The sequence below is a fragment of the Bacillus sp. SIMBA_154 genome, from assembly GCF_046536015.1.
In the GTDB taxonomy this organism is placed as follows: Bacteria; Bacillota; Bacilli; order Bacillales; family Bacillaceae; genus Bacillus; species Bacillus pumilus_P.
The window spans coordinates 173,015-225,346 of sequence record NZ_JAWJBV010000004.1; the positions used below are offsets into that span (position 1 = coordinate 173,015).

The 52,332-nt window shown below is 42.5% G+C and carries 53 protein-coding genes and 1 riboswitch (1 of these 54 running past the window's edge); of the genes, 37 read left to right on the forward strand and 16 right to left on the reverse strand.

Annotated features, from left to right (window positions below):
* Positions 1–1,220 carry the 3' portion of an NAD-dependent succinate-semialdehyde dehydrogenase gene (locus tag R0K30_RS09190; protein WP_367308325.1) on the forward strand. Its footprint begins 178 nt before the window's first position, so only the last 1,220 of its 1,398 coding nucleotides appear in the window; the start codon falls outside the window, past its left edge; its stop codon occupies positions 1,218–1,220.
* 41 nt (positions 1,221–1,261) lie between these two features.
* Here the strand turns inward: R0K30_RS09190 and R0K30_RS09195 are convergent, their stop codons facing one another.
* From R0K30_RS09195 to R0K30_RS09205, 3 genes are all read right to left on the reverse strand, one after another.
* On the reverse strand, positions 1,262–1,858 hold the full coding sequence (locus tag R0K30_RS09195; protein ID WP_099726045.1) for an NAD(P)H-dependent oxidoreductase: 597 nt from the start codon (positions 1,856–1,858) through the stop codon (positions 1,262–1,264).
* A gap of 131 nt (positions 1,859–1,989) precedes the next feature.
* A complete protein-coding gene (locus tag R0K30_RS09200; RefSeq protein ID WP_099726044.1) occupies positions 1,990–2,604 on the reverse strand; it encodes a YcnI family copper-binding membrane protein in 615 nt (204 codons plus the stop codon).
* Positions 2,605–2,620: 16 nt separating this feature from the next.
* Positions 2,621–4,255 carry a copper resistance CopC/CopD family protein gene (locus tag R0K30_RS09205; protein ID WP_410610256.1) on the reverse strand — a complete coding sequence of 545 codons (1,635 nt, stop codon included), beginning with the start codon at positions 4,253–4,255 and terminating at the stop codon, positions 2,621–2,623.
* Between the two features lie 506 nt (positions 4,256–4,761).
* Here R0K30_RS09205 and R0K30_RS09210 point away from each other — a divergent pair.
* The 5 genes from R0K30_RS09210 (at position 4,762) to R0K30_RS09230 (ending at position 10,323) form a co-directional block, all read left to right on the forward strand.
* Positions 4,762–6,204 carry a PTS mannitol transporter subunit IIBC gene (locus R0K30_RS09210; RefSeq protein WP_410610258.1) on the forward strand — a complete coding sequence of 481 codons (1,443 nt, stop codon included), beginning with the start codon at positions 4,762–4,764 and terminating at the stop codon, positions 6,202–6,204.
* A gap of 95 nt (positions 6,205–6,299) precedes the next feature.
* On the forward strand, positions 6,300–6,734 hold the full coding sequence (locus tag R0K30_RS09215; protein WP_099726041.1) for a PTS mannitol transporter subunit IIA: 435 nt from the start codon (positions 6,300–6,302) through the stop codon (positions 6,732–6,734).
* 1 nt (position 6,735) lies between these two features.
* On the forward strand, positions 6,736–7,857 hold the full coding sequence (locus R0K30_RS09220) for a mannitol-1-phosphate 5-dehydrogenase (protein WP_410610261.1): 1,122 nt from the start codon (positions 6,736–6,738) through the stop codon (positions 7,855–7,857).
* Positions 7,858–7,955: 98 nt separating this feature from the next.
* On the forward strand, positions 7,956–9,704 hold the full coding sequence (locus R0K30_RS09225) for a methyl-accepting chemotaxis protein (RefSeq protein ID WP_410610263.1): 1,749 nt from the start codon (positions 7,956–7,958) through the stop codon (positions 9,702–9,704).
* 226 nt (positions 9,705–9,930) lie between these two features.
* The gene (locus R0K30_RS09230) at positions 9,931–10,323 is read left to right on the forward strand and encodes a RidA family protein (RefSeq protein WP_410610265.1); all 393 of its coding nucleotides are present in this window, start codon (positions 9,931–9,933) and stop codon (positions 10,321–10,323) included.
* 43 nt (positions 10,324–10,366) lie between these two features.
* On the opposite strand, the gene R0K30_RS09235 is transcribed toward R0K30_RS09230, so the two are convergent.
* From R0K30_RS09235 to R0K30_RS09245, 3 genes are read right to left on the reverse strand one after another with little or no spacing between them, the layout of a single operon-like run.
* Positions 10,367–10,609 carry a DUF2651 family protein gene (locus R0K30_RS09235; protein ID WP_099726037.1) on the reverse strand — a complete coding sequence of 81 codons (243 nt, stop codon included), beginning with the start codon at positions 10,607–10,609 and terminating at the stop codon, positions 10,367–10,369.
* Positions 10,610–10,635: 26 nt separating this feature from the next.
* Complete coding sequence (locus R0K30_RS09240) at positions 10,636–10,929, reverse strand: DUF5316 family protein (RefSeq protein ID WP_099726036.1); 294 nt, start codon at positions 10,927–10,929, stop codon at positions 10,636–10,638.
* 27 nt (positions 10,930–10,956) lie between these two features.
* Positions 10,957–11,334 (reverse strand): VOC family protein, encoded by a 378-nt coding sequence (locus tag R0K30_RS09245; protein ID WP_099726035.1) that lies wholly within the window; start codon positions 11,332–11,334, stop codon positions 10,957–10,959.
* 184 nt (positions 11,335–11,518) lie between these two features.
* Here R0K30_RS09245 and R0K30_RS09250 point away from each other — a divergent pair, with 184 nt between their 5' ends.
* The 8 genes from R0K30_RS09250 to R0K30_RS09285 all read left to right on the forward strand — a co-directional run bounded on the left by R0K30_RS09250 (position 11,519) and on the right by R0K30_RS09285 (position 18,198).
* Entirely contained in the window at positions 11,519–11,785 is a 267-nt protein-coding gene (locus R0K30_RS09250) for an excalibur calcium-binding domain-containing protein (protein ID WP_410610268.1), read from the forward strand.
* A 104-nt stretch (positions 11,786–11,889) separates the two neighbouring features.
* Positions 11,890–12,669, forward strand: coding sequence for a Cof-type HAD-IIB family hydrolase (locus R0K30_RS09255; RefSeq protein WP_370461130.1), 780 nt, complete (start codon positions 11,890–11,892; stop codon positions 12,667–12,669).
* Between the two features lie 163 nt (positions 12,670–12,832).
* Complete coding sequence (locus R0K30_RS09260; RefSeq protein WP_099726032.1) at positions 12,833–13,591, forward strand: LamB/YcsF family protein; 759 nt, start codon at positions 12,833–12,835, stop codon at positions 13,589–13,591.
* A 26-nt stretch (positions 13,592–13,617) separates the two neighbouring features.
* The gene (locus tag R0K30_RS09265) at positions 13,618–14,835 is read left to right on the forward strand and encodes an NRAMP family divalent metal transporter (protein WP_230031296.1); all 1,218 of its coding nucleotides are present in this window, start codon (positions 13,618–13,620) and stop codon (positions 14,833–14,835) included.
* A gap of 5 nt (positions 14,836–14,840) precedes the next feature.
* Entirely contained in the window at positions 14,841–15,632 is a 792-nt protein-coding gene (locus R0K30_RS09270) for a putative hydro-lyase (RefSeq protein WP_099726030.1), read from the forward strand.
* Between the two features lie 18 nt (positions 15,633–15,650).
* Entirely contained in the window at positions 15,651–16,397 is a 747-nt protein-coding gene (gene pxpB, locus R0K30_RS09275; protein WP_230031297.1) for a 5-oxoprolinase subunit PxpB, read from the forward strand.
* Positions 16,394–17,410, forward strand: a complete 1,017-nt coding sequence (locus R0K30_RS09280) for a 5-oxoprolinase subunit C family protein (RefSeq protein ID WP_410610273.1) — start codon at positions 16,394–16,396, stop codon at positions 17,408–17,410. The genes pxpB and R0K30_RS09280 overlap by 4 nt, the downstream gene beginning before the upstream one ends.
* A gap of 14 nt (positions 17,411–17,424) precedes the next feature.
* Positions 17,425–18,198, forward strand: a complete 774-nt coding sequence (locus R0K30_RS09285) for an IclR family transcriptional regulator (RefSeq protein WP_410610275.1) — start codon at positions 17,425–17,427, stop codon at positions 18,196–18,198.
* Between the two features lie 33 nt (positions 18,199–18,231).
* Here the strand turns inward: R0K30_RS09285 and R0K30_RS09290 are convergent, their stop codons facing one another.
* The gene (locus R0K30_RS09290) at positions 18,232–18,867 is read right to left on the reverse strand and encodes an FMN-dependent NADH-azoreductase (protein ID WP_099726026.1); all 636 of its coding nucleotides are present in this window, start codon (positions 18,865–18,867) and stop codon (positions 18,232–18,234) included.
* A gap of 416 nt (positions 18,868–19,283) precedes the next feature.
* On the opposite strand from R0K30_RS09290, the gene R0K30_RS09295 reads away from it, so the two are divergent.
* From R0K30_RS09295 to R0K30_RS09305, 3 genes are all read left to right on the forward strand, one after another.
* Positions 19,284–19,916, forward strand: coding sequence for a GDSL-type esterase/lipase family protein (locus R0K30_RS09295; RefSeq protein ID WP_410610278.1), 633 nt, complete (start codon positions 19,284–19,286; stop codon positions 19,914–19,916).
* An 87-nt stretch (positions 19,917–20,003) separates the two neighbouring features.
* Complete coding sequence (locus R0K30_RS09300) at positions 20,004–21,086, forward strand: C45 family autoproteolytic acyltransferase/hydrolase (protein ID WP_410610280.1); 1,083 nt, start codon at positions 20,004–20,006, stop codon at positions 21,084–21,086.
* A gap of 132 nt (positions 21,087–21,218) precedes the next feature.
* Complete coding sequence (locus R0K30_RS09305) at positions 21,219–23,306, forward strand: BglG family transcription antiterminator (protein ID WP_410610282.1); 2,088 nt, start codon at positions 21,219–21,221, stop codon at positions 23,304–23,306.
* 218 nt (positions 23,307–23,524) lie between these two features.
* Here the strand turns inward: R0K30_RS09305 and R0K30_RS09310 are convergent, their stop codons facing one another.
* On the reverse strand, positions 23,525–24,142 hold the full coding sequence (locus tag R0K30_RS09310) for a class I SAM-dependent methyltransferase (RefSeq protein WP_230031302.1): 618 nt from the start codon (positions 24,140–24,142) through the stop codon (positions 23,525–23,527).
* A gap of 160 nt (positions 24,143–24,302) precedes the next feature.
* Here R0K30_RS09310 and R0K30_RS09315 point away from each other — a divergent pair, with 160 nt between their 5' ends.
* The gene (locus R0K30_RS09315) at positions 24,303–25,172 is read left to right on the forward strand and encodes an SDR family oxidoreductase (RefSeq protein ID WP_249704756.1); all 870 of its coding nucleotides are present in this window, start codon (positions 24,303–24,305) and stop codon (positions 25,170–25,172) included.
* Between the two features lie 294 nt (positions 25,173–25,466).
* Positions 25,467–25,889, forward strand: coding sequence for a pyridoxamine 5'-phosphate oxidase family protein (locus R0K30_RS09320; protein WP_099726021.1), 423 nt, complete (start codon positions 25,467–25,469; stop codon positions 25,887–25,889).
* Positions 25,890–26,509: 620 nt separating this feature from the next.
* Here R0K30_RS09320 and R0K30_RS09325 read toward each other — a convergent pair.
* Together R0K30_RS09325 and R0K30_RS09330 are read right to left on the reverse strand one after the other, a co-directional pair.
* Complete coding sequence (locus R0K30_RS09325) at positions 26,510–26,692, reverse strand: FeoB-associated Cys-rich membrane protein (protein WP_099726019.1); 183 nt, start codon at positions 26,690–26,692, stop codon at positions 26,510–26,512.
* A 46-nt stretch (positions 26,693–26,738) separates the two neighbouring features.
* Positions 26,739–26,924: a hypothetical protein gene (locus R0K30_RS09330; RefSeq protein ID WP_410610285.1), complete on the reverse strand. Its 186-nt coding sequence runs from the start codon at positions 26,922–26,924 to the stop codon at positions 26,739–26,741.
* 161 nt (positions 26,925–27,085) lie between these two features.
* On the opposite strand from R0K30_RS09330, the gene R0K30_RS09335 reads away from it, so the two are divergent.
* Entirely contained in the window at positions 27,086–27,502 is a 417-nt protein-coding gene (locus R0K30_RS09335; protein ID WP_410610287.1) for a hypothetical protein, read from the forward strand.
* Positions 27,503–27,534: 32 nt separating this feature from the next.
* Here the strand turns inward: R0K30_RS09335 and R0K30_RS09340 are convergent, their stop codons facing one another.
* Together R0K30_RS09340 and R0K30_RS09345 are read right to left on the reverse strand one after the other, a co-directional pair.
* Complete coding sequence (locus tag R0K30_RS09340) at positions 27,535–27,831, reverse strand: DUF3817 domain-containing protein (RefSeq protein WP_099726017.1); 297 nt, start codon at positions 27,829–27,831, stop codon at positions 27,535–27,537.
* A 135-nt stretch (positions 27,832–27,966) separates the two neighbouring features.
* Entirely contained in the window at positions 27,967–28,641 is a 675-nt protein-coding gene (locus tag R0K30_RS09345; RefSeq protein WP_099726016.1) for a GntR family transcriptional regulator, read from the reverse strand.
* A gap of 153 nt (positions 28,642–28,794) precedes the next feature.
* Here R0K30_RS09345 and R0K30_RS09350 point away from each other — a divergent pair, with 153 nt between their 5' ends.
* From R0K30_RS09350 to R0K30_RS09420, 16 genes are all read left to right on the forward strand, one after another.
* Complete coding sequence (locus R0K30_RS09350; protein WP_410610290.1) at positions 28,795–29,622, forward strand: helix-turn-helix domain-containing protein; 828 nt, start codon at positions 28,795–28,797, stop codon at positions 29,620–29,622.
* Positions 29,612–30,544: a DMT family transporter gene (locus tag R0K30_RS09355; protein WP_099726014.1), complete on the forward strand. Its 933-nt coding sequence runs from the start codon at positions 29,612–29,614 to the stop codon at positions 30,542–30,544. Before R0K30_RS09350 ends, R0K30_RS09355 begins: the two co-directional genes overlap by 11 nt.
* A 97-nt stretch (positions 30,545–30,641) precedes the next feature.
* A complete protein-coding gene (locus R0K30_RS09360; protein WP_099726013.1) occupies positions 30,642–31,697 on the forward strand; it encodes a tartrate dehydrogenase in 1,056 nt (351 codons plus the stop codon).
* Positions 31,698–31,769: 72 nt separating this feature from the next.
* Positions 31,770–33,956, forward strand: a complete 2,187-nt coding sequence (locus tag R0K30_RS09365) for a DNA topoisomerase III (protein ID WP_249704752.1) — start codon at positions 31,770–31,772, stop codon at positions 33,954–33,956.
* Between the two features lie 198 nt (positions 33,957–34,154).
* On the forward strand, positions 34,155–35,237 hold the full coding sequence (locus tag R0K30_RS09370) for a glycosyl hydrolase family 8 (protein ID WP_099726011.1): 1,083 nt from the start codon (positions 34,155–34,157) through the stop codon (positions 35,235–35,237).
* Complete coding sequence (locus R0K30_RS09375) at positions 35,218–36,069, forward strand: diguanylate cyclase domain-containing protein (RefSeq protein WP_410610294.1); 852 nt, start codon at positions 35,218–35,220, stop codon at positions 36,067–36,069. Before R0K30_RS09370 ends, R0K30_RS09375 begins: the two co-directional genes overlap by 20 nt.
* Complete coding sequence (locus R0K30_RS09380; RefSeq protein WP_410610296.1) at positions 36,059–37,774, forward strand: DUF2334 domain-containing protein; 1,716 nt, start codon at positions 36,059–36,061, stop codon at positions 37,772–37,774. Before R0K30_RS09375 ends, R0K30_RS09380 begins: the two co-directional genes overlap by 11 nt.
* A gap of 37 nt (positions 37,775–37,811) precedes the next feature.
* Entirely contained in the window at positions 37,812–39,035 is a 1,224-nt protein-coding gene (locus R0K30_RS09385; protein WP_371930234.1) for a glycosyltransferase family 2 protein, read from the forward strand.
* A 4-nt stretch (positions 39,036–39,039) separates the two neighbouring features.
* Positions 39,040–41,130 (forward strand): cellulose biosynthesis cyclic di-GMP-binding regulatory protein BcsB, encoded by a 2,091-nt coding sequence (locus tag R0K30_RS09390; protein WP_410610298.1) that lies wholly within the window; start codon positions 39,040–39,042, stop codon positions 41,128–41,130.
* Positions 41,131–41,196: 66 nt separating this feature from the next.
* A riboswitch (cyclic di-AMP (ydaO/yuaA leader) is annotated at positions 41,197–41,340 on the forward strand.
* A gap of 112 nt (positions 41,341–41,452) precedes the next feature.
* Positions 41,453–43,279 carry an APC family permease gene (locus R0K30_RS09395; RefSeq protein WP_410610300.1) on the forward strand — a complete coding sequence of 609 codons (1,827 nt, stop codon included), beginning with the start codon at positions 41,453–41,455 and terminating at the stop codon, positions 43,277–43,279.
* 70 nt (positions 43,280–43,349) lie between these two features.
* The gene (locus R0K30_RS09400; RefSeq protein ID WP_410610302.1) at positions 43,350–45,071 is read left to right on the forward strand and encodes a pyruvate oxidase; all 1,722 of its coding nucleotides are present in this window, start codon (positions 43,350–43,352) and stop codon (positions 45,069–45,071) included.
* A 234-nt stretch (positions 45,072–45,305) separates the two neighbouring features.
* Positions 45,306–47,027, forward strand: a complete 1,722-nt coding sequence (locus tag R0K30_RS09405; protein ID WP_410610304.1) for a T7SS effector LXG polymorphic toxin — start codon at positions 45,306–45,308, stop codon at positions 47,025–47,027.
* A 16-nt stretch (positions 47,028–47,043) separates the two neighbouring features.
* The gene (locus tag R0K30_RS09410) at positions 47,044–47,397 is read left to right on the forward strand and encodes a hypothetical protein (RefSeq protein WP_099728444.1); all 354 of its coding nucleotides are present in this window, start codon (positions 47,044–47,046) and stop codon (positions 47,395–47,397) included.
* A gap of 92 nt (positions 47,398–47,489) precedes the next feature.
* Entirely contained in the window at positions 47,490–47,597 is a 108-nt protein-coding gene (locus R0K30_RS24035) for a YxiF family protein (protein WP_419180196.1), read from the forward strand.
* A 69-nt stretch (positions 47,598–47,666) separates the two neighbouring features.
* Positions 47,667–47,957: a toxin-antitoxin system YwqK family antitoxin gene (locus R0K30_RS09415; RefSeq protein ID WP_257213891.1), complete on the forward strand. Its 291-nt coding sequence runs from the start codon at positions 47,667–47,669 to the stop codon at positions 47,955–47,957.
* A gap of 38 nt (positions 47,958–47,995) precedes the next feature.
* The gene (locus R0K30_RS09420; RefSeq protein WP_410610307.1) at positions 47,996–48,283 is read left to right on the forward strand and encodes a hypothetical protein; all 288 of its coding nucleotides are present in this window, start codon (positions 47,996–47,998) and stop codon (positions 48,281–48,283) included.
* 40 nt (positions 48,284–48,323) lie between these two features.
* On the opposite strand, the gene R0K30_RS09425 is transcribed toward R0K30_RS09420, so the two are convergent.
* From R0K30_RS09425 to R0K30_RS09440, 4 genes are all read right to left on the reverse strand, one after another.
* Complete coding sequence (locus tag R0K30_RS09425; protein ID WP_099728441.1) at positions 48,324–48,587, reverse strand: response regulator; 264 nt, start codon at positions 48,585–48,587, stop codon at positions 48,324–48,326.
* Positions 48,588–48,685: 98 nt separating this feature from the next.
* The gene (locus R0K30_RS09430; protein WP_099728440.1) at positions 48,686–49,255 is read right to left on the reverse strand and encodes a GNAT family N-acetyltransferase; all 570 of its coding nucleotides are present in this window, start codon (positions 49,253–49,255) and stop codon (positions 48,686–48,688) included.
* A gap of 72 nt (positions 49,256–49,327) precedes the next feature.
* Positions 49,328–50,605 (reverse strand): Nramp family divalent metal transporter, encoded by a 1,278-nt coding sequence (locus R0K30_RS09435; protein ID WP_099728439.1) that lies wholly within the window; start codon positions 50,603–50,605, stop codon positions 49,328–49,330.
* Between the two features lie 378 nt (positions 50,606–50,983).
* Positions 50,984–51,244 (reverse strand): GlsB/YeaQ/YmgE family stress response membrane protein, encoded by a 261-nt coding sequence (locus R0K30_RS09440; RefSeq protein WP_099728438.1) that lies wholly within the window; start codon positions 51,242–51,244, stop codon positions 50,984–50,986.
* A gap of 155 nt (positions 51,245–51,399) precedes the next feature.
* Here R0K30_RS09440 and R0K30_RS09445 point away from each other — a divergent pair, with 155 nt between their 5' ends.
* Positions 51,400–52,230: an EcsC family protein gene (locus R0K30_RS09445; RefSeq protein WP_410610311.1), complete on the forward strand. Its 831-nt coding sequence runs from the start codon at positions 51,400–51,402 to the stop codon at positions 52,228–52,230.
* The last annotated feature ends 102 nt before the right edge of the window (positions 52,231–52,332 follow it).

The window sequence follows — 52,332 nt, forward strand, 5'->3', positions numbered from 1 at the left end:
TGATCGAACATAAAGAAAGGCTTGCAAAAATCATCACGGAAGAAAACGGGAAGCCTTATCAAGAAGCATTAGGGGAAATCGTCTATGCAGCTGGATATATTGAATGGTATGCAGAGGAAGCAAAGCGAATCTACGGCAGAACCATCCCGTCTCATACGACAAATAAGCGTCTTTTCGTCACAAAGCAGGCAGTCGGTCCTGTCGCTGCGATTACACCGTGGAATTTCCCTGCGGCGATGATTACGAGAAAGGCAGCACCAGCACTGGCGGCGGGCTGTACGTTTATTGTGAAACCTGCTGAAGACACGCCGCTCACGGCCATTGAACTTGTGAAATTAGGACATGAAGCCGGGATTCCAGAGGATGCTCTGCAATGGGTTGTTGGAGATGGAAAAGAAGTTGGTGAAATCTTCACAGATAGTCCATTGATTCGCAAGATCACGTTTACAGGCTCAACGCCAGTCGGAAAACATCTGATCAAAAACAGTGCAAGCACAGTGAAACACGTATCGATGGAACTTGGCGGTCATGCGCCGCTGATCGTAGACAAGGATGCAAATCTTGAACTGGCTGTGAAACAAGCAGTAGCATCTAAGTTCCGCAATGCAGGACAAACCTGTGTCTGTGCCAACCGCTTAATTGTACATGAGGAGATTCATGAAGCGTTTGCTCAAGCGTTCAGCAAAGAAGTGAAAAAGCTGAAAGTGGGAAATGGGTTTGAAGAAGGCACATCAATCGGTCCAATTATCAATAAGCGCGGCTTTGATAAAATTGTCGGCCAAATTCAAGATGCAGTGGATAAAGGGGCGAAAGTGCTTGTCGGCGGCGATACGGATTTTGACGATGAGAAGTCATATTATTTTGTTCAGCCAACGGTGCTCACACATGTCGATCCTTCTATGAACATCATGCATGAAGAGACCTTTGGTCCTGTGGCACCGATTACGACGTTCCAAACTTTAGATGAGGCGATTGAATTAGCCAACGATACACCTTTTGGACTTGCGGCATATTTCTTTACAGAGAATTACCGGAACGGACTCTACATCTCAGAGAATCTTGATTACGGTATTATTGGCTGGAATGATGGCGGCCCATCGGCTGTTCAGGCACCTTTCGGCGGTATGAAAGAGAGTGGAATTGGTCGTGAAGGCGGTATTGAAGGCATCGAGCCATATTTAGAAACAAAATATGTATCCATTGGTTTAGATGGAGAATGAACGATTGAGACTGACCGAGAAACCTCGGCAGTCCTTTTTTATTAAACAGCTGGCGGGAAGAGTTGATCCACTGTTTCTTTCGTTTCCTGGAGGATTTCGTGGATATAATCAGCAGATGCTTGATCCATGCTGCTAAATAAAAGCCGTTCGACAGGCTCAACACCGATAAAACTGAAGACTTCTGTATCAGTTGTCATGTGATGGGAAGGGGGAACGATCATATTGGAATCAAGAAAGGTCCTTGGGGCATCGTGTGTGTTGATAATAACACCTTTTTTGTCCCGAAGCAGATTTTCAATAGCCCCGTGCTCATTTACCTGATAAGCAAATCCCTCCGAAAAGACGCGCTCCACATAGCCCTTTAGCATAGCCGGCAAGCCTGTCCACCATATCGGAAAAATAAACGTCAGGACATCCGCTTGTTGAATAAGCATCTGCTCTGTTTGAATGGCGATCGGCACATCACCGCGTTTGATCGCAGCCTTTTCGGCTATGGTGAGCTCTGGCTGAAAGCCGAGGGCATAGACATCACGAACAGTCACATCATGACCATTGTTCAAAAGAGTGCTCACAACAAGATCTAATAGCGTTTGATTTAAGCTTTGCTGGGGATGAGCAAATATAATTAGATGGTTCATCTCATAGCCTCCTAGGTGGTCATCTGTCTCATTATGGCATGCGCCTGCATCCTATTCAATCCTATATTGGAAATGATAGGTTGGGAAAATAAAAAGCGATCGCTTCCGAAAAACGATCGCTCATGTATGATTTATTTCTTTCTAAAAGCAAGACCAAGAGCAATAAGTGCTACGACTAGAGCGGCAATGGACAGGCCAAGGACAAGTGGTGAGGAAGAAGTGGACGCTGTTTCAGACGCCTTTTCTTCTTTTGGTTTTTCTTGACCATGTGAATCCGTTACGGTATTAGATGCAACAATGTTTGTAATGGAATGAGGTTTATCAGCGTCTTGATCGCCAGTCCATTCAACGACCGTTCCATCTTTATAATATTGATACGCATCCCATGCAGCTTCACCTGCTTTTTCAGGATTTTTTGCCACAAAAACGAATTGTTGGAACTGTCCAGCAAGTACACCATCACCCGTTGCTTCCCAAGTGACTCTTGTCACCTTGCCATCTTTCTCTTCAGTTGTTGTTTTCCAGCCAGGTACTGGCTCGTATTGTTGGAACTCTACGCCTTTAGGCATTGTGATGACAACCTTTGTTGTCGGGCTGTCACTTTCAGAAGGTACTTTTAACGTATAAGTTTCCCAAGCGTTTGTCGTAGACGTATCAGGTTTGACTGTCACGTGCGCACTCACAGGAATCGCCAGTAAAAATGAAGCGAGAAGCATTGGTAATAAAGCTTTAACGTATTTTTTCATGTGATCTAAACTCCTTTTAGTTTCTTCTAATAAATGTGGTATCGATCTTTTCAAAAGAACCAGTCAACGCATGGATGTCAATTTTCCAAGTGCCTTTTTCATTTAATAAGAGATTTTCAGCAGAGAAATGTCCATTTTTTAATCGTTTCAGCTGAAATTCACTCTGGGACTCATCGCCGAACAAGGCAACTTTATGGATATTGGCTGTCACAGATTGAATGTCAGTGATCGTTTGCCCATCCTTCTTTGTAAATGCCACCTCAAATGTATTTTTCCCAGGGGCATTCGGGGTAATGCTCAAGGACACAATGTCACGATGCTCGACCTGATTTGCTCCAAAGAATGGCTCAGGTGCAGGCGGCGGAGGGCTTGGAATATTGGTGAACACAGCCGTTAATAACAAAATAGCAACTCCGATGATCCACTCCGCTCGTAAGGAAATGCTTCGTTTTTGTTTCTTTTCCCACCTCAGCATCAAGTAATGGACAAGTCCAAGAAGTCCCATCAAGATAAATAAACCAAGCTTGATTAAAAACGTTCGTCCGTAAGCTGATTGGAAAAGAGCATCAAACGATTGCAAAATAAAGATGGCATTCACAAATCCTGAAAACACAATGAGTCCAACAGAGAGAAGTGCCCAAGGGTGAAATGCAGTTAATGTACTTCGGATGAGCGGCTGATCCTCATTTGGCAGCTTCTTCAACAATAACAGTACAATGGCAGTTAAACCACCGACCCAGATCGATGCAGAAACGAGGTGAATGAAATCAAGAGACGTTGTCAGTATTTTATTATCTGTTGCTGCTGGATGTCCGATTTGTGCTTTCAGCCAGAGAAGCACTGCGAATAGGAGCAGTGGAAACAACCATACCCGAATAGAAGTAAAATCCCCTTTTTTCATCGCAACTATGCTCCAAATGGTCAGAAGAACAAATGCAGCCATTAGCATTATCCACAAACTACCGCCAGAAGTCGATGCAATGGTTTCTTGTAAAAGCGATGGTTGAAATGCCCCCAGAAAGGACACGTCTGCCGCTGATTTTGTTTGAATCGGCAGCTGGAACACGAGTGCTCCGCCCATCATGATCAGTGACAAAGTCAAAAGCCGTTTCATTCGTTTCGCTAATACAGGTGAAATGGCTGCCCTAAACCAAATCAGTCCAAACAAAATTGTCCCGAGAAATAAACTAAACGACGTATAAAGAAAGGCTTTGTCAATGGTCGAGGCTACATCGATGGATTCATTCGATTGACCTTGATCTAATTGGTCAAATCCTCCATCCGCTTTTCCAATACTAAACGGGATCATGCCAGAGACAGAGTGTCCATCCGCAGATACCGCATTCCACTGAATGGTGTAAATCCCTTTTGGTAAATCCTTTTTTAATGCAGCTTCCATGATCTTTTGATCTTGAATGACCGTATCTCCCTTATCCACACGATCACCCTTTGCATTGAACACCTTAATGGCATGAAATCCGCTTTCGATTCCTTCACTAAATGTGATCGAGACTGAAGGAGGCTGCTGATCCAGCTCTTCATTTGCCGCTGGGTTCGAGCTCACGACGTATGCGTGAGCAAATGCTTCCTTTGGAATGAAAAAAGCGAACATGACCATAAGAAGCAGAAGCCACTTACTATTTTTAAACAAGGTGAATAACCGCCTTTCTACCTATGAAAATGTCTCATGTATCAGAAAGAAAGCGGCAGTAAACTGTGAGTCACAGAAAAAACCGCTCCTCCTATTGTACCGCCCTCTCTAAAAGGTAAACGAAACAAACAGCAAGATGGTTCACTTTTTCTGTGTCGTGTCTGCGCAGACGTTTCTTGAATGAATAGGTTTGATCAATATAAGCCTATTCGATTTAAGAAGAGGAAACAAGAAGTGACCATTTGAAAGTTGTGAAATTCCAATGAATTTTGCGCCAAAACAACGGCATATCAACCTTTTCACCTGTTATAACCTGTGATCTGACAGAGAATTCACATCATTTTTCAATTTTGTCACACACTAAGTGACAAAGTGACGTTTAGTTTCAATTGAAGGGAAAGTGAAAGCGTTTTACGATAGGGATAAGGGCTTCACTGACACTTGTTCTTATATCTTTTGACCTATAAAGCCCTGAATAAAGGGAGAGAAGAAAGGAGTTTTCACAGATGCAGGAAAAAAGCGGATTCCGCGTAAAAGTACAGCGCTTTGGAAGCTATTTAAGCGGTATGATTATGCCGAATATTGGAGCGTTTATCGCTTGGGGACTTATTACAGCTTTGTTCATTCCGAGCGGTTATTTTCCAAATGAACAATTAAATACACTCGTTGGACCAATGATCAACTACTTACTGCCGCTATTAATCGGTTACACAGGCGGTAAGCTCGTATATGACCACCGAGGCGGGGTACTCGGTGCAACCGCTACGATTGGGGTCATTGTCGGTTCGGACATCCCAATGTTTTTAGGTGCCATGATTATGGGACCACTTGGTGGTTATCTGATTAAGAAAATTGATCAGCTGTTCAAAGATCGTATCAGATCAGGCTTTGAAATGCTTGTGAATAACTTCACGGCAGGTATTCTAGGTGCCATTCTTGTCGCAATTGCTTTCTACGCAATCGGCCCAGTGGTACTAGGCCTTAATAAAGCTCTTGCGGCAGGTGTAGACGTCATTGTCAATGCACACTTGCTTCCGCTGGCGAGTATTTTCATTGAACCGGCTAAAGTATTGTTCTTAAACAATGCGATTAACCAAGGAATTTTAGGTCCTTTAGGAGTCGAGCAAGCGGCGAAGACGGGTCAGTCCGTTCTGTTCTTACTTGAAACAAACCCAGGACCAGGTTTAGGTGTTCTACTTGCATACATGTTCTTCGGAAGAGGGAATGCAAAGCAGTCTGCACCTGGTGCGATTATTATTCAATTTTTAGGAGGAATCCATGAAATTTACTTCCCGTACATCTTAATGAAGCCAAAGCTCATTTTGGCTGTCATTGCAGGGGGAGCAAGCGGCGTTCTGACCTTTACACTTTTAAATGCAGGATTAAAGGCTGTGCCATCACCAGGAAGTATTATCGCGCTCATGCTGATGTCTCCAAAAGGCGGCCACCTTGCCGTTCTAGCAGGTGTTGTGGTGGCAGCGATCGTATCCTTCCTTGTTGCTTCTGTGATTTTAAAAGCGTCCAAGGCAGCAGATGAGGATCTAACAGCAGCAACAGAAAAGATGCAAGATATGAAAGGGAAGAAAAGTGCAGCAGCGGCTGCTCTAACTGCACAAAAGGAAGAAGCTCAAGGAAGCGAGCAATCAGCATCTCCGAGTGATGTCAATCCAGATGACGTGAACAAAATTATCTTTGCCTGCGATGCAGGAATGGGCTCAAGTGCGATGGGCGCATCCATCTTAAAGAACAAAGTCAAAAAGGCAGAGCTTGATATTGACGTGACAAACACATCTATCAGCAACATTCCAAATGATGCCGATGTGGTCTTTACTCATAAAGATTTAACAGACAGAGCCAAGGCAATGCTGCCAGGAGCTGTGCATATCTCAGTTGATAATTTCTTAAACAGCCCGAAATACGATGAGCTGATTGAGAAATTGAAAAAATAACATGACGAAACGGGTTGAGTTCAATTTTTCCTTATTGAACTCCCCGTTTTGGTTGTTTTCCTGTTTTCCATTCTAAAAAAGGTGTGTGATCATTTATGAAACAAGTACTTTCAAAAGACAATATTTTTCTAAACGAACAAGCAGGCTCTAAAGAAGAAGCCATTAAAAAAGCAGGCGAAGTCCTAGTGGCTAACGGCTATGTCACAAGCGATTATGTCGACAAAATGTTTGAAAGAGAAAAGATCTCTTCTACATTTATGGGGAACGGGATTGCGATTCCTCATGGAACAGAGGATGCCAAAGCCGCTGTCCTTCATTCAGGGATTTCAATCATCCAAATTCCAGATGGCGTTGAATATGGAGAAGGAAATATCGCCAAAGTCGTATTTGGCATCGCTGGTAAAAACAACGAGCATCTCGATATTCTTTCTCAAATTGCGATTGTTTGTTCAGAAGAAGAAAATGTAGAACGCATCATCCATGCAAAGGATCAGGATGAACTGATCGCCATCTTTAACGAGGTGAACTAACATGAAGGCCCTTCATTTTGGAGCAGGAAATATTGGCAGAGGGTTTATTGGATCTTTGTTAAAAACATCAGGCTTTGAGCTTGTGTTTACCGATGTAAATGAAGCGGTGATCCACGAGCTGAATGAAAGAGGAGAATACACAGTCGAGCTTGCAGCACCAGGTCAGAAGCAAGAAGTAGTAGGTCCTGTTTCAGCGATCAATTCCGTGCAAAATCCAGCGGCATTAACAGAGGCCGTTGCAACAGCCGATTTGATTACAACAGCTGTTGGACCAGCCGTATTGAAAATCATTGCTTCATCTATTGCTGATGGATTAAAACAAAAAAAGCCTGACCATATCGTCAACATTGTTGCGTGTGAAAATATGATTGGGGGCAGCTCTTATTTAAAAGAAGCCGTCTTCTCTCATTTAACAGCAGATGAACAAGAAGCGCTGTCACGTACAGTTGGTTTTCCAAACGCAGCCGTTGACCGCATTGTTCCTATTCAGCACCATGAGGACATTTTGAAAGTATCAGTCGAACCATTTTTCGAGTGGGTCATTGATGAGACGGGCTTTATTGGAGGTGTTCCTCAGATTGACGGAGCGACCTTTGTACAAGATTTGACGCCGTATATTGAGCGCAAACTCTTTACTGTCAACACAGGGCATGCACTAGCTGCTTATGTCGGGTATCAGCAAGGCGTTCAAACGATTAAAGAAGCCGTCGATACACCAGAGATTCGCCAAGTGGTTGAAGGTGCACTTCACGAAACGGGCAGCTATTTAATTGACACATATGGCTTTCAAAAAGAAGAACATGATGCGTATATACAAAAAATCATCAAACGATTTGAAAATGCCTTTATTTCCGACGAAGTGACTCGTGTCGCACGTTCCCCGCTTAGAAAGCTGGGGGCAGATGACCGCTTAATTGGTCCAGCGAAGAAGATCAAACAGCCAGTTTATTTAATCAAAGGCATTGCCGCAGCTTTGGCTTACGACTTTGCCGCAGACGAAGAAGCGGTTCGTTTGCAGGCATTAAGAAAAGAAAAAGGCATTGAAGGTGTGCTAGAAGAAGTATGTGGCCTCACGCCAACAGACGATCTCTATCAAGCCATTCTTAAAGAAATAGCTCGATAACCAGAAAATCCCTTTCCGACGAGTGAAAGGGATTTTTTGATGACTTTTTTAATACTTTACCCCGCTTGACGATATATGAAGTAAGGGGGAATTTGTATATGAAAAGAAAAATGTTTTCGTCAAGAAGTGTCTTTTTTCAATTAATGTCTGCCATTATCGTGATCACGATCTTAACCGGCGGACTTGTTGGAACAACGGGATATTTGTTAGCGAAAAATGTCTTAATTGATGCGGGGAAAGCAGATTTAAAGCACATCGTCAGCGGAGCGATGGCCACACTTGAACAGTTGAATGACCGTGTGGAGAAAAAAGAACTGACGCTTGAACAGGCGCAGGAACAAGCCCGCATTTACTTAAGCGGGCCTAAAAACGACAACGGGAAAGGATACCAATTTCAAAAATCGGATTTTATCTATAAAAATAAAGGCTATCTCGTCGCATATGGAGCGGATTATTCATCACAAGTCCATCCTGTCAACGACATTGGCGTCATCCCGGATAATACGACCAATCGTCAAAAAATGGTCGCTGGAGCCACAGCAAAAGGCGAGTATGCACACTATGTGACCTATCTAGATAAGGACGATGCAACTGGGGAAGAAAAGCAAAAGCTTGCTTATATGAGCCAGTTCACGCCGTGGAATTGGAGTGTAGGCATCGCCGTCTTCCAGGACGAATTTTATAAAGAATTAGAGCAGATGAAGCTCTATATGATTCTCATTACAGCGGGTGTTGCTCTCCTGAGTCTTGGGGTCTTTTATTTGGCTGCGCGAGGAAAAGTCAGACTGCTTAAGCAAGTCACCGCAGCTTCAAAAGAAATTGCGGCGGGAAATATTGAACGCACGAACTTAAAGGAAACAACGGATGAAATCGGACAGCTGGCAAAAGGCTTTAACCATATGTCAGGAGAGCTTAGAACACTTGTGAGCGGTTTACAGGAAACGAGCAGCCAGCTTGTTGAATCAGCGACAGATTTATCGGCGATATCTGAAGAAACCTCAGCCAGCAGTGAAGAGATTGGTCGAGCCATTGGCGACATATCGACCGGAACGCTTCATCAGGCATCTGACCTTGATGCAGCCAATCAACAAATGACCCAGTTCAATCAATCCATCGAAAACGTCAAAGAACAAAGCGATCAAATTAAACGAATTTCTGACCAATCGAATCAATCATCACAGCAGGGCCAGCAAATTGTTCAGCAATTAAAACAATCAAATGAACAATCCATACAGGCATCTCAAGGCATTAGAGCAGGCATCGAGCAGTTAAGTACAAAAGTACAGGATATCTCTCAAATCACAGATACGATTGAAAGCATTTCAAATGAAACCAACTTACTTGCACTGAATGCGAGCATTGAGGCAGCCCGCGCAGGAGAGCATGGCAAAGGCTTCTCGGTTGTGGCGAGCGAAGTACGGAATTTAGCTGAGCAGACAAAACAATCAGCGGTTCAAATTCAGCAAATGATTCAAGGCATTAAAGAAGAAACGACTGCAACAGCCGGCATGATGTCCAACACAATGGATCGTTTTGCAGAGTTAGATGAGGCGGTACACGCAACAGAACATGAATTCAATGCCATCTCTACGTCGATTTCACAAACCATTGTCGAAACAAAAGCGATGACAAAAGAGCTGAACGCACTGCTGGAGCAAAACGATCTCATCACAAAAGCGATGCATGGAGCGGCACATATTTCTCAAGAAAATGCTGCTGCTATTGAAGAAATCACAGCATCTACAGACGAACAAGTGACAGCCATCTCCAATGTGGCCAAGGCAGCAGAAAGACTCAATGAGCTGAGTATGCGATTGAATCAGGATATTGCACGTTATCGTCTATAAATCATTTTGACTGCGTGTCTCGCGTAAGGTAGTATGAAGTTATTGAAACCCTGCTCACAGGATAAAAAAAGGAGTGTTCCGGTCATGAAAAAGAAAATATTGATGTTCTTATCTTGTGGCTATGGATACTCCACTGCTGTTTTCTTTTAGGATAGACAGAAATTGGTGAAGTCTGTCTACATGATGAAGAATCTAGCAGAAAAATCATAGTGAGTGAGGGATCTACATGGAAAAAATCACGAGGAAAAACCCAGAATGTATGCCGAAACCAGTGGGCAATTATAGTCATATCACAAGAGTGCCAAAGGGTGCGAGGTTATTTGTTACATCGGGTCAAGTAGGAACAGATATGGATGGGCAGATACCATCAAGCTTAAACGACCAAGTAACAAATACATTTGAAAATATTAAAAAAGTCCTTGAATCAGAAGGACTGAATGAAGAGCATGTGATTAAGGTCAATATATGGGCAACAGAAGAAATCGACTGGGATCATCTATATCCTCAGTGGGATACGATCTTTAAAACAGCTTACCCATCAATGACGGTTGCTTATGTATCAGCTTTAGGATGGCCTGAGCTGAAAATTGAAATTGAACTATGGTGCGCCGATATTTGATCAAAAAAAGAACAGTGCAAGCTGTTCTTTTTTTCATGAGTATTTATGAAACAGCTTTGATTCGCTTTGTGATCAATCCAGCGAGAAACGTAAAGACTGTGTAGATCATGACCCAAATGAGAAAGGATTCATCCCCGCCAATATAGGTGAACATCAGGATGACACTTGCTAACAACACAATCAAAGTTGGCATCCAAACCTTCTTCAAAAGCAGCGTGCCGAGAATACCAATCAGCACGGAGATGATGGGAAAGCCAAATACAATCAATAACACAAAGACAGCCATATCGCGAACTCCTTTTTATCAAGTGTTTACATCAAAACATATAAGACTGCCGCAGCCATATGTGGAAGTGCAAAGATCATAAAAAGAAAAGCCGTATCAAGACGCCACATGCGGAGCTCTTTTGTTTCAGAGTGATAGGCTGCTCGTGTTTCTTCCCCGTTTGTCCATGCACCCATTAAAAATCCAGACACAACGATCCCAATAATAGCGATCCCACCACTGACAAACCCAATCCACTCATAGTGCTGTAGAATGATAGCGGCACTGCAAATCACAATCATTGAGCAAACACCGGCGAAAAAAGCATGTTTTTTTCTCATTCCGGTTCACTCCCTTCAACAATGACATTAAGAGATGGCATCACATATTTCAATGTAATGACCATCAGGATCAGACACATAAGCGACGGTTTGACCCCATGGTTTTTTTGCGGGTTCTTTGACGATAGGTACCCCTTTTTCTTTCATTGACGCAATCGCTTGATCCACATCGTCGACGACAAAGCCAATCTCAAAGGTTTGAGACGAGCTATTCGCCTCTGGGACAGGTAATCCAAGTGCATCTTTTACATCTTGGCGCGAATTAATGGATAAGGTCACTTCTCCAGTATCAAACTCAACATAGGATTCAACTCTCAATTTAATAGGGAAACCAAGTACATGCTGATAGAAATGAATGCTCGCCTCAACATCGTTTACATATAGAATGGTATATTTCATTTTCATGTGAAAAACTCCTCTCTTCATATACGTGTCAAAACCGGAAAGGTTTCCCACCTATTTTATCATATAGTAAATAAGGCGCATCCAATTCCAAAAAAAACAATATTTTTAGCTAAATAGACTTGAAAATCAAAAAATGGTGAATTATGATAAAAATGTAAAATGAGAAAAAATAGGGGGATTACACATGTTGAAAAAAATCATGGTGGCTGTCTTGTCTTTAGGTCTTTTACTAAGCTTTACACAAGTTGACACTCACACAGCGGATGCAAAGACAGTCAAGTACAAAAACTGCAAAGCACTCAACAAGGTTTATAAAGGCGGAGTGGCGATCAGCAAAAATACGAAAAACAAAGGCGGCAAAACAAAGTACAAGCCTTATTTATCAAAAGCGCTTTACTTAAAAAATAAACACCTTGACCGCGATAAAGACGGCATTGCTTGTGAACGCTAAACACATGTGAAAAGACCTGTAACAAGGTCTTTTTTTCTGTGGGATCATTCTCGTCCCTTTGTGCCATCATCGTCTTTATATTAAAATAAAGATAGTTTCAAAAAATGATACAAAGTGGGGTACTCAATTTGTCAACACAAGCTGATAAGAAAGACATCCGATTGATTGCCATTGATATGGATGGCACACTATTAAATAGTGAGCACGTCATTCCTGAGGAAAATAAACAAGCCATTAAAGAAGCAGAAGCGAAAGGGGTCCATGTCGTCATTAGCACAGGGCGTACGCTGATAACTTGCCGAGAGCTTGTGGAGCCGCTCAAACTCTCCTCCTATCTTGTGACAGCAAACGGAAGTGAGATTTGGGATTCAAATTTTCAGCTGATCGAACGAGATCTGCTCCATCCTGATCACGTCCAAATGATGTGGGATCTAAAAAACAGGTACGAAACCGATTACTGGGCTTCCACTGTGGATAAAGTGTGGAGAGGTGAATTCCCGGATCGAATACATGACCATGAATGGCTAAAATTTGGCTTTGATATTCATGATGATGACGTTCGTGAGGAAGTGCTCAATACATTGAAAACAAATGAGCATCTAGAGATCACAAATTCAAGTCCAACCAATATCGAAGTCAATGCGGCAGGCATTAACAAAGCTGCGGCACTTGCAAAGATAGCAGAACGTATTGGCTGTACAATGGACAACGTCATGTCACTTGGCGACAGCCTAAATGATATGGCCATGATTCAAGAAGCCGGATTAGGAATTGCGATGGGAAATGCGCAAGAAGTGGTGAAAGAAGCCGCTGATTGGATTACGGCTCCTAATACAGAACACGGTGTAGCAAAAGCTATCCAACATTGGGTGCTATCTAAATAAAAAAGCGAGAGGACATCCCCTCTCGCTTTTTTGCTTTCTCCTAGTTCTATTGTTATGTTTTCTGACAATTTCATGTGCAGTCTCTCCAAAGTTGGTATAATCAATATAAATTCGAATATTCGGACTTGTGATTCCGTATTTCGGAACATTAAGGAGGGGTCCTATGTATCAAGTGGATATCAACTGTGATTTGGGAGAAAGCTTTGGTCAATACACAATCGGTGCAGACGAACAAATTCTTGAATATGTCACCTCAGCCAATATTGCTTGCGGTTTTCATGCAGGAGATCCAACGGTGATGAGAAAGACGGTCAGAATGGCGCTAGATAAAGGGGTTCAAATCGGTGCGCATCCAGGTTTGCAAGATTTAGTCGGCTTTGGCAGACGTCCAATGGCCATCTCGGCAGAGGAAGCCTATGATCTCGTCATTTATCAAATTGGGGCTCTATCAGCCTTTCTCAAAGCAGAAGGCGGCAAGATGCAGCATGTCAAACCACACGGTGCTCTCTACAACATGGCGGCTAAAAATACTGAATTATCTGAATCAATTGCGAAGGCTGTATATGATGTTGATCCGAACCTTGTGTTATTTGGTCTGTCTGGCAGTGAACTCGCGTTAGCAGGTGAAAAAATAGGTCTTCAAGTGGCACATGAAGTCTTTTCTGATCGGACGTATCAAATTGATGGGACACTAACGTCCCGCCGCGAACCACATGCACTCATTGAAAAGGATGAGCTGGCGGTCGAGCAGGTCGTTCGTATGGTGCGAGAAGGAAAGGTTCGGACAGTTCAAGGGGAAGATATTCAGCTCAAAGCAGATACGGTTTGCATTCACGGAGACGGCAGCCATGCGCTTCAATTTGCAAAAACCATTACAGCGAAGCTAAAAGAAGCCAATATTCACATCGGGGCCTTTCAATAAAAAACGACATCAAAGGGGGGAACAGCATGAAAACAGAGAAAATCAAAAACATGAAGGCGCCAAAGGGAAACCGGTCTATGCTGATGGGCGCAGCCTTCTTAATGGCTACGTCCGCCGTCGGACCGGGATTTTTAACACAAACAACCGTGTTTACACAGCAGCTTGCAGCTAGCTTTGGATTTGTCATTTTGATCTCCATTCTGTTAGATATTTTTGCACAAACAAATGTATGGCGCATCATTGCCGTCTCAGAAAAACGAGGGCAGGATATAGCAAATATGGTTCTGCCGGGTCTCGGTTATGTGCTAGCTTTTTTGATTGTCATTGGTGGTCTCGCCTTTAACATCGGAAATATCGCCGGTGCTGGTCTCGGTTTTCAGGTCATTTTCGGTGTCGATCCGCGAATCGGAGCAGGAGTCAGTGCTGTCATTGCTATTCTGATTTTCGTGATCAAAGAGGCTGGAAAAGCGATGGATCGTTTCACACAGATAGCCGGCTTTGTCATGATTGCTCTTATGCTGTATGTGGCCATTTCAACCGCTCCACCAGTTGGAGAAGCAGCTGTGAGAACATTTGTCCCAGAGAAAATTGATATTTTGTCGATTGTGACACTTGTGGGCGGAACAGTAGGCGGCTATATCGTCTTTGCTGGTGGTCACCGCCTGCTGGATGCTGGTATTAAGGGGAGGGATGCACTGCCGCAAGTGACGAAAAGCTCCATTTTCGGTATCTTGATTACATCTGTGATGCGTGTTGCTTTATTTTTAGCGGTTCTGGGAGTTGTCTCAAAAGGCTTACAGATTGATCCATCGAACCCGCCTGCTTCAGTTTTTCAACTAGCATCTGGACATATCGGGTATAAAATGTTCGGGATTATAATGTGGGCTGCGGCGATTACTTCGGTCATTGGAGCGGCATACACATCTGTCTCCTTTTTTAAAACCTTCTCGCCAAAAATTGAGCAAAATCAACGCGGCATTATCATCGGATTTATTGCCCTCTCGACCATATGTTTTATTACGATCGGAAGACCTGTGAACATATTGATTTTGGTTGGGGCGATTAATGCAATGATTTTGCCGCTGGCACTTGGAACATTGCTTATTGCGGCTTATAAAAAAGAGATTGTTGGTGATTATCGTCATCCATTCTTTTTGACAGTGTCAGGTGCGTTTGTTGTCGTCATCATGGCTATTATGAGCGGGTATACAATCATGAATGAAATCCCGAAATTATGGAGCTGATTCGGATGAATGCATATCAAACTTGTGAGCCTTCACAGCTTAGGGAGTTGATTCGCAAAAAGGAGATCACAGGACCAACAGCAGGCTTTGCAGAGGGGTTTGCTCAAGCCAATTTAATGATTGTCAAAAAAGAACTTGCCTTTGATTTTCTTTTATTTTGTCAGCGGAATCCGGCTGCATGCCCCTTGCTTGATGTGCTGGAGCCAGGTGATCCAGTGCCAAGGCGGTCAGCGCCTCAAGCGGATATTCGAACGGATTTTCCAAAGTACCGTATTTACCGAAAAGGGATTCTTCAGCAAGAGGTGACAGATATCTCCTCTTATTGGGAGGATGATATGGTTGCCTTTCTCATCGGATGCAGTTTTACGTTTGAGCACGCGCTCATGCTGAATGATATCCCTGTACGTCATATTGAAGACGGTCATAACGTGCCGATGTATGAAACGAATCTTTCCTGTGAACAGGCAGGAGTGTTCCATGGCCCGATGGTTGTCAGTATGAGACCTATTCCGGCGCATCAAGTCACAAGAAGTGTTCAAGTGACGTCTAGATTTCCTTCAGTACATGGTGGTCCCATCCATATAGGTGACCCTGCTGTGATTGGAATCGCAGATGTGGATAAACCAGACTTTGGAGAACCGTCTGTTATGAAAGAAGGAGAAGTCCCGGTGTTTTGGGCATGCGGTGTGACGCCGCAAGCCATTGTCATGCACACAAAACCAGACATTGCGATCACTCATGCACCCGGTCATATGTTCATCACAGACCGAAGAGATCAACAGCTCGGAGTGCTGTAGAAAGAGAGGTGTCCTCAAGTGGCGTTTTCAACGATAAAAGATTCTATCACCTTCCACCCGCTAGGAGATGCAGCGATCGTCATTCAAGCTGGCGCCGACATACGTGAAGAGATTCATGAGCGTGTTGAGCAGCTGTTTGCATGTATTGAACAGCATCCATTTGACGGATATGTTGAAGCCGTTCAGGCCTTTACAAACGTGACGGTTTTTTACGAGCCGTATACCGTTCATCAATCTGCTCATCTTGATCCACATGGCAAGTCTCCATATGAATGGGTCAAAGCCTATATCCAAAAACTTCTTGAAGACAAATGGCAGGAGGGGGTTCACGCAAAGAGCCGCATCGTCGATATTCCTGTTTGTTACGGAGGAGCGCTTGGTCCTGATTTAGAAGAAGTCGCCCGCATCAATGGGTTGACGCCTGAAGAAGTCGTGCGTATTCACACAGCAGGGACGTATCTTGTCTATATGGTTGGATTTGCCCCGGGGTTTCCGTTTTTAGGCGGGCTTTCTGAAAAGATCGCAGCTCCGCGCAGGGAAACACCGAGAATGTCTATTCCGAAAGGGTCTGTGGGCATTGCGGGGAAGCAGACAGGCGTTTATCCGATTTCCACCCCAGGAGGCTGGCAGCTTATTGGACAGACCCCGCTGTCATTGTTTCGGCCGGATGATGAGATACCAAGTCTACTGAAGGCAGGGGATGAGGTCAGATTTGTCCAAATGTCTGAAAAGGAATTTTTCAGCATGAAGGAGGCAGAACGTTGAGTATTCATGTCATCAAGCCGGGGATGTTCACAACCATTCAGGATAAGGGGCGCAAAGGCTATCAGAAGTATGGCGTCTTAACGAGCGGCGGCATGGATCCGCTCTCACTCAGAATCGCCAACATCCTCACCGGAAACCAAGAAAATGAAGCCGTGCTGGAAATGACTTTGATGGGGCCAGGTCCTGTGTTGACGTGTCAGAAGGATCAGCTGATTGCAGTCACTGGCGCTGATGTGGAGATCGATATTGATGGAGAGCCAGCACCTTTATGGAAGCCGCTTTTTATTCGAGCAGGAAGCACCATCATCTTTGGGCCTTGTAAGAGAGGCTGCCGTTCCTATCTTGCTGTGGCAGGTGGATTCGACGTCGAGCCAGTCATGCAGAGCAAAAGTACCTATGTGAGAGCGGGGATAGGCGGACTGAAAGGGCGTACGCTAGAAAAAGGAGACGTCCTGACCATTGGAGAGCCCTCATCAGTAGCAGCTAGCCTGTTTCACATGCTAAAAAGCAAAGAGAAACAAGCGAGATATAGCGCCCCTGATTGGACAGTCAGCCATGCTCATTTCTTGCCGCTGCGGAAATCACCAGTGATTCGGGTGTTGGCAGGCCGACATCTCTCTTATTTTCAGGAAGAATCTCAAACAGCCTTTTTTGAACAGCCCTACCAGGTCACGCCTCAATCAGATCGCATGGGATGCAGATTGAAAGGGAAACCCATTCACTTAAAGCAAAAGCTTGAATTGATTTCAGAAGCTGTTGCCTTTGGCTCTGTTCAAATCCCTCCTGACGGCCAGCCAATTATACTGCTGGCAGATCGCCAAACAACAGGCGGATACCCAAGAATTGGAGAAGTGGCAACAGTAGATCTACCGCTCATTGCGCAGGCGATGCCTGGTGCGAACCTGTATTTTGAGCAAATCGACCATCATGAAGCAGAACAAGCACTATTCAAGCAAGAAGCGGAAATAAGGGAACTGACCGCAAGAGTAAAGCTGGAAGCATTTTCGTTTTAGAAAAGGTGAGGAACATGCAAAACACAAATAAAACCGTTGTGAAATCAATGGAAATTTTGCGGCTTTTTATCACACACGAACAATTAACGTTAAATGAGATGATTGAGCTAGCCCAAATGCCAAAAACATCTGTACACCGAATGGCGAGCTCATTAGCGGATATGGGGTTATTAGAAAAGCATGATTCAGGTGTTTACCGGTTAGGATTGATGTTCCTTGAATATGGTCAGCTTGTAGCCGACCGCCTTGATATTCGGAGGATTGCGAAGCCCTTTATGGAAAGCTTGCGAGATGAAGTGGGAGAAGCCGTACAGCTCATTATTCGTGAAGGAGACGAAGCCATTTACGTAGAAAAAATCGAAGGTACGCAGCCTGTACGGCTCTACACCGCCGTCGGCAGGCGATCTCCACTATATGCTGGAGCCTGTGCGAGAAGTATTCTGTCCTTTTTGGCAGAGAAAGAGAGACTGGCCTATATTGACTCGGTCGAGCTAGGGAAAATTGGAATTGGAACCATTATAGATAAAGAAGTCCTGCGGAACATACTCGAAGAATCAAATAAACGGGGCTATACGTTAAGCTATTCAGAGCTTGAAAACTATACAGCTGCTATTGGAGCGCCTATTTTCAATCATCTCGGAGAAGTGGCCGCAGGCATTAGCATTGCAGGGTTTGAAGCAGGATATCAAAAGGAACGCCTGCCTTACTTAATTGAGCAGGTCAAAAAAGCCGCCAGCGGTATTTCGAGAGAACTAGGTTTTTCATCTAAACAAATAAAAAGCCAATGACCGTCAAGATCATTGGCTTTTCTGTATGATTGATTAGAAAGTTTTTCCTAAAGCTTTTGCACGTTCAATGGCATCTGCTTTAATTTGTTCTGCTTTCGCAGGCTCAGCATTGTGACCTTCAACAATAAGACCTTCGAAAGAAGGAATTCCGAAGAAGCTTGCAATTGTTCCAAGGTAACGATGGCCTGCTTCAAGCTCAGCAGCAGGACCTTCAGAGTAGTATCCGCCACGTGCTTGGATGTGTAGCGCTTTTTTGTCTGTTAATAAACCAACAGGACCTTGCTCTGTATATTTAAATGTTTTACCAGCTACAGCAACAGAGTCGATGTATGCTTTAAGAACTGGTGGGAATGAGAAGTTCCAAAGTGGTGAAACAAATACATATTTGTCAGCAGAAACGAATTGATCGCTTAATTCGTTTAGGCGAGCAACTTTTGCTTGCTCTTCAGCTGAAAGTGTATCGAAGCCAGCACCAGATTGTAGCTTGCCCCAGCCAGCGAATACATCTGCGTCAATGTGAGGAATGTTTTCTTTGTACAAATCAATATGTACAATCTCGTCACTTGGGTTTGCTTCCTTATAAGATTCGATAAATGCTTTAGCAGTAGCCATACTGTAAGAAACTGTTTCATCATGTGGATGTGCAGTGATGTATAAAACTTTTGCCATAATTCATTCAATCCTTTCTGTTTCAGTGATTTTTTTAGCGTATCCCAAAGATACACTGAATATGTGGCATCTTTAATCATATTGGAATGCTATGAAAAAGATGTAACAAGCACAGTTACATGAAAACTGATATTTTCATTGTAATCACAATGTAGTTTGAAGTCAAGGTATAAAGTCTCGAAATCAAGATAAAAAGTTTGTAAATTTTTCTGGAACACGTTGAAACAAGGATTTAAGCATAAAAAGCCTACTCCTATTGAACAAAAAATTGATCGAGATCGCAAGTAAAGAGTTTGTAAATGCGTCTCATCCTGTGGATTTGAAAAAAAGATGAATGCCCCTAAGCCATCTGCTACAAGCATCTATTCTCATTTGTCGTATATATAAGAGAAGGCAGGAGAGAGTGAGGGATAAGAGTGGGACGATCCTATGTTGCGATTGGAGATTCCTTAACGGTTGGGGTGGGGGCACGTTTATTTGGCGGAGGCTTTGCCGAGCGGTTTAGGGCGATGCTTGAAAAAAAGCTGCATACGCCGGTCGAGCTGTCCGTTTTTGCGAAATCAGGGTTAACGACGGAGGAAATCTTACAGCTCTTCAAGCGGTCTGATGTGAGACGTGCTATTGCAAAAGCGGACATCATCACCATTACAGGCTGCGGGAATGATCTTGTTCAAGCTGTTCAGCAGTATGAAGAAGGTGGAGATGAAAAGAAACTGCTGCAAGCGTCCATGCATTGTCAGGCGAATTTTAGCAAGATGATTCAAGAAATCGCTCAGATCAAAAAAGGGCAGCATCAGCCATACTGCGTGTATTTATTGAATTTATATAATCCCTTTCCACAAATACCGATAGCCGAGCGATGGCTGCAGCAATACAACCATCATCTTCGATTGCTGGCAGCTAGTCCGCATGTAGAAGTTGTGGATGTTTACCACGCATTTGAAGGACATGAAAGAGCTTACTTATCGATTGATCAATTCCATCCGAACCATAAAGGATATGAAGCAATGGCAGAAGCATTGTTTCAACAATCCTCTAAACAGCTGTAATCCGGTGGGATTGCAGTTTTTTTCATTCTTTTAAATGAAGGGCTGTTTCGATATGATAAAAGAAACGAAGACAAAAGAGGTGTATACATGAAGGAGATCAACGCGTATTTTCATGAAATGAAAGGAACAGCTTATGAGGTGGGAAAGCAGCAGGCTGTCTGGCTTAAAGAGAATCCTTTGCTAAAGACACAATATATTCGATCAGAACCGGTGGCAAAAGAGGCTGTGAAGGAAACAAAGCAGCTGCTTCGTCCCTATCTTCCTCAGTTAGATGAAGAGATCGCGGGGTTTTGTGATGAACTGAAATTGGATGAAACTTATTTGACCTTTTACTATTCATCGCATCTTCAGCCAGGCTGCTCCCATTGCGTGATGCAGGGAAAAAAGACGACAGATCAACAAACGGTGTTGCTGCGTAACTATGACTTTTCCCCGATATTTGATGATATGCGCCTTGTGTCTACACATGTAGAAGGCTTGGCCGTTCATACAGGCTCGTCACTGCTGTTGTTTGGCAGGTCTGACGGGATGAATGAGCATGGGCTTTCTGTGACATTCTCTGCATGCGGGCCGCCAATTGGCAATGAACCCGGCTTAAAGCCTCCAGCCGTTGCTGGTTTGCAAGTATATCATGTGATTCGATCTGTTTTGGAATACTGTGAAACAGTTGAGGAAGCCATTCGTTCTATACAGGAAATGCCTGTTGCCTCAAATGTGCACCTCATGCTTGCCGATCGAAAAGGAGAGGCGGCTGCAATTGAAATGATGGACGGACAAAAAGCTGTTAGAAGACCGGAGCGTGGTTATATTGCAGCAACGAATCATCCGCTTGCTGATCAAACGGTAAAAGGGATGACCAAACACCATTCTGTCGTCAGGTACGAAATGTTAATGGAGGCTTTAGAAGAACAACGATCAAGCGATTCTCTCGTCAAGCTATTTCAGACAGAATATCCAGATGGTCTGACTGTGCACAATTATGAGGAGCTGTTTGGGACAATGCGAACTGTCATGTTCCGGCCGGAGGAAGGGACGATGGATTATTGCTTTGGCTCTCCAGTATACAACCGAACTTATTCATTAAGAGCTGGGGGCACACTGCCCTTCCGTGAACAAAAGGTTCAATTTCATCAAAAGGAGTATGGACCATCATTTTGGAAAAACGTATGACCGGGACATGGTCTTTCATTTTTGTCACAGTCAATGTGCCAAAGTCAGATGAACTAAAGATTGCATCGCTTGTTGAAAGCGTTTTATATTAAAGTGTGACAATAGACCTATGTAAGCAGAAGGAGGCATTTCATGTACATAACGGCACGAGAACAGAAAGTGATCAAATATATGATTCAGCAAAATCGTTATGTCACCATTCGTGAGATAGCCGATTCTGTCCAGGTGAGTACAAGAACCATCCATAGAGAAATCAAATCTATTAAACCTATTTTAAAGAATTACCACCTTTCGCTAGACAAACAGCCGGGGAAAGGCTTGAAGGCGGTTGGCGAACAGGAGGATAAACAGCGGCTTCTTGCTCATATTTCAAATGAGGATCAAATCGAATATAGTTCTGATGAACGGAAGCTCTTAATTCTGTGTGCGCTGCTTGAAGCGAAGGAACCGGTTAAATTATATACACTCGCAGCCGACCTGCAGGTAACAAATGCGACCATCAGCTACGATTTAGATGAGCTGACGGACTGGATCGCTCCTTACGGCTTGCAGCTTATTCGAAAGCGCGGGTACGGCATTGAATTAAAAGGGCCTGAGGAAGCAAAACGAAAAATTGTTGGCAATCTCATTGTTGATCGACTCGACATTCAATTATTTTTGGAAACGATTGAAATGAATATCAAACATCGAACGAAGGCGACGGAAAAGGTGTTTGGCGTTGTCAGCAGAGGACAGCTGCTCAAGGTAGAAAGACTGCTCTTTCATTTGAAAAATCGACTGTCGCTCTCATTGTCTGATAGTGCATATATTGCACTTGTCGTTCACTTAACGTATGCCATCGAACGCATTCAGATTGGCGAAACCATTCGCATGGAAGAAGAAGAGCTGCTTGAACTAAAGCGGACGAAAGAGTTTCAATCATCACAGCGAATCGCAAGAGCACTTGAACGAATGTTTAATGTCGAGATCCCTGAAGCAGAAGTTGGATATATGACCATCCATCTGCGCAGTGCAAATCGTAGCTTTCAGACAGAATACCGTATTGATGAAATCGAGCTGGATATCGCGATTAGAACGAAGAAGCTCATTGATTTTATTTCAAATAAAACGGGCTATCATTTAAATGAAAATGATTCATTGTACGAGGGACTCGTGTCTCATCTCGAACCTGCGATGAACCGTTTAAAGGAAAAGATGAGAATTTATAACCCGCTCACACAGCAAATTAAAAAAGACTACTTTTTGCTTTTCATGGCGATTGAAGAAGGAGTCGAGCGTTTCTTTCCGGAGATTGAATTTCCAGAGGATGAAATTGCCTTTATTGTGCTGCACTTTGGCTCAGTGCTTGAAATCAAAAAAGAAGAAACAAAGATTCATGCATTGGTCGTTTGCTCAAGCGGAATCGGTTCCTCTAAAATGCTCGCATCACGGTTGAAAAAAGAGCTGCCAGAGATCGCTAAATTCGATTTATCTTCCTTGATGGAGCTAAAGGAAATTGATGCCGCGAGCTATGACATGATTGTATCGACGGTTCCTATTCCCTATGATCATATCGATTACATCATGGTCAGTCCGCTTTTAAACGAGGATGACGCCTTGCGTGTGAAGGCTCATATTAAACGAAAGATTCCTTATATGATAGAGAAAAAAAGAACGAAAGAATCTGTAACAGAACCTGTGCAAGAAACCATTGATATGATGGCGGTTACAGAGCAGGTGACGAACTATATGTCTGTGATTCGCGGCATTTTGTCTCATTTTACAATCGAAAATAAGAAGACGCTGCCGCATCATGAGGCAACAATCAGACAGCTGCTTCGTCAGATTGAAAGAGAAGGATATGTAAAACATGCGGACAATGTCACAACTAGCTTACTTGAACGTGAACAGCAAGGCGGTTTAGGCATTCCAGGTACTACGTTTGCTCTTTTTCACTTAAAGCATGAATTCATCAAAGAGCCAATCTTTCATATCTATGATCTTGATGAGGCATACGAGGTCAAAAGCATGGATGGCGGTCAGCAGATGATGTCACGCATGCTTATGATGCTGGCGCCGCTAGAGCTTGGCAAGGAAGGCTCTGAAATGTTTAGTCTGATCAGTTCATCCATCATTGAAAGTGAAGAGAGCATGGCGCTGTATGGACATGGGTCAAAGGAAGAGATTGAACAAAAATTACATCAGCTTTTCTATCAATTTGTAAAAGAGGCAAAGTGGTAAGAAAAAGGCCGAGAGTTTATTCGCTTCTCGGCTCAGCGTGTAGACAAACCCTCGCATTCGTTGTCAGTCCTGCGTGCCGGTGCTCATGAATGTCACATTCACTCCGCTCCGGTACTCGTCCTTCCTAGACTGCAAAGGTTTTCTATCACGCTGAAAAGAAGACAAAGGGCTAAAATAAAGTTCATTTTAGCCCTTTGTCAACAATCTGGGCCGAGAGTTTATTCGCTTCTCGGCTTTTTTGCTGTGACACAGACAACGAGGGTTGGACGAATTTCCTCGTACTGAACAGAAAAATGGTCAAACCCCGCAAACTGTAAGTCATTCAGTATGTTTTCACCCATCTCTTTTGTTCGATTGGCGTCAGCCCCTTTTTCTCTTGGCTGCATCACAATGACGATTTTTCCGCCCGGCTTTAAGGTGTGATAAAGATTGAGTAAGCCGGTCTTTGGGTCATCCCAAATCGTGTAATTGTTAACAGAAAGCACTTTGTCATACTGCTCTCCCGGCAGACGTGTTTTCTCAATTTTCCCAACATACAGCCGGACCTGTTCGCCTTTTGAACGTTTGCTGACGCGGGACTGTGCTTGCTCCTGCATGGTCGAGGAAGCATCCAGCCCATCAATGTGAAGATGAAGATCTTCGTAATGCTTAAGCATATGTTTCATGCTATAGCCGGGGCCATAGCCTATCTCTAAAATATGTTCACCATCATCAAGCTCTAAATGGCGGATCGCCCACTGATTCAATGCTCTATTTTCATTTGCCATAATGAAGCCTGCGATCCTTCCAAGCCAGCCTTTTGGTCTGCTAAAGGTTTTCGAAAGGGTTGACAGCATATGAGAACGCTCCTTTTTGATGATCATGTAACCGATTTTTCCTATGTTGAAACATGACCACCTGTTTTTCAAAACGCATTCGTACAGCATAGGGATGTTTGAGTGGAAAAATGCAGTGGTAATGAAAGGATACATCAACAAATCAAGGAGGAGCTTACACATGGATTTACGTGAATACTTAACAAATGGCATTCCGCGTCAAACACAGGGTCAGCAGCCAGGCAGTGAAAGAGAAATGAATCCTGCGCCGATCTTTGAGGATGAATCGTATCAAGGGTCTGGCAAGCTAAAAGGGAAAGTTGCGCTGATTACAGGTGGCGATAGTGGAATTGGACGTGCCGTTTCTGTTGCATATGCCAAAGAAGGAGCACATGTCGCCATTGTGTACTTAAATGAACATGAGGATGCAGAGGATACGAAAAAGCGTGTAGAGCAGGAAGGCGTCAAATGCTTAACGATTGCAGGAGATGTCGGAGACGAAGCCTTTTGCGAGGAAGCGGTAGAAAAAACGGTTGAAGGTTTTGGTCAATTAGATATATTAGTGAATAATGCGGCTGAACAGCATCCGAAAGAACGTATTCAAGATATCTCTAGTCAACAGCTTCACCAAACCTTTAGAACCAACTTCTATTCCTATTTTTATTTTACGAAGAAGGCACTTGATTACTTAAAACCGGGAAGTTCAATTATTAATACAACATCCATTAATCCATATCGAGGTAACGCAGTGCTCATCGATTATACAGCGACGAAAGGGGCCATCAACGGCTTTACTCGTTCTATGGCACAGTCGCTTGTGAAAGATGGGATTCGGGTGAACGGTGTAGCGCCTGGTCCAATTTGGACGCCGCTCATTCCATCTACATTTGACGAAGACAGTGTGGAAAGCTTCGGGGCAGAAACCCCAATGGGAAGACCAGGACAGCCTGTTGAACATGTCGGCTGCTTCGTGCTGCTTGCCTCTGACGAATCGTCTTATATGACGGGCCAGACACTTCACGTCAATGGCGGTTCCTTTATGAATACATGATCAACAGCGCCACCGCCCAGCTTTGATTGGGCGGTGTGTTTAGTATTTCTTGCGATTTTTCTGCACAGATGTGACAGACCATACGATAATGCCCACAACAGCTGCTGCAATGACAAGTGAAACCAAATGAAACATCGTTTCATGATGCATGTTCAACTTCTCCCTTCATTGAACCTGTTTTCTATAGCATCAGCTAGAAGCTCTCTTTTTATGAAAAACACATTTCTTTGTTTAATGAATGGATTGTCGTGGAAACCTATGAGTACGGATGAAATTTTGAAGGAGTGAAGATATATGTCACAAGAAGAGTTAAAGCAAAAGGTTCTAAACCTATTAGATGAGCAAAAGGTCGGAACACTAGCGACTGTTGAACAGAATCAGCCGCATACCCGCTACATGACTTTTTTCCATGAAGGGCTGACGCTATATACACCAACGAGCAAAGAAACACATAAAGCAGACGAAATTGAAAAAAACCCGAATGTTCATATTCTCATTGGATATACAGGCGAAGGATTCGGTGATACCTATGTAGAAATTGCAGGCACCGCTACATTAACAGATGATCCAGAGCTGGTCGACCGCCTTTGGTCAAATGAGATGGAGAAATGGTTTAAAGGCAAAGGCGATCCAAACCTAGTGATTCTGAAGATTGAACCAACCTCCATCCGTTATATGAATGAAGGAAGCGGTACACCAGCAGAATTATCGCTGTAACACTTGCGTATTTTAGGGGAACGTGATATAGTTTTATATTAAGTGTTGAAATAAGCAAATAAATAAAGAAAGTAAACTTTCTTTTTTCTATGACATAATGAGAAGCAATAGAGCTTCTACTTGATAAGAACGAGACGCTGTCAAAGCGAACAAACTTATTCTTTTCCTTCTGCACCGCCCCCCTATAAAAAGCGGAAGAATGGAAAAAAGACGTTTTGATTTACAATTCACACTGGCGCGGCTTCGGAGCCGTAAGGACGAATGAGAGGTAGGGCTTTCGTTGTCTTGTTATCCAGAACTTCCATGGCGTTTACTTTCAAACGTAGGTTCACTCGGAACACATATGACACACTGATATGATCGAATCTTGATTCATAAACTCCGTGACGGAGAGCACAAATTGATTATTTATTTGCATGAAAAGAGTAAGAAGCAGGCTGCCATCTATTTGGTAGCCTTTTTAAGTGGGTCAAACAATAGGATCCCGAGACCGATGATCCCGAGGAAAGGAAAGATGAAGGTAGAAAAAATACGCATAGCGTCCCCACCAAAAGGATTCGCCATCAAAAATAGAACAGCCAACAAACAGGTGATAGCAGTCAATAAGACATGCTTCATCATCACTCACTTCTTCCTTTCTTCTGATTCCGCCAAATCCGCTCAATAAAAAAGAACATCACCGCAAACAAAATAGAAAAGATGAGCATGTCCAGTAGTGTCACGCCTTTATCTGGGTGCACAATACCAAACCAAATCAATTGTAGAACAAAAGAGACAGCAAAATAAAGAATGGGTTCTTTCATCATTTTCCTCTTTTCACTTATTTTTTTGACCTTTTAGCCACAGCATTCAAATGAAGAAGGAACCAATGGAACATGAGAGCAAGGTGACGGGCGGCAAGGTGTGCCAGCGAGTCAGCCCCTTTACAAAGCACATATAAAAAAAGAAATTGGAAATGGATACGAGCAGCCATTGCTTGAACCAACGGGGAACACGCAGCCATGCTACTAGAATGATAGATGATAGCTTATCCAATGGAATAACTCCTTTTTTGAATCTGATTGGATTTTATCGCAAAAAACCAAATCTGTAAAATATGGATTTTGTGGTAGCTGAATGGTATTCCTCTGGCGCTTGAAACATTCTCGCTGCACTCACGTATAAGGTAAAGGAACCTCATGAAAGGAAGCGATCAATTGAAAAGAATACCATTGATTCCAATTGCCATTCATGAACAAAAACCTGTACTGCTGGATGTGACTGTTTCAAACGGAGAGCAGTCCATCGCAAAAACGGTCAATCAATTCATCCGTGATCATATGCAGATCGCAGCAGGAACTCAAATCACGATTCAACCAAAGAAAGAAGATCTGGATAGAGAAATGTCCCTGTTACAAGAGAAACAAGGAAGTGCAAAAGTGACCAATGTTGCCTTTGCTGGGGTGATCGGCCATCTCCCGTTAGCGATTATTCAGGTGGAGAGAAATGGCATGCTGTATGAAGTGAAACAGCCAATCGATCCAATCACTAGCGTTTTGCCCGGTGATGAACTATGGGTGGCGTATCACGAAATGACGCGTCAAGCAACCATTGTGAAATATGCATCGATTTAAAAAAGCGTTCCTTTACAGGAGCGCTTTTTCGATTAAGACTTTGTATCAAATTGGCGAAGCACCTTATCATAGGCGAAGTTGCCAAAAGGGATGAATGCCGCAAAAAAACCGGCGATGGACCATTTTAAATGCCAGCGAACTTTAAATGTCACATATGCCAAAACGAGCATATAGATCACAAACAATCCGCCATGAAGAGAGCCCACAATGGTGACTGCCATCGGAATATCCGCAAAATATTTTAGAGGCATGGCAATTAAAAGAAGGGTTAAAAGAGACATACCCTCAATAAAACCCGCCTGTCTCAGACGGCTAATACTTGTATGCATATACAAATCCTCCTGTATAAAAGCTAGTTTCTCATCTTCTAATATAAACGAAAGATGTCTGAACATGCTAAAATCTACGAAAAATTCAAAATATGTTCAAGTAATGCTTAAAAAATGGGAAAAATGAAGAAGCGGTTAACCTTTGGTTGTTTCAGAGAGTACTTGCTTTAAGTGCGCCACATCATGTAATAAGTGGTCTGTCATCGTTTGAACGGCTTCCGTGGAACGGCGCTCTTTGATCTCATCGAAAATGGCTGCATGCTCCCTTTGAATTGTCTCAGCACGCGTCCCGCCGCTAAAATGGAAGATGCGGCAAAAATGAATGAGTGCATTCACGTGATTCAATTGTTTACATAAGCGGTCATTGTGACTGGATAGAATGATTTTTTGGTGAAAGGCTTCGTGTAACTGGACGATGTCTTTAGATGGCCGCTGCTGCTTTATCGCTTCGTCTGCCTGCGTGAGAACCTGCTCAATTCCATCAATCTCTTTTTGTGTGGCTTCCTTGCAAGCAAGCTGAACAGCAAGTGTTTCTAAGGCCATCCGAATTTGATAAAGTTCTTCAACATCTCTTTCCGTTAACGTATAGACGGAGTAGCCTGATTTATGATGAGCGATTAATAGCTCGTCCTTTTCTAAAAGCCTCATCGCCTCTCTGACCGGCGATCGGCTTACTCCAAATTGCTTGGCAAGCTGTGTTTCATTGATGCGCTCACCTGGCTGGAATTGCCCGTCAAATATCATTTGCTTCAGCTGTTCATAAAATTGCATGTGATACGGTGTTGATTTTTCAATCTCGAATGAATTCATCCCATCATTCCCTCTTTACTCATGATCTTTTGTCTCATGTTATCCAAGTTCCTGCCCCTAAGCAAGCCCGCATCAAAAAGTCAATATCGTACAATCGAAGAGAAAAACGGTGTGCTACACTAATGATCAGTTCAGTGAAAAGAGGGGAACGAAATGAAAACACAAGAAGAACGAACTGTGCACTTTGACCAAGACTTGCAAATAGAAGCGTATCGCTTTCATGGCATCATGCAAAAATTCCCAAATCATTTTCATACATACTATGTGATTGGATTTATTGAAAGCGGTCAAAGACGTTTAATCTGCCAAAATCAAGAATACATCATTGAAAAGGGAGATATTCTTCTTTTCAATCCATATGATAATCACGCATGTGAACAAATTGATCACAAGACGTTAGATTATCGCTGCTTAAATATTGAAGCAGACGTGATGGAGAAGATGTTTCAGCACAAGCCGCATTTTAAAGCCCCTGTGTTTTCACAAAGTGACCTGACAAAGCCGTTATATGAGCTTCATCAAATGATCACAGAAGAAGCTCCTGCTTTGAATAAACAGGAAACCTTCTATTTTTTCATGAAGCAGCTGATCGGAGCCTATGCTGATAAGCCAGAGAAAAAAGCGTCAGCATCGCATACTAATGAACAGAAAGTCCAAGACGTACAGGAATATATCGAGGCGCACCTCACGGAAAATATATCGTTAGACGAATTAGGTGAGCTTGTGTCAATGAACAAATACTCACTGCTTCGAGCTTTTACAAAGTTCAGAGGGACCACGCCTTATCGTTATTTACAGACAGTCAGAGTGAACTATGCGAAGGAACTTCTCGCCCAAGGATTGAAGCCTGTAGATGCGGCTGTCTCCGCTGGATTTTCTGACCAAAGTCATTTGAGTCATTTCTTTTCAGAATTTATTGGGCTCACGCCAGGACAATATCAGCAAATCTTTGCAAAGCAGGTAACAGCTGATGAAAAATAAACAGCTGCTTGGTCATCTAGCGGCCATGTTTACCATTTTTTTATGGGGATCTACCTTTATATCAACCAAAATATTATTAACGGCTTTTTCTCCGACAGAGATTTTATTTCTTCGTTTTTTCATTGGGTATCTTGCCCTTATGATTATCTATCCGGTGACCATGAAGGTACGCCATAAAAAGCATGAAGGGATGTTTGCGCTTGCAGGGCTGTGCGGGGTGGTCTTGTACTATTTTTTAGAAAATGTTGCACTTACTTATACGTTTGCTTCAAATGCGGGTGTCATCAGCTCGGTTGTGCCATTCTTCTCTTTTTTATTGGCTTATTTTTTGTTAAAAGATGAGCCGTTGCATATCCAATTTTTCATTGGCTTTTTCATCGCTATGATGGGGATTGTTCTGATTAGCTTTAACGGGATGACGACGTTCCAATTGAATCCACTCGGTGATGTTCTAGCATTAACTGCTACGATTGTCTGGGCCTTCTATTCTATTTTATCGAAGATGATCAACCAATATGGCTACCATATCATTCAGGTGACAAGGCGTGTCTTTTTTTACGGATTGCTATGGATGATCCCGCTGCTATGGCATTTTAAGATTCGTTTAGACTGGGAGCGATTGACGAATCCATCGCTTGCCTTTCACTTGCTATTTTTAGGTCTTTTCGCCTCCGCGGTTTGTTTCCTGACATGGAGCTTTTCGGTGAAAACGCTGGGTGTGGTGAAATCAAGTGTGTACATTTATGGGGTTCCCATTATCACGATGGTCATTTCAATGATCGTTCTAAAAGAGAGATTGACCCTCTTGTCAGTGCTTGGAACTGCACTGACGTTAGGAGGCTTGCTTCTTTCAGATAAAAAAGACAAAGGGAAAAAGAAACAGAAAGCCCCGATGCTTTTGCAGGATAAAAAGGCGCTTTAATCAAAAAAGCGCTTTTTGTCCATTGAAAGAACATGTACTCTCTAGTAAACTCAACTTAACTAGTCGACGGTCGACCAATCATAAGGGGGAAAAATCAATGAAGCATTTTTCAATTGCAGTGATACCAGGTGATGGGATCGGGAAAGAAGTAGTACCTGAAGCAGTACGAGTATTGAAAGCGATATCAGAAGTGCATGGCAGCCTGTCTTTTTCCTTTCAGGATTTTCCTTGGAGCTGTGAATATTATTTAGAGCATGGCGAAATGATGCCGAAGGATGGATTGGATCAACTGAAGGCCTTTGACAGCATTTTTTTAGGGGCTGTCGGAGATGCCAACTTAGTGCCTGATCATGTCTCACTTTGGGGATTGCTCATTAAAATTAGACGAGAATTTGAGCAGGTGATTAACGTCAGACCTGCAAAACAGCTGAGCGGCATTCGCTCACCACTTGCCCAGCCAAAGGATTTCGATCTTCTTGTTGTGAGAGAAAATGGTGAAGGTGAATACAGTGAAATTGGGGGCCGCATCTATCAAGGGGAAGATCAGCTCGCCATTCAAAATGCTGTTTTCTCTAGAAAAGGGACAGAGCGTGCCATGCGCTTTGCTTTTCAACTAGCAGAAAAGAGACGAAAGCATGTAACAAGCGCAACAAAATCCAATGGCATCGTCCATACAATGCCATTTTGGGATGAAGTGTTTCAAGCCGTATCAAAGGAATACCCAGAGGTGGCAGCAGACTCGCAGCATATTGATGCGCTCTCAGCCTTCTTTGTGACAAGACCTGAAAAATTCGATGTCATTGTGGCCAGTAATTTATTTGGCGATATTTTGACTGATCTTGGTGCAGCCATTATGGGAAGTATTGGCGTGGCGCCAGCTGCCAACATCAATGTGAATGGCAAATATCCATCCATGTTTGAGCCGGTACACGGATCAGCTCCAGACATTGCGGGAAAAGGGATCGCCAACCCAATCGGTCAAATTTGGACCGCTAAACTTATGCTTGATCATTTCGGAGAGGAAGAGCTGGGCGCACACCTCCTCGAAACCATCGAATCGGTCACAGCAGACGGCTTTTTAACCGCAGATATCGGCGGAGCCTATCAAACAAAAGAGGTCACAAACGAAATCATCAAACGATTGAAGAAATAACTCGTCATTAGAACCGCGTCTCCACGTCTGCTATAATAAAAGGATGGATAGAAGAAAGAGATGTGAAATCTAGTGTCAAAAACAGTTGTATTAGCAGAGAAACCTTCAGTAGGGCGTGACCTTGCGCGTGTGCTGAAGTGTCATAAAAAAGGAAATGGCTATTTAGAAGGAGATCAATACATTGTGACGTGGGCGCTTGGCCATTTGGTGACACTGGCTGATCCAGAGGGCTATGGAAAAGAATTTCAATCCTGGCGTTTAGAGGATTTACCGATCATTCCAGAGCCGCTCAAGCTTGTGGTGATGAAAAAGACAGGCAAACAGTTCCAAGCGGTAAAGGCGCAGCTTGCGAGAAAAGATGTAAAAGACATTGTCATCGCAACAGATGCTGGACGCGAGGGGGAGCTTGTCGCAAGATGGATTCTTGAAAAAGCGCATGTGAAAAAGCCGTTAAAACGACTATGGATCTCATCTGTCACGGACAAAGCGATTCAAGAAGGATTCAAACGATTAAAAGACGGCAGAGAATATGATAACCTGTATCGCTCAGCGGTCGCACGTGCAGAGGCAGATTGGATTGTAGGGATCAACGCGACAAGAGCGCTGACGACCAAGTTCAATGCACAGCTCTCCTGTGGACGGGTGCAAACGCCAACCGTTGCGATGATCGCAAAGAGAGAGGAAGACATTCAGCAATTTCAGCCGAAGCCGTTCTTTGGGCTGACTGCACAAGTAGACGGACTCACGTTGACATGGCAGGATGCCAAAACAAAGCAAAACCGCACATTCCAGGAGGATCTGATCAAGGAGCGCTTGGCAGGCTGCAAAGGAAAACCGGCAGTGATTGACGCGTTGAAAAAAGCAGCCAAAAAGGCCTTTGCTCCAGGGTTATATGACCTGACAGAATTGCAGCGTGATGCCCACAAACGCTATGGCTTTTCGGCAAAAGAAACACTGTCTACTCTTCAGCGGCTGTATGAGCAGCATAAGCTCGTCACTTACCCGCGTACAGATTCCCGTTTTATTTCAGCGGATATCGTTCCCACATTAAAGGATCGGTTAAAAGGAATGAACGTCAGACCATATGCGCAGCATGTGAACCGTATTTTACAATCAGGTATTAAAGCGCACAAAGGCTTCGTCAACGATGCGAAAGTGTCGGATCACCATGCGATCATTCCAACCGAGGAAGAGCTGTATCCTGGTGCATTAAGTGATAAAGAGCGTAAATTATATGACCTGATTGCCAAACGATTCCTTGCGGTTCTTATGAACCCTTTTGAGTACGAGGAAACAACGGTTATCGCAAAGATAGGCAGTGAAACATTCACAGCAAAAGGGAAAATCGTTCAATCAGCTGGCTGGAAAGCCGTGTACGATGATTCCTATGAAGACGAGGAATCAGCCGAAGCAGATCAGCATCTGCCGCTACTCTCAGAAGGCCAGTCCCTTGAAGTACGACTTCTGAAAGAAACAAAAGGAGAAACGAAGCCTCCTGCCCGTTTTAATGAAGCGACCCTTTTATCTGCCATGGAGAACCCGGCGGCATTTATGCAGAACCAGGAAAAGGACTTAGTGAAAACCCTTGGTGAAACCGGTGGTCTAGGGACAGTGGCAACAAGAGCCGACATCATTGAAAAGCTGTTTAATAGCTTCTTAATTGAGAAAAAAGGCAAAGACATCTTCATCACATCAAAAGGGAAGCAGCTCCTCTCTTTAGCTCCTGAAGACTTGAAGTCTCCTGCTTTAACAGCAGAATGGGAACAAAAGCTTTCGAAAATTGCGAAAGGCCAATTGAAAGCTTCTCAATTCATGAGTGAAATGAAGTCATATGCAAAACAAGCTGTATCTGAAATCAAACAGACGAACCAAACCTTTAAGCATGACAACGTTACTGGAACCCATTGTCCGGATTGCGGAAAACTTATGCTGAAAGTGAACGGAAAAAATGGCACAATGCTTGTCTGTCAGGACAGAGAATGCGGACACAGAAAAAACGTGGCGAAGAAAACAAATGCACGCTGCCCGAACTGTCATAAAAAACTCGAGCTGCGCGGAGAAGGCGATGGCAAAATCTTTGCTTGTGTGTGCGGTCATAGAGAAAAGCTGTCTGTTTTCGAAAAACGCAAATCACAATCCAATCAAAAACGAGCTAGTAAGCATGATGTATCTAAATATATGAAGAAACAAAAGAAAGTGGAAGAGCCGATCAATAACGCACTAGCTGAACAATTAAAGAAATTAAAATTAGATCAATAGTTGTGTAAAAACCCATGCGAGGCCGCATGGGTTTTTCAGTGCAATCAAGCATATCGGCATATTTTTTTTCTGAAAATGGGAATGCATATGCGAAAAGACTCGTAATTTGGTATAAAATATTTATTTGAATTTAAACAGAAACGCTCTATAATAAATCGTTAGATGCTAAGAGAACTGGGAGTTGAAAGGGGGACACGAATGGATACACCCATACATCGTACGGCTATCGTTATATTCATTGTCATTCTACTAGGCGGATGTACCTGGAACCAGGAGAAAGAGCCAGCTCATCCAGAATCAGCACAGCCTGTATTGCCAGGAGAATATTTCATCAATCACCACTTAATGACAGATCAGGGCATGATCCGCACCTCTTTTGCAGAGCAGAACCTCTATTTATCTGAATCGCTTGGACTTTGGATGGATTATCTTGTTCTAAAAAAAGATCAAGCCTCTTTTGATCAACAGGTAGACGTTCTGCACACTCAATTCTTACTAGATCATGATCTCCTCAGCTGGCAAATTGAATCTCATCAAAAAAGTAAGGTCAATGCTTTAGTCGATGATTTACGTGTAGTGGCAGCACTTCAAAAGGCAGATCAATTGTGGCAGAAGTCAGCATATGAAACCACAGCGAAAGAAATCGCACAAGCGTTAAAAGACAACAACATGTTCAAGGGCATACTCACCGATTATTATGATGCATCGACAAAGCAAACTTCACACACAATCACACTCTCATATATGGACCCAAAAGCAATCAAAGAATTGGTATCCCTCCAAATATTCACGAAACAAACGATGAGCAACCAATTGGCCATTCTAAAAAATGCACCGAGACAAAAAGGATTCTTTCCTAAATCCTATGACATAGCGAAAAAAGCCTACTCATTTGATCGAGAAATCAACTTGATTGATCAACTTTATACGGCTCTCCATGCCGAACGTGCACAGGTTGATACATCTGCGATCATGAAATGGCTGAAAACAAATTTTCAAGAAGAAGGAAAATTGTACGGACGATATGAACTAAGCACTTTGAAGCCAGCTGTGACGTATGAATCGCCCTCGGTATATGCACTGGTGATCTTATATGCTCTCAATCAAAACGAGCTGGATTTTGCAAAAGATGTCTATTACCGAATGAAAGAATTACAAATCCAAGATCCTCTTAAGCCCTATTACGGAGGATACATGAACGAAAAAGACACACACTCTTTTGATAACTTATTGCCTCTTATTGCAGAAAGGGAGCTTCTAAATGAATCGGTTATTCAGTAACACGTATCGCTTGTATTATTCTCTGCTCCTCACGTTTGCAGGTCTTATTTTGTTTATGGGCTACTTAAACGTACATGATGCGGAGAGTTTCATGATCATCGCGCTGACATTTGTCGTGTTAGGATGCGGCATTTTATTTGGTATTTTACCAGCATTAACTTTTACCTTACTTATTTTGTTTTTTATAGGAAGCGTCATGTTCTTTTCAGAGCTTAGACTCACGAATCTGCTCTTTTCCAATCAAACATTGCAAGATGTTGTGATCTGGGGTGTGGCACTTCTCTTTTTCGCTATTTCAGCAGGGAACATGCATGAGCGTATCAAGACGATGCGTCACACCAATGAACAACAAAAGCAGGCCATCAAACAATTTGTGGCGATTGACTCAACAACAGGATTTGACAATGCAGAGCGGATGAAGCTGGAGTTGTCCGAGGAAATGAAACGGGCAGAACGATACAAACAGCCATTTGTCTTTATCCTTCTTCATATGCACTACGCAGCGGAATTCAAATCATTATATGGAGAAAAAGAAATGCAGCACCTTTTTCAGCAATTGAGTATCAAGATCCGCGAGAGTGTGAGAGAAACCGATAAGAAATTTCGAATATCTGAAGAACGAATGGGTCTGATGCTCACCCACACACCTGAAGAAAACGTCTCTGTCGTCCTTGATAAGCTAAAGGATAAACTGCAAACGCATGTCTTACTGAACGGTCGTGGAGTGACCCTGACATTCCATGTCTGTCATTTAACAAGCAGCTCGGACTATCGAACACCAGAGCAATTTTTAGAAGAACTAGAAAACGAGATGATAATGAATGAACTTTAATCCTTTGATGAAATGCGGTTTGTTGATTGCTCTTTTTTCGATGCTCTCGTTCAAACATATAGCTTTAGCCGATGCTCTTGTCACGCAGCCGGATACCCTCATTATTTATTCGACAGAATCGGGGGAAGCGACTCCAGCTGTTCATATGCTTGATTTACTCGTCGGTCATTTTTCCAAACAAACGACAGTTTTATCAGATGAACAAACCGCTGAAAAAAAGCTCAATGAATTTCAGCAAGTCATCTATATCGGTGAAGTAAAAAAAACCTTACCAAAACAAACCATTCGTGCGATCAACGAATCAAAACGTCTAATGGCCATTGGATACAATGCGGAACAGCTTCGCACGTTCTCCAAGCTCACTTTTCAAAAACAAGATCACACCAGTCAAATCAAATATACACATGATCAGACCTACCGTCAGCTGGAGAGAGGTATTACAGCACTAACGGTTCAAGGGGCAGATCTGCGAAGTGAATTTCTATTGAAGAAAAATCAAGCTGCTCTGCCATTTGTGGTTCAAACAAAAGAAAGTGCGGCATATATCGGAATTTTAGATGTAGTGCAGCACAACAAGCTTCTTGCAGAAGTGCTAGAAACACTCCTGCCGTCTTCTGATCAAATGACGACAAAATACTTACGGCTGGGGAATATCAGTCCAGTCACTGACGAGAAGAAGCTGCTTGAACTTGGACAATACGTATCCGCCCGGCATGTTCCTTTTCTGATAGCGGTGACCCCAGTATGGATTGATTCGGCAACAGGTGATGAAGTGACACTGAGTGAACGACCTCAGCTTGTGCATGCGTTAAAACAATTGCAAAGCAATGGAGCTAGCGTGATCCTTCATGGATTCAGCCGTACGTATCGAACCGAGGAATCTGGTCAAGGCTTTGAGTTTTGGGATGCAAAGTACGATCAGGCCATTACTTCAAATGAACCGAATGAAGCCGAAAAGAAGCTGAGTAAAAGCCATTTTCCGAATGAAAAAGACTTTGATGCTTATACCAAATCCGCTCTGCACCAAGAAGTCATCTATACAGAGGAAAAGCTGACAAAAGGCATTGAGCTTCTAACGCAGCAAGGACTATATCCACTTGCATTCGAGGTGCCGCATGATGCCATATCTCAACAAGGCTATCAAGTGATTTCTCGGCATGTTTCAAGTCTTTTTGGGCAGGTGCAGCTTTCGGACCGCACATCGAAAACAAGTGGTGCACCGCCATTTATGACGACACCAGCCATGCTCCATGGCATGACCTTATATCCTGAACAGCGTGTAGATACAGCGTCTGACCAAGAGAATTCAAACGTTCTGACGGAACAAACGATTCAATCCATGCAGCATCTTCAATCTGCCATGATTGGGATGTCCTATGATGTGGAATCGGGGGTAGATGGTTTACAGGATCTGATGACACAGATGGAGGCGATCCCTTCTAGTGAATGGCTGGATTTAAAGAAAACAAAACAGACTGTCCAAACCGCACATGTACAGATCAAAACTTCAGGTAATGGACATATTCAAGTACAGCAATCCAACATAGCAGAAACAAAAACTGTCAAGAGAAGCGGCATGGAAAATATGCTGCGAATTCTCACAGTGGTGGTGCTGCTATTTATTGTGGCATTTGCTTTTTACACATTGTATTTAAGGCTGACAATGAAAAAACGAATTTTTAAGGAGAGAAAATCAGGTGGCTGATGTTTTATTTTATCTTTCATTAATACTGATTTGGATCATGCTCCTATACCATATGTTTCTGATGCAGGGCGGCTTTCAGCACTATCTAACCTACGAAAAAGTGCTGCCTAAATGGACGAAACAAGGGAAAGAGCTGCCGACAGTCAGCATCCTTATTCCTGCTCATAATGAAGAGGTGGTCATTCGGCAAACGTTAAAAGCCATGGTTCAGCTATCCTATCCAAAACATCTTCTTGAAATCATTGTAATTAATGACAATTCCTCTGATCGCACAGGAGACATCGTACAATCATTCAGTGAGCAATATGATCATGTCCATATGATTGAAACGAAGCCGCCATTTGCAGGAAAGGGGAAATCCTCTGCACTGAATGAAGGCTTGAAGGCTTCTACAGGAGAAATGATTTGTGTATATGATGCAGATAACACGCCTGAACAAAAGGCTGTCTATCATTTAGTTCTTGGGTTATTGAATGATCCAAAAGCTGGCGCTGTTGTCGGGAAATTCAGGGTCATCAATGCAGCCAAAAACCTGCTTACCAAATTTATTAATATTGAGACCATCTGCTTTCAATGGATGGCGCAGGGCGGGAGATGGAAGTGGTTTGGCATTGCGACAATACCAGGCACAAACTTCGCGATCCGCCGGCACATCTTGGAAGAGCTTGGAGGCTGGGATGTGCATGCTTTGGCCGAGGACACCGAATTAACGATCCGTGTATATAACCTTGGATATATAATTCGATTTTTCCCTGCTGCGATCACCTGGGAACAAGAGCCTGAGACATGGAAGGTCTGGTGGCGGCAGCGAACGCGCTGGGCTAGAGGCAATCAATATGTTGTACTTAAATTTTTAAGGCAGTTTATGAAGCTGAAACGAAAACGAATGATTTTCGATTTATTTTATTTTTTCTTTACGTATTTCTTGTTTTTCTTCGGTGTGCTGCTTTCAAATGGCATATTTATCGTGAACTTATTTGTTGACCTTCACTTATCTGTAGGGGCTGTCGCACTGATTCTATGGGGATTAGCCTTCTTCCTCTTTCTAACAGAAGTGATGATTACATTGAGTATTGAGAAAACAGAGCTGACCAAACAGAACATTCTCATTGTGGCTCTCATGTACTTCACCTATTCTCAAGTATGGATTGCGCTTGTTGTGTACTCCTTATGTGTAGAGGCAAAGAGCCGATTATTGAAACAAGAAGTGAAATGGTACAAAACTGAGCGTTACGATCAACAACAAAAGAAAAGCGGGTGACAAATTGAAATCGGTAAAATGGATAATTTTTATATTGGCATTATCCCTTGCCATTCAGCCTTTTTTCATGGCAGGTCAAGCAATGGCGCAATCAGATCAAGTGCAGGTGAAAGATGATTGGGTACGTTCATCAAAAGGAAGTAAAGCAGAAACGCAGCATCTAACAGAAGATGTGGTGACCTTATACGGACAAGAAGACCGCACTGAATTTTCCTATCAAGTTGAGAAAGAAAAAGTAGAGTCTAGCACTCTTACATTGAATATAGAGGCTTCACCATTACTCATTTCACCATCCTCATTCACTGTTATGGTTGATGGAGAGATTGAAAAGACCATCCCTGTATCAGGGAAAAACCAAAAGAAATCGATTCAAATCAAATTAAACAAAGCGCAATTGAAAAAAGGATCTCATCGGATTCAGCTCGCATTTTACGGTGTCTTAAAAGAAGGTGTGTGTATCAATCAAGAGACACCTGCCAATTGGCTGAAGGTATATCCTGAAAGTAAGCTGGCATTCAAAGGCATTCAAACGAAAGACCTCACATTAGACAGCTTCCCATCACTTTTCATTCAAACAGGTGATCAGAAAGAGCAAACAAATATTGTGCTTCCAAATACACCAGATGAGGCTGAATTAGAAGCAGCCATCAAGGTATACCGTACGTTGAAAAACAAAGACCGCCTAGCGGACATCAAACTCATTCAGGAGAAGGACAGCAAGCAAATCGCGCATCCAACCATTGCTATTGGGGCGAAAAGAAGCTGGGATGGAAGGATCAAATCGATTGAGCAAACTGCGAAAATCAAAACAGAAAGTAATCTTCTCACGTTAGCGGTAAGAACCCTGACAGCAAAGAAAAAAGAACAGCCCGTCTTATTTGTCACAGCTGACCAGCCAAGAACAATTGCTGAAAAAATCAATGTTCTCACTCAACCAGAACTGACAGGTCAACTTACTGGTACGGACTTAATGCTTCAAAAGGTCGTAGCTAAAACCTCTAAGCCATCTCACCATATCCGTTTAAAAGATTTTGGCGGAGATGATGTCACTGTTGGGACCAAAAAGACGGCTTCTGATCACTACTATTATCCGAGAGCATTGATTGCTAACCGAAAATCAGGCGCCAAGCTAAATCTGTCATTTAAAAAATCTGATGCAGCGAACAAAGCAGAACGCCTAACTGTTATGATCAATGACGAACCGCACGACGTACCATTAACAAAACTAGGAAACAAAGATGAGAATGGATTCTATCATGTGTCTATTCCAGTCGATTCACACGTACTTCAAAAAAATGAATATATTGATTTGCAATTTGTCACAACTGGTTTTAAAAACATGGAATCCTGCAGACATACGGATGAAGAAGGCTGGATTTTCATTGACAAGAACAGTTCTCTTCAAATTCCAGAAGGAACAACTAGTGATACACCGGATTTAGCTGTATGGCCGCTTCCTTTCACTTCAAAGGCTCAGCAAGAAAAAACATTGATCATCATGCCGGATCAAATCAACCGTGAAACGATCAATCAAATGGCGATGCTCACAGAATCATTTAGTCAGCCAGCAGCTGCTCAATATCATTTGATCAAAGCCTCTAATGTGACAAACGAACAATTGAAGAATCACTCTCTCATTTTCATCGGGGGCATTCAAACGTTCTCTCTTTTAAAAGAAAAAGCGAATGATCTGATCGTTCCGACGAAAAAGGAACAATATGATGTATCCTCTTTTGGCATGATCAACGAAACAACTGCTCGTATTGTATGGACGCAGCCATCTGTTTGGAATAAAGAACAGACAATGATAGTCTTTTCAGGAATGAATGCAGCTGAAGCTGATGTGTCAAATGAAGTGATTCATTTCCTCCAAACAAATACAGAGACCGCAACAGTTGCGATAGAGAGCAAAAACAAAGACATGTTCTCTAATCATCAAACGATCAGCAGCACATCAAGCAATCTGAAAATAGGTGAAAAACAAAGCAGCAGTGAGTCTTGGATCTACTTTGCATGTATAGCTGCGCTCATCATTTTTGTGCTAGTGATGATTATCTATTTCTTACGAAAAAACCGCAAAAAGACTGAGTCATAAACGATCAAAAGACCTTGAAAAAATCTCTTTACTTTGGTGTCGAACGGGAGTATGATCTCTTTTATAAAAGACCAATCGCTGAATCATTTCGATGAGCGGGGGAACCAATTGTGGTATAAAAACCACGTGGGGTGAATCCTTTTCAGGTAGGGCAAAGTCTCATGCGCCCGAATCCGTCAGCTAACCTCGTAAGCGTTAAAGAGAGCAAAGACCAACCTGTGATCTAAACAATAGGCACAGGGGCATTCTATTGCCTCTGTGTCTTTTTGGTGATCGATCTTTTGTAACTTAAATCGTTTGACACTAAAGGAGCGGGCATCACATGTACAGTTTGATGAAGCGTATTTTAATTGGTAAACCATTAAAATCACAGGCAGCAGGAGAACAAAAACTATCAAAAATCAAAGCTTTGGCATTATTGTCATCAGACGCATTTTCATCAGTTGCATACGGTACAGAACAAATCTTGATTGTTCTATCAGTCGTCAGTGCGGCAGCGTTTTGGTACTCACTCCCGATTTCAGGTTGTGTATTCATTCTTTTAATGGCGTTAATTCTATCTTACCGCCAGATTATCTATGCTTATCCAGAAGGCGGCGGGGCATATGTCGTCTCTAGCAGGAACTTAGGTGAAAAACCAGGGCTGATCGCTGGTGGATCATTGCTGGTAGATTATATTTTGACTGTAGCAGTGAGCATTTCAGCGGGTACCGATGCCATCACATCAGCTTTTCCAGCACTATATCCATATCACGTCTTGATTTCTATTGTATTGGTCATAGTGATTATGGTGCTCAACCTTCGTGGGTTGACGGAGTCGGCATCTATTCTGGCTTATCCTGTATACCTGTTTGTATTTTCACTTCTCATTTTAATTGGAGTCGGCGGCTTTAAACTATTAACAGGGCAAGTGCCGCCAGCACCTGAGCATACAGCATTTGGCACACATGTGTCAGGCATTACATTATTTCTTTTATTAAAAGCATTTTCGTCTGGCTGTTCTGCTCTGACTGGAGTAGAAGCCATTTCAAATACGATTCCATCCTTTAGAAAACCAGCTGCACAAAATGCAGCGAGAACATTACTGATGATGGGGGGATTACTGGCCGTTCTCTTTTTAGGTGTGACACTGCTTGCATTTGGTTTTGGCATCTCGCCAAAGCCAGAAGAAACGGTTGTGTCACAAATTGCATCAGACACATTTGGACGTACGTTTTTCTATTATGTTATTCAGGCTGTCACGGCGTTAATTTTGATATTAGCGGCAAATACCGGCTTTTCAGCCTTTCCTTTATTGGCTGTCAACTTAGCAAAAGATAAATATATGCCGCGCATGTTTACAGTAAGAGGAGATCGACTTGGTTACTCCAATGGCATTATCTTTTTAGGCGTAGCCTCCATGCTGCTTATTTGGCTGTTTGATGGGAAAACTGAACACCTGATTCCGTTATATGCTGTTGGTGTATTTATTCCATTTACCTTGTCTCAGACCGGTATGTGTGTCAAATGGATTCGTGAAAAACCACAGGGCTGGAAAATGAAAATGCCAATTAATATACTGGGAGCACTTATTTCTTTCACGGTTCTCATGATTCTCATTTTGACCAAGTTCCATCTTGTATGGCCAGTTTTTATTTTCATGCCAATCGTTCTATTTATGTTTCATTCCATCAAAAAGCATTACCTGTCTGTAGGAGAACAACTACGTTTACTGAATGAAACAGAGCCTGTTGAGATCAAAGGAAATGTAGTCATCGTACCAATAGCAGGTGTAACACGTGTCGTCGAACAATCTGTTCAATATGCAAAATCCTTATCAGAGCAGGTCATAGCGGTTCACGTCTCCTTTGATAAAGAGAAAGACAAGAGGATTGAAGCAGATTGGGAAAAGCTGAATAGTGATGTGCGTCTTGTGATTTTACATTCGTCTTATCGAAGTCTCATTCACCCTCTTGATAAATTTCTTGAAACGATTGAGGCAAAAGCAAATGCGCATCAATACAAAGTGATGGTGCTCGTGCCTCAATTTATCCCGAAAAAAAGATGGCATACCATCTTGCATAATCAATCTGCTTTTTTATTAAGATTCCGTTTGTTATGGAAGCGGGATATTATTGTCGCCACCCTTCCATATCATTTTAAAAAGTAACAGGAGCAAGTTGAAACGTTTGACCAAAAGGGTGCGGTGGTATGGAGTAAGAAAAAAGGAGTTTTCACACATGCCGCAAAGAACCGCAGGAAAAGAAGTAACAGCGCTACTGGAAGAGTGGGGCGTGAAACATATTTATGGAATGCCCGGCGACAGTATAAACGAATTGATTGAAGAACTAAGGCATGAATCAAGCCAAATACAATTCATACAAACGAGACATGAAGAAGTGGCAGCACTTTCAGCAGCAGCTGATGCCAAACTAACTGGTAAACTCGGTGTTTGCTTATCAATTGCTGGACCAGGTGCTGTCCACTTATTAAATGGACTATATGATGCAAAAGCAGATGGTGCCCCCGTTTTAGCGATTGCAGGGCAGGTTGCTTCGACCGAAGTAGGCAGAGACGCATTTCAAGAAATCAAATTAGAGCGGATGTTTGACGACGTAGCTGTTTTCAATCAGCAGGTACAAACAGCAGAGGCTATGCCAGACTTATTAAATCAAGCCATCAAAGCAGCTTATACTCATAAAGGCGTGGCGGTTCTCACTGTATCAGATGATTTATTTTCTCAAAAAATTAAGCGTAAACCTGTTTATACATCCCCTCTTTATGTAGAGGGGGAGGTGAGGCCAAAGAAAGATCAACTGTTAAAGGCTGCTCAGCTCATTAACAATGCGAAGAAGCCAGTCATCTTAGCAGGTAAAGGATTAAGAAATGCGAAAGAAGAGCTTCTTTCATTTGCAGAAAAGGCTGCTGCACCTATCGTAATCACACTTCCTGCAAAAGGAATTGTTCCAGACAGGCATCCGTACTTCTTAGGAAGCCTAGGTCAAATTGGAACGAAGCCGGCATATGAAGCGATGGAAGAATGTGATCTCTTAATCATGCTTGGAACCTCCTTCCCATATAGGGACTACTTACCGGAGGATATACCTGCTATTCAATTGGACATAAAGCCAGATCAAATTGGTAAAAGGTATCCGGTAGAAGTGGGAATAGTAAGTGACAGCAAAAGTGGTTTGCATGAATTGACCTCCTATATTGAATACAAAGAGCAGCGTGGTTTTCTTGAAGCTTGCACAGAGCATATGATGAAGTGGCGAGAAGAAATGGATAAGGAAAAATCCGTTGCAACATCACCACTTAAACCGCAGCAAGTCATCGCTAGATTAGAAGAAGCAGTCGAAGACGATGCCATTCTTTCAGTTGATGTCGGTAATGTGACTGTATGGATGGCACGTCATTTCGAAATGAAAAAACAAGATTTTATTATTTCAAGTTGGCTTGCAACAATGGGCTGTGGTTTACCTGGGGCGATTTCAGCTAAGTTAAACGAACCGAACCGCCAAGCCATTGCTGTCTGTGGTGACGGAGGCTTCACAATGGTCATGCAAGACTTCGTCACAGCTGTAAAGTATAACCTGCCGATCGTTGTCGTGATCTTAAACAACAACAACCTTGGAATGATTGAATATGAACAACAGGTAAAGGGAAACATCAATTACGGTATAGCGCTAGAAGATATTGACTTTGCAAAATTTGCAGAAGCATGTGGCGGCAAAGGAATCTCAGTGTCATCACATGAAGAACTGGCACCAGCCTTTGATACAGCACTTCAATCGGATAAACCAGTCATTATTGATGTCTCTGTAACCAATGAACCGCCATTACCTGGGAAAATTACGTATACACAAGCAGCAGGCTTTAGTAAGTACTTATTGAAAAAATTCTTTGAAAAAGGTGAACTGGATATCCCTCCACTCAAGAAAAGTCTAAAACGCTTTTTCTAAACACACCGTAGTCGGTCCTCTGAAAAGGGGGCTGACTTTTTTTGTGATGAATAAGCAAAATCATTTCAATTGTCACTTGTTTTATTTTCTCTAAAAATATTAGGTAATTATTTTTGTAACTTATAGCCTATTTTTCCAATTAGCTGAGAAAGGTAAAATAGACTTTATGATCAATAATGGAGGGAGTGGCTTTTTCTGGGCAAGATACTTGATGCAAAAGCACTAACAAGTGCCATGGATACAAGAGCAAAACATTATCAGGCACTCCGTGAAGAAATGACTGATTTGAAAAAAGCCTTACAGGGCGTGGCAAACCTTGGTGATGATTTCACTGGAAAAGGCGCCGATAACATTAAAAGCTTTTATAAAGAACTAGCTGGAAATGTAGACATGTTTATCAGTTTCATTGATAAGCAAAAAGCCTTTCATGAAGGTGTTTCTGGTACACTTGATGATACGAGCTTTGGCGGCGATACCTTTGTGGAGGAACACTTTTTAGATAACGCTGTTCACATGGGAATCAAAAATGCCAAAAGCATTGTAAAAGATCAAAAAAAGGCACTTAAAACCATTTTTCAAGACATTGATGACCTCATTTCTTTGGAGATATTTGATAGCAAAACATTTGATGAAAAGATCGAAGATGCAGAAGACGAACGGAAAAAGACGGTTAAAGATTTGATAGAGCTTGATCAAAATTTAAAAGATGAATATGCTTTGTCAGAGACAGAACAGAAGGCTACAATGGCATTGTACGCAGAAATGATGAATGCGACAAATGACGGAAAATCCATTTCGCCTATGAATTTTGACAAGAAAGCGTATCAAAATAGTGAAATTTACAAGGCAAAAAGCGATATTGAGAAGCAAACTTCTGAATATCTTAAAATTAAAGAAGAACAAGAAGAAGCCCGCGAGATCGCGAAAGAACAAGAAGCACTCGCAAATCGTCCTTGGTATGAAAAAGCCCTCGATTATGGCGGAAATATCGTCAATGAACTGACAGGCGTAAACGATGCAAAACGTGCCGCCACCGGTGTAGACCCGATCACAGGAGAACAGCTCACCGCAGGCCAGCGAGTCGCCGCAGGCGGTATGGCCGCAGCAGGCTACATCCCAATCGTCGGCTGGGCAGGCCGTATTTTTAAAGGGGGTAAAGCCGTCTATAAAACCACCCAAGCCACATCAGCCGCAGTCAGAGCAGTCGACATTTACAAGACATCACAAAAGGCCTTTGACGCCTTAAAAACATCCCAAAAAGGCTTATATGGCCTCACCGCAACCAACGGCTTCAGCGAAGCGATTACGGGTCGTGACATGTTTGGAAACAAGGTCTCGAAAGAACAGCAGGAAGCAAGTATGAACGCGGCACTTGGAATGCTTTTACCGTTTGGAGCGAAAGGGTTTCATGGGAAGATGTGGGTTAAGAGTACAAATAATGCTTTGAGTAATAAAAAAGTAGCGGTAGGAGAAGAGATTATTACTCAAAGGGTACAGAAAGTAGAATTTGATTTAACTGCAAAAATTACACCTTATAAATCTTTAAATAGGAGTCAGCAGAAAAAAATAAAAGAAAAGATTGAAAATCGTACAGTCACAAAGGAAGAATACAAAAGATATCAATGGGATAGAAGATTTTCAAAAAGAAGGGCAACGGGGGTTACTGAATTCTGGAAGCAAGAGAAGAAAAGAATTTTAGATGGAGAATCTACAACAAGGAATTGGACTATTGAACAAAAACAAGAGATTTTAAAAAGTAAAAAACCTCAATATAATGGGAAATCAATAATTGGACATCATACTTATAATGCTATGAATTATCCACATATTTGTAATAGGGGAGAATTAATTTATCCTGTTACTAGTAGAGAACATTTAAAGGGTTGGCATGGAGGGAGCTATAGCAAAAATGCCCCTGGTAGACCTGTTAATCCAAACTATTTAGAGGAATTTTAGCAAGGAGGAAAGATAGATGAGTAAATTAGCAATTAAAATCAGTCCTCAAGGTCCAACTAATAAACTTGTAGTACCGTTAAGAAAGTACACTGGTTTAGGGATTACAGAGATAAAAGATAAGATGGAAAACAAAGATTTCTTTGCTGAAACGGATGCAAATGATATTGATAATATGGAAATTTTAAAAGAGTTAGTTGATCATTTATTGAATCTAGGTGCAGTTGTGAAAATATATGATAGTGATGAATATGGTGAAGGAATATTTGATTATCAAGAAATTCCTTACGAAGAATTTATAAATAATATTGATCGATTAAAAGAAATAATGGAAGAATTACAGGATTACGATGATGCTATGTCTGAAGAATGAAGTTTGAGCAATGAATATTTCATTAATGCACACTATGAATAGTTAAAGGAACTTTTAATTTCAAAACCTTTTGTAATTAGAGCTTAAACGACATTAAATCATGTTCTCGAACAAACGAAAGTGAATATGGGGATTTTATTTTAGTGGCAGATGATTCTCGTTTTAGATTGTGCGTAGAGCGAACAGAATTTTATGAGTGAGGTATTTGGGGGCAAAAATAGTAAATATGAAAGTTATAAACTGTAAGGAGTTTACATGCGGATGATATATTGACAAAGAAGTTCATTATAGAAAGTGGTACCGAGTTTGAAGAATTTCTAGAGTATGGAGGTCCCTACGAACTAGCGATTGTAGAATATACCCAAGATGGTAAAGAAAAACTATTTACGGGCTTAGCTTATGATAAATATGAAAACGGAAATATTCAAAGTTATTTCTATGTAGAGCAAGGTGTTAAGCAGGGAAAGTATGTTGAATTTTACTCAAATGGAAATGTGAAAGAGCAAAAGGCAGAACCCAGTGAATCAGATTTAACATATGCTGAAAAGTTCAATGATTGATTAATGTTCAAATGAATTATTTGTTAAGAAACTTTAAAATGAAAAAAAGTACTATTATCAAAAAGCAGGTAGAAATCATTTCAGATCAAAAAGGAGAATCAACCATGCTATGGATTTTCACACAAAACCAGCAAAGCCTGGTCCAAGTCAATGAAGTCACAGTACAGGGGAAAAAAATTGAAGGGATCATGGGAAATGATTCTTGGACAAAGATACTCGGCAAGTATGACTCAAATGATCGAGCAGCAGAGATCCTTCAAGACATTGTGAAGACGATTGAAGAAAATCAAGGTGCATCTATTACATACCGAATGCCACATCAATAATAAAGAAACCACCTTTCCATCGTGAAAAGGTGGTTTTTGTTTATGATGGTGTTTTTGTAAAGGCCAAGAATAAAGGAATGCCTGTGCCGACAAGTGTTGTGGCAAAAAGGAACATACCGCAAATGAATAGAAAATGACTGGCTGAAAAGACGAGTGCCAGAATCAGAAAAACGATGCTGAGTCCTGCCATGCTGTATGATGGGACAAAACGGCGTTTGTATGTGGATTTCTTTGTTAAAAATGAGAAGAAAATGCCAAATAATAAAGGGACAATCCATAAGTAAAATAAAATAATAAGAGACATACATCATACCTCGATTTTTCCTTCTATTTTATCAGATGCCGATCACAACGGATACCATAAAGCTTCACTTTGTAAAATCATTCATGTAATTGACACAATTAAGTGGACTGATTCATCGAATGCGCTTTTTGTTCCATATATTCAGGCTGTAAAAGTGCGTACACACAATGATCGGTAAAGCGGTCGCCCAGCCATTCACATTGTCTTAAAATGCCTTCAAGAGAGAAGGATAATCGCTCTGCGATGCGTCTGCTCTTCTGATTATCGACAGCGGCCCTGATTTCAATGCGGTGCAGTCCGCACTCTTCAAATAAATATTGAATGACGGCTTTACACGCTTTTGTCATGATGCCTTTTCCTTGGTAGCCTTCTCCGAGCCAATAGCCAATGGAAACGGTTCGGTTGATCCAATGAATCTGGTGGGTGCCAATGATGCCGACGAGTTCTCCATGTGACCATATGCCGGCTTGAAAGCCGTTGTTCTGCAAGGCTTGCTGCATTGCACCTTGAATAAACGCCATGCTGTCTTCTTCTGTTTGCGTTGTATCCACCCAAAGCATCCATTCACGTAAGTGCTCTCTTGACCGCTGGATGAGCAGATACAAACTTCTTGCGTCTCTAGGCTCAAGCAGCCGCATGGATAGATCTTGATCCTGATAAAAAAACATGTGACCACATCCTCTCAGGGAAAATTCTACCATAACCAAATGGAAAGAAAAAGACAGCATCATCACTGTCTTTTACATAAACGTATTCACAATTAAAAAGAGATTAAGTGCTACAACAAGAGCTGCTATCACCCAAGATATTCCTGTCACCCAGCGTGCATTCGTCAATTCGCCCATAATTCGTTTTTTACTTGTAAACAAAATGAGCGGAATTAAAGCAAAGGCTATACCAAAAGATAGTACCACCTGACTCATCACAAGCGCAGATGTTGGGTTCACCCCAGATGCGATGATCGCAATAGGGGGAATGATGGTAATCAGCCGGCGTACATACAGCGGGATGCGGTATTGAATAAATCCCTGCATAATAATATCGCCTGACAGTGTACCGACAGAAGAGCTGGAAAGCCCGGCTACAAGCAGACCTACACCAAATAAGATGGCTGATACAGGACCTGCGAGTGTACCAAAATGCTGAAACGCAACATCCAGATCCTCAACAAAGAGACCATTTTTATAAAATAAAGCGGCTGCTACAATCAACATGCTGGCATTGATGGCCCCAGCGACTAGCATGGCAATAAGGATGTCTAAAAACTCAAAGCGAAAAATTTGTTTTTTCTCTTTTTCTGTTCTGCCGACGACTCGTCTTTGGGTTAAAGCTGAATGTAAATAAATTGCGTGCGGCATCACAGTGGCACCTAAAATGCCAGCTGCAAGCAGCACACTATCTGTTCCATCAAACCTCGGAATGAAAAGTCCGCCTGCAACACTTGCGATATCTGGCTTTGCGACAAAGGTTTGCACAGCAAAAGCGATCACTACAACGAACAGCATACCAGTGATGCCTGCTTCTAATGCTCGATATCCCCGTCTTTGCAGCTCTAAAATCGCAAATGATCCGATGGCTGCAATAATTGATGCTTCAAGCAGGGGGATACGAAAGAGTAAGTATAAACCAAGTGCAGCCCCGATAAACTCAGCTAAATCTGTGGCAATTATCACGAGCTCACCCTGAATCCATAAACCGATGGAGACGGGCTTTGGAAACTCTTCACGTGCGATTTCAGGTAAATTTTTACCTGTCGCTATTCCAAGCTTTGCGGACAAGGATTGGATAAGCAAAGCCATGAGATTCGATATGAGAATGACCCATAAGAGAAGATACCCGTATTTTGAGCCAGCAGCAATGTTGGTGGCGAAATTCCCTGGATCAATATAAGCAATAGCTGCGATAAAAGCAGGGCCGAGAAAAGGAAGGAGCCTTCTAAATCCTTTGACCTTTCCTTCAAGTGCACGCTCAGCAGCCGCTGACATGTGTGCCTGTGCCTCGATGTATTTGTTTGTCATATGTCATCACCTAGATTCTACAAAGTTTTGCTAGGGCACAAAAAGTTTCCTCGATGCAATTTTTAATCATCATATGCCCATCTTCATGAAAAGTCAACTATCTGAACTAATAGGTTTGTTTATCATATGTAAGTGAAAAAAATAGATGCAATGTCAATCAATACATAAAAAAACACCGCCTCTTAGGCGGTGCCAGCGTGTAGACAAACCCTCGCATTCGTTGTCAGTCCTGCGCGCCGGTGCTCACGAATGTCAATTCGCTCCGCTCCGGTACTCGTCCTTCCTAGACTGCAAAGGTTTTCATTCACGCTGAAAAGAAGACAAAGAGCTAAAATCAAGATCATTTTATCCCTTTGCTTCCTCTGTTTTCGTTTTTTTTTAAGAAACCCTTGATCCAACACTGCGGAAGATCAGGCTTAAAATAATAACAAAAATAGCTGCTCCTAAGATCGCTGGAATGATCGCAAAGCCTGCAATACTAGGACCCCACGTTCCAAGTAATCCATGACCAATCCAAGCGCCTGCAAGCCCGGCAATCATTGAACCGATCCATCCTCCTGGTACACTACCTCCAGCGAGTGCACTGCCGATGAGGCCAATGACAATCGCCACAACTAATGAAATAAGAAATCCTAACATGTTGATCACTCCTCTTTTGATTGTTTATTAAGCAATAACCGTTTTGAAAGGGTTTAAAACCTCTCGGAACCGCTTCGATGTTTGATACGTATGATGGACAAGGATTGTGTATAATAACAGACAAATACTTCAACGGCATCTAAGGAGGAAATGGTATGGAGGAAAGAGATTGGCTAAAAGCGCAATTAAAGGAGATTGAAATATGGGAGAAAGAACAGCAGAAGGCGTGGTTTTGGGAGAAACTCAGCCGGCTTCCATTTCAAATGCTGGACAAGCTGACTCCTGCCTTTATTCAGAAAAAAATTGGTGTTCTACTTGATGAAATGGGGCATTACATCCAATCAGGCGGCGCCTATTTGACATCAGAAAAAGGCATCATCCATCAATTTCAAAAGAAATGTGCTGACGAATCGATTCAGTGCATAGAAGATATTGAAAAAGCCCCTCTTGAAGTCATGGATGCCATTAGTGAACATATGGGGAAAAACAGAACGAATCTCGCCACGATGCAAGGTGCGACAACAGGTGTCGGCGGCATGTTTACATTAGCGGCAGATATTCCTGCGGTGCTGGGCCTCTCCTTAAAAACATTACAGGATATTGCCGTCACCTATGGCTATGATCCTAAAAACAAGGAAGAACGGGTATTTATCATTAAATGTTTACAGCTGAACTCTGCTGATGTCGTTGGGAAAAAGTCGATACTAAAAGAGCTGAAGAGCTACCGTGCGTCCGAAGGAAAGCACGAAAACATGATCTCTCAAATTCAAGGATGGCGTGAAGTGGTCTATAATTACCGAGATTCGTTTGGCTGGAAGAAGCTGTTTCAGCTTGTCCCAATTGCGGGGATTTTGTTTGGAGCAGTCTCCAATCGCTCGCAGTTAAAGGGAATTGCCGAAACAGGCATGATGCAATATCGAAAGCGCAGAATTTTAACAAGATTACAAGAGCTCACGCAGCAAGAACAGAGTGAGTCGGGTGCATAAAGAAAATCCCTTTTCTCAAAGGGATTCAGATTGTAGAGAAACTCATGTTTTTCTACAATCTTTTTTATTTTTAACGTATGTATGAAGAATGAAATGTATTGA

Bases quoted from the DNA above. Each gene is read 5' to 3' on its own strand.
- R0K30_RS09270 (WP_099726030.1), top strand. From the start codon at position 14,841: ATGAATGCATATCAAACTTGTGAGCCTTCACAGCTTAGGGAGTTGATT.
- R0K30_RS09340 (WP_099726017.1), bottom strand. From the start codon at position 27,831: ATGCATACAAGTATTAGCCGTCTGAGACAGGCGGGTTTTATTGAGGGT.
- R0K30_RS09235 (WP_099726037.1), bottom strand. From the start codon at position 10,609: ATGGCTGTCTTTGTGTTATTGATTGTATTTGGCTTTCCCATCATCTCC.
- R0K30_RS09350 (WP_410610290.1), top strand. From the start codon at position 28,795: ATGAAAACACAAGAAGAACGAACTGTGCACTTTGACCAAGACTTGCAA.
- R0K30_RS09370 (WP_099726011.1), top strand. From the start codon at position 34,155: ATGGATACACCCATACATCGTACGGCTATCGTTATATTCATTGTCATT.
- R0K30_RS09430 (WP_099728440.1), bottom strand. From the start codon at position 49,255: ATGTTTTTTTATCAGGATCAAGATCTATCCATGCGGCTGCTTGAGCCT.
- R0K30_RS09285 (WP_410610275.1), top strand. From the start codon at position 17,425: ATGCAAAACACAAATAAAACCGTTGTGAAATCAATGGAAATTTTGCGG.
- R0K30_RS09265 (WP_230031296.1), top strand. From the start codon at position 13,618: ATGAAAACAGAGAAAATCAAAAACATGAAGGCGCCAAAGGGAAACCGG.
- R0K30_RS09210 (WP_410610258.1), top strand. From the start codon at position 4,762: ATGCAGGAAAAAAGCGGATTCCGCGTAAAAGTACAGCGCTTTGGAAGC.
- R0K30_RS09250 (WP_410610268.1), top strand. From the start codon at position 11,519: ATGTTGAAAAAAATCATGGTGGCTGTCTTGTCTTTAGGTCTTTTACTA.
- R0K30_RS09375 (WP_410610294.1), top strand. From the start codon at position 35,218: ATGAATCGGTTATTCAGTAACACGTATCGCTTGTATTATTCTCTGCTC.
- R0K30_RS09435 (WP_099728439.1), bottom strand. From the start codon at position 50,605: ATGACAAACAAATACATCGAGGCACAGGCACACATGTCAGCGGCTGCT.
- R0K30_RS09305 (WP_410610282.1), top strand. From the start codon at position 21,219: ATGTACATAACGGCACGAGAACAGAAAGTGATCAAATATATGATTCAG.
- R0K30_RS09445 (WP_410610311.1), top strand. From the start codon at position 51,400: ATGGAGGAAAGAGATTGGCTAAAAGCGCAATTAAAGGAGATTGAAATA.
- R0K30_RS09440 (WP_099728438.1), bottom strand. From the start codon at position 51,244: ATGTTAGGATTTCTTATTTCATTAGTTGTGGCGATTGTCATTGGCCTC.
- R0K30_RS09320 (WP_099726021.1), top strand. From the start codon at position 25,467: ATGTCACAAGAAGAGTTAAAGCAAAAGGTTCTAAACCTATTAGATGAG.
- R0K30_RS09400 (WP_410610302.1), top strand. From the start codon at position 43,350: ATGCCGCAAAGAACCGCAGGAAAAGAAGTAACAGCGCTACTGGAAGAG.
- R0K30_RS09230 (WP_410610265.1), top strand. From the start codon at position 9,931: ATGGAAAAAATCACGAGGAAAAACCCAGAATGTATGCCGAAACCAGTG.
- R0K30_RS09380 (WP_410610296.1), top strand. From the start codon at position 36,059: ATGAACTTTAATCCTTTGATGAAATGCGGTTTGTTGATTGCTCTTTTT.
- R0K30_RS09395 (WP_410610300.1), top strand. From the start codon at position 41,453: ATGTACAGTTTGATGAAGCGTATTTTAATTGGTAAACCATTAAAATCA.
- R0K30_RS09215 (WP_099726041.1), top strand. From the start codon at position 6,300: ATGAAACAAGTACTTTCAAAAGACAATATTTTTCTAAACGAACAAGCA.
- R0K30_RS09310 (WP_230031302.1), bottom strand. From the start codon at position 24,142: ATGCTGTCAACCCTTTCGAAAACCTTTAGCAGACCAAAAGGCTGGCTT.
- R0K30_RS09255 (WP_370461130.1), top strand. From the start codon at position 11,890: ATGATACAAAGTGGGGTACTCAATTTGTCAACACAAGCTGATAAGAAA.
- R0K30_RS09195 (WP_099726045.1), bottom strand. From the start codon at position 1,858: ATGAACCATCTAATTATATTTGCTCATCCCCAGCAAAGCTTAAATCAA.
- R0K30_RS09245 (WP_099726035.1), bottom strand. From the start codon at position 11,334: ATGAAAATGAAATATACCATTCTATATGTAAACGATGTTGAGGCGAGC.
- R0K30_RS09220 (WP_410610261.1), top strand. From the start codon at position 6,736: ATGAAGGCCCTTCATTTTGGAGCAGGAAATATTGGCAGAGGGTTTATT.
- R0K30_RS09200 (WP_099726044.1), bottom strand. From the start codon at position 2,604: ATGAAAAAATACGTTAAAGCTTTATTACCAATGCTTCTCGCTTCATTT.
- R0K30_RS09260 (WP_099726032.1), top strand. From the start codon at position 12,833: ATGTATCAAGTGGATATCAACTGTGATTTGGGAGAAAGCTTTGGTCAA.
- R0K30_RS09410 (WP_099728444.1), top strand. From the start codon at position 47,044: ATGAGTAAATTAGCAATTAAAATCAGTCCTCAAGGTCCAACTAATAAA.
- R0K30_RS09345 (WP_099726016.1), bottom strand. From the start codon at position 28,641: ATGAATTCATTCGAGATTGAAAAATCAACACCGTATCACATGCAATTT.
- R0K30_RS09360 (WP_099726013.1), top strand. From the start codon at position 30,642: ATGAAGCATTTTTCAATTGCAGTGATACCAGGTGATGGGATCGGGAAA.
- R0K30_RS09240 (WP_099726036.1), bottom strand. From the start codon at position 10,929: ATGAGAAAAAAACATGCTTTTTTCGCCGGTGTTTGCTCAATGATTGTG.
- R0K30_RS09405 (WP_410610304.1), top strand. From the start codon at position 45,306: ATGGATACAAGAGCAAAACATTATCAGGCACTCCGTGAAGAAATGACT.
- R0K30_RS09315 (WP_249704756.1), top strand. From the start codon at position 24,303: ATGGATTTACGTGAATACTTAACAAATGGCATTCCGCGTCAAACACAG.
- R0K30_RS09325 (WP_099726019.1), bottom strand. From the start codon at position 26,692: ATGAAAGAACCCATTCTTTATTTTGCTGTCTCTTTTGTTCTACAATTG.
- R0K30_RS09425 (WP_099728441.1), bottom strand. From the start codon at position 48,587: ATGTCTCTTATTATTTTATTTTACTTATGGATTGTCCCTTTATTATTT.
- R0K30_RS09225 (WP_410610263.1), top strand. From the start codon at position 7,956: ATGAAAAGAAAAATGTTTTCGTCAAGAAGTGTCTTTTTTCAATTAATG.
- R0K30_RS09300 (WP_410610280.1), top strand. From the start codon at position 20,004: ATGAAGGAGATCAACGCGTATTTTCATGAAATGAAAGGAACAGCTTAT.
- R0K30_RS09355 (WP_099726014.1), top strand. From the start codon at position 29,612: ATGAAAAATAAACAGCTGCTTGGTCATCTAGCGGCCATGTTTACCATT.
- R0K30_RS09420 (WP_410610307.1), top strand. From the start codon at position 47,996: ATGAAAAAAAGTACTATTATCAAAAAGCAGGTAGAAATCATTTCAGAT.
- R0K30_RS09385 (WP_371930234.1), top strand. From the start codon at position 37,812: ATGCTCCTATACCATATGTTTCTGATGCAGGGCGGCTTTCAGCACTAT.
- R0K30_RS09290 (WP_099726026.1), bottom strand. From the start codon at position 18,867: ATGGCAAAAGTTTTATACATCACTGCACATCCACATGATGAAACAGTT.